Here is a 57,055-nt window from a genome sequence, read left to right as displayed (position 1 = left end):
CGCGCAAACGCTGCAGGAGCTCCCCGGCATCGGCCCTGCCTTGGCCGAGCGGATCATCGACTTCCGGACCGAAAACGGCCCATTCGCCTCGGTCGCGGAACTTGACGCGGTGTCCGGGATCGGCCCGGCCATGCTGGAAAAGCTCACCGAATTGGTGGTCCCATGAACACCGACTTTCGCGGCCTGTGGCTGCTCGCAGGGGCCTGGATCGCCGCCTACTTCACCATGCCTGGGCTGCTGCTCTGGGTGTTCATTGGCCTGTTGGCACTGCTGCTGGCCCTCTTGCTTCGAGAACGCCATGACGGCGCACAGGCCGCACCGTGGTTCACCGGCCCCATCGTTTTCCTGCTTGGGTTGCTGGCGGTGGCCTCGCTGGGCTTGACCCGGACCGAATGCGTTCTCCCCGAGGACCAGGAGCATCAGCGCCGCGCAGTGCTCAGTTTTGAGCAGCCCGGGGCGCCTGACCCGGAAGGAGTGCGGAAGGGCAAGGCAACAATCGAGCGCTACTGGCAGGATGATGCGTGGGTGCAATGCGAGATACCGGTGTATTTGAGCGTGCCGTACCCGCTGCCGGATCATGCCGCTTCCTTCGAGAGCGTTGTCAGCCTTGACCCGGCGGATGCCGGATCCTTCAACTGGTGGGCGCGGGCGGCCAGCGAACCGAAGGTGCTTTCCGAGGCCGAACCGAACGCTGCCGATCATTTGAAGCAGCGGTTTTCGCTGGCCCTCAACCATTTGCCGGGCAATGCCCGGGCCCTGCTGCCGGGCATGCTCTATGGCGATCGAGAAGGCCAGGACGAGGCATTGTCTGATGCGATGAAGACCAGCGGCCTGAGCCACCTCACTGCGGTCAGCGGATCAAATATTGCATTGCTGGCCGCAATCGCCCTGGCCCTGCTTCGGCTGTTCCAGATTCCCAGGGCGCCAAGCACGTTGTTGATGATTGGCGCAGTGTGGCTTTTCACCTGGTTCGTCGGGCCGGATCCCAGCGTCCTGAGAGCAAGCTTGATGGGCAGCATTGCAGTCCTCTCGCTGCTCGCCGGCCGGGGCCAGGCCTCGTTGGGGATCCTGTCTTTGAGCGCGACCATCTTGCTGCTGATTGATCCGGGACTGGGAGCCGAACCGGCTTTTGCCCTGTCGGTCCTGGCCACCCTTGGCATCATCATGCTGACACCGGCGCTCACCGAAATTTTTGGGCAATTCCTGCCTTCGTGGCTGGCTGAACTGACTGCTATTTGCTGCGCAGCACAATTTACCTGCCTGCCGGTGGTTATTGCGTTGAACAGCAATTTCAGCCTCTATTCATTGCCCGCAAATCTGCTGGTTGCACCATTGCTCCCGTTGGTTACCGCGGTCGGGATGGCGTGTTTGCTGCTTTGCACCCCATTGCCGTCCGTGGCCCATGCCCTGCTGTGGATCCCGGGGCTCCCAGCCGAGCTCATTGGCCGCATCGCGCAGTTTTCCGCTGGCCTGCCGGGTGCGGCCAGGCCATGGCCTGCTGGCGCCTTTGGAATTGTCCTGGCCATCATGCTGGCTGCCGTGCTTTGCATCCTCTTGATCGCGGGGCGCGAGACAGAACATGTTCGCGTGCGACAGGTTTCATTAGGCATACTCGGCGCTGTCCTCGTCTTTGCCGCGGCATTGATCGTGCCGGCGACGATGTTTTATCGCGCACCGGTTGGCACCAACTGGAATATCGCCATGTGCGATGTCGGCCAAGGTGACGCCGTCGTTATCAATGTGGGGGAGAACCAGGGATGGCTGATAGATGCAGGTCCTCCGGACGGAAACGTCGTCCAGTGCCTGCGCAGGCTGAATATCACCGCGCTGCCCATCATCTTTGTTACCCATTCCCACGCCGACCATTTAGGAGGAATCGAAGCCGTGGAGGAGTCAGGCATCAAAATTGGCCAGCGGCTGGTCTCTGCCGGTTTCGAAATCGACCGGTGGCCCGGGGCCCAAGTGGTCGAGCAGGGAGGTGGCCAGGACTTCGGAACCGTGGACTATCACGTGATCGGTCCGGAGACCGTGGCGGCAAGGAGCGCGGAACCCAATGACACGTCGCTCGTGATCCGTTTTACGTTCCATACGCACAATGGGGACATCGACTATTTTTCCGCCGGAGACATGGAGACCGAGGCCATGGCCGCGCTGCTGCGCAAGAACCCGCAGTCGCCTGCCGCGATTCTCAAGGCCTCGCATCACGGAGCCCGAAATGGCGGAACTCAGATCATCAAATCCATATCGCCCCAAGTGCTCTTGGTTTCTGCGGGCAAGGACAATTCCTATGGCCATCCGCATCCGGAAACCCTACGGGCCGCTCAAGAGGTTGGAGCCCGAGTCTTCAGGACTGACCAGTCAGGTACGGTGCTTCTCACATTTACCGAGCAAGGGGTTCTGAGTACTGCCATGGGTTCGCCAGTTCGGTAGGATCGATATATCGACCGAAGCACTAAGGAGCTCGATGGCACGCGCCCAAGCCAATCCAGGGATCTCATGGCGAGAACTCACGCCGCAACCGCTGATTTTGCTCACCGGTTCAGAAGATTACCTGGCGTCCCGAGCTTTCGAGCTGCTCCGTTCGCAAGCCTCTCAGCGTGAGGATATCGAGGTCACACGGCTCGACGCATCCAAATATGAGCCGGGGGAGCTTTTGCTGGCTACCAGTTCCTCGTTGTTCTCCAGCGCCAACCTGGTGGAAGTTCACGAGCTCGCCCAGATGAACGAGTACTTCCTGAAAGATGCCACCAGTTATCTCAAGGACCAAGCGCCCGAAAATGTCTTGATCATGCATTACTCGGGTGGTACCCGTGGCAAGAAGCTCATTGATGCGATTAAAGCGGCTGGCGCATTGATCGTGAATTGCCAACCGGTGAAAAAAGACGCGGAGAAGATCGACTTCGTCCAGGCAGAAATGAAGGCAGCGAAGCGCCGGATCACGAACGACGCGATGAAAGCCCTCGTCGCTGCCGTAGGCAACTCTTTGGCCGAGCTTGGCTCGAGCTGCTCGCAGCTCATTCAGGACACTACAGGCACGATTGACCAGGACATGGTTGATCGCTACTACGGCGGCCGCGTCGAGGCGACGGCTTTTAAAGTCGCTGATGCCGCAATTTCCGGCAATGCACAGGCCGCTCTGCGAACGTTGAGGCATTCACTGGGTACCGGAACGGATCCGATTCCCATTGTGGCGACCCTGGCAATGAAAGTGCGCCAGCTCGCCAAGGTTCTCGGGGTGAATGAGCCAGCTGCGACGATGGCCTCCGAGCTGGGGATGGCCCCGTGGCAAGTTCAGCAAGCGCAGCAACAAGCTCGCGGCTGGAAACGCAGCGACCTGGCCCTGTGCATTGAAGAAATCGCGAACACGGACCGGATGGTCAAGGGCGGAAGCCGATCGCCAGGCTACGCCCTGGAGCATGCCATCCTGTTCATTTCCGAAAAAGCACCAAAAAGATAGAACAATGCCCCGTGCGATGCCCTGGAGATGCGCTGGCGTAGTGCGCCAGCAAACTTGGACCCACCACGCAATCTTCTAGTCGTTGCATAAAAAGTCGATGCTGAAGTCCGCAGTTTCCTGCAGCGCCGTTTATACTAACAGCATGATTAATCGACGATCACTCGCAAAAATCGCTGCTGGAGCATTGTCAGCTCTTGCACTGGCCGCAACCCTGTCCGCCCCCGCCTCGGCCTACGAGCCTGCACCCGAAGGCCCGGCGGGACTGACCTGCAACGCAGACATGAAGCGCGGGGATCCAGAGTTCCCCGGCCTTCTCAGGGGAGTGCAATACGCCTACTGGCCCGGCTCGAATGAAGGTGGTCAAGGCGTGGACGCCTTCGTCAATTTGAATCCAGTCCAGCACACGAACTTGGGATTCAATCCGAAAGCGCTCGTCAAGAAAAATGGCTATGATTCCCTGTTGTATGCGACCAATCCCGACGGCACTCTCTATGTGGTAGACGGCTATGAATCAACCGTAGTCAATAACACGTGGGCTGGAATTCGAACCATGACGGACGTTGTGGTGACCGACAAGTACGACTCTGTCACCGGTGTCACCTACACCTACGCCATCACCGATCAGGGTGCACTTTATCGATACACGCAGTCGCAAGCGACCGCCAACATGTTCGGCAGGGTCCAAGTTTCCCCTCGCGGCTGGTGGCCGTTGAAGGGATTCAGCTACTGGATGACCAAGACCCTGTCCAACGGCGACCAAGCGGATATTTTCCTGTCCAACGCCTCGGACGGCCGGTTGCTGGAATACACCATTCCTCGGGCAACGCCGACGAAATGGTCCTCAAAAGTTGTTCGCTCCTCCACGTGGCAGAACTTCGTTTCCTTCTCCGTTGGAAACTGCACTGATGCCAATGGAAATCGGACACGAACCGCTCCGCTGCTCGCCACCACAAAGGCCGGCGATGTGTGGCTTTACTACGTCAGCAAATCAACTCCCGACGCGCCGCCAGCCGTCACCAATGGCACTCGCATCGCAACTGGTTTCGCCAACTCGTACAACAGCTGACGCTATATAAGCAGAAGTTCCGGGATCTGGCCGGAGCCTGCCAACGTGTTCTGCACCGCAGGGCCCGGCATGGCTGGCTCCGGCTGTTGCGCTCAACTTGGCAGTTCGGTGGGCAGCGGCCTGGTTCATCGATCAGCGCTCAAAGCAACAGGAGATTCCGGTCCGCAGTAACACCCGGCATTGAGCATCGGATTACCTCGCCGAAAAGCCAGGGCCGATTCAACGGCCATCTCCTGTACCACTGCCGCTGGCAACACAAAACCCCCGCACCCAATGGATGCGGGGGAGATGATGAAGTCTAAGCTTGGCTTAGAGGGCGCTAACCTTCTTGGCAATTGCCGACTTGCGGTTTGCAGCGTTGTTCTTGTGCAGAACACCCTTGCTTACAGCCTTGTCGAGCTTCTTGCCAGCCAGGCGCAATGCCTCGGTTGCCTTATCCTTGTCACCGGAGGCTACTGCCTCGTTGACGTTGCGGATTACGGTCTTAACCTCGGAACGGACAGCTACGTTACGCAGACGTGCCTTTTCGTTGGTCAGGATACGCTTCTTCTGGGACTTGATGTTAGCCACTTTAATAAACTCTCTCGTTTATCGTTTTATACGGTCGGTAGAGGGTTCATCCTTCAGGCCATCGACTGAGCGGTGTGGGGCACCTATGGCGACCCGAAGGGGGCGTGTTGCCCAACCTGCGCAACACACAAGGATTAACTTTATCAGACACGGGGCCAAACAACGAGTACTTAGGCTCGTTCGTTTAGGGCGTTCACCACATTTGAGAAGCGTTCCCGGTCCAAGATGGCCCCCTCGCGGCGAATGGACTGGTCATTCAGGCGAATGATGCGATCCAGCTTCACTTCGCTGGGACGCCGTTCCCGATCCCAACTCCCGGTTCCAATATCCATGTAGTCAGGATTCTGGTGGTTTGAGGTGTTCTTGTCCTTGCTCGTAAGCATGAGGCCAAGAAGCCACCCGCTGTCTCGACCGACAATCAGCACCGGACGGTCCTTGCCCTGGGAGTGGTCCTCTTCGTACGGCACCCAGCCCCAGACGATTTCGCCCGGATCGGCGTTGCCGTCCAATGATGGCTGGTACTCGTAGTTGATCGTCCCGCGGAAATCGCCCGGGTAACCGCCCGCAGCCGATGCGCCGGCGTTGCTCGCGCGCCCAGACGAGGCACCAGGGTTGCTCCGCGAGCCAGAATTCCCGGCGCTGCTCTTTCCTGCGGTGCGAGAGCGTGTCGCATTGATCTGCTTGAACACGCGCATCACGAGTCTAAGTATCTTCTCTGGATTCACTGCCATGAACGACAAACTACCAGCTGCCGATGGCTGAAATACGTGATGACTCGGAAACCATGACAGAATGGAGGCTAATCCAACTACGTCTTTTAGTCAGCTAGTGAGGTCTGTTTAGGTGTCTCCATTGGCCCGCACCGCTCAGGTGCCTGCCGCGACCGATCCGTCGCTTATCCGTAACTTCTGCATCATCGCCCATATCGACCATGGCAAGTCGACCCTGGCCGACCGCATGCTGCAGTTGACCGGCGTTGTCTCGGCCCGCGACATGAAGGCCCAATATCTGGATCGCATGGATATTGAGCGCGAACGCGGCATCACCATTAAGTCCCAGGCGGTTCGCATGCCATGGGAGTCCGAAGATGGGACCGCCTACGCGCTGAACATGATCGACACCCCGGGTCACGTCGACTTCACCTACGAAGTGTCGCGTTCCCTGGCCGCTTGCGAAGGCGCCATCCTGCTGGTCGACGCTGCCCAGGGGATCGAGGCCCAGACCCTCGCAAACCTGTACCTCGCTATTGAGGGCGACTTGACCATCATCCCGGTGCTGAACAAGATTGACCTTCCCAACGCGCAGCCTGAAAAATACGCCGCCGAACTGGCCAACCTGATTGGCTGCGAGCCAGATGAGGTGCTCAAGGTTTCGGGCAAGACCGGCGAAGGCGTCGAGGCGCTGCTCGATGAGGTCATCAAGCAGCTTCCACCGCCTGTCGGCGATGCCAAAGCGCCAGCGCGCGCCATGATCTTCGACTCGGTGTACGACACCTACCGCGGTGTGGTGACCTATGTACGTGTCGTGGATGGCAAGCTGTCTCCTCGCGAGAAGATCCAAATGATGTCCACCGGCACCACCCACGAACTGCTGGAAATCGGCGTATCCTCGCCAAACCCGGAGCCCACCAAGGGCCTGGGCGTTGGCGAAGTGGGCTATCTGATCACCGGCGTCAAGGACGTCCGCCAGTCCAAGGTGGGCGATACCGTCACCAACTACCTGAAGCCTGCCAGCAAGTCATTGGGCGGCTACGAAGAAGCCAAGCCAATGGTGTTCTCGGGCCTGTACCCGATGGACGGCACCGATTACCCGGTACTGCGTGACGCGCTGGACAAGCTGCAGCTCAACGACGCCGCCCTGACCTACGAGCCGGAAACGTCTGTCGCCCTGGGCTTCGGCTTCCGCGTGGGCTTCTTGGGCCTATTGCACCTGGAAATCACCCGGCAGCGCCTGGAGTCCGAGTTCAACCTGGATTTGATTTCCACCGCGCCGAACGTGGTGTACGAAGTCATGGGCGAAGACAAGCAGATGATCACCGTGACCAACCCTTCGGAGTTCCCGGACGGAAAGATCCTGGAAGTGCACGAGCCGATGGTGGCCGCCACCATTCTTGCTCCGAGTGAATTCATCGGCGCGGTCATGGAATTGTGCCAGACCCGGCGCGGCACCATGCGAGGCATGGACTACCTTTCCGAGGACCGCGTGGAGATGCGCTACCACTTGCCGTTGGCTGAAATCGTGTTCGACTTCTTCGACCAGCTCAAGTCCAAGACCCGCGGCTACGCCTCGCTGGACTGGAAGGCCGATGGCGAGCAGGTTGCCGACCTGGTCAAGGTCGACATCTTGTTGCAGGGCGACCAGGTGGATGCGTTTTCCGCGATCACCCACCGGGACAAGGCCTACGCCTATGGCACCATGATGACCGGCAAGCTACGCGAATTGATTCCCCGCCAGCAGTTCGAGGTGCCGATCCAGGCTGCAATCGGTTCGCGCATCATTGCCCGCGAGAACATCCGCGCAATCCGCAAGGACGTTCTTGCCAAATGCTACGGCGGCGATATCAGCCGCAAGCGCAAGCTGCTGGAGAAGCAGAAGGAAGGCAAGAAGCGCATGAAGATGGTTGGCCGCGTGGAAGTTCCGCAGGAAGCCTTCATCGCAGCCCTGTCCACCGACGAGCCGAAAAAGAAGTAAATGCCATCAGTACTGCCTGACGGCGATCCGGCTCCGGCCGATGGTCTGCTCCCGGCCTCATGCGCGCATGAGGCCCAGGGGCGGACCATGTCCTTTTATGTCCATATTCCGTTCTGCACGGTGCGCTGCGGCTACTGCGATTTCAACACGTACACCGCCACCGAGCTGGGTTCGGGTTCGAGCCAGGCGACCTATGCTGCCACGGTGAACAAGGAAATCAGCTTTGCCCGCGAGGTGATGGACCGCTCGGGCCAGCCGCACCGGGAAATTGAAACCGTCTTCTTTGGCGGCGGCACTCCGACGCTATTGCCCGCCGGTGACTTGGTATCGGTGCTCGGTCAGATTCGCCGGGACTTCGGCCTGAAGCCGGGTGCGGAAATCACCACCGAGGCCAACCCCGATTCGGTGACCCGCGAGAGCTTGCAAGAACTGGCCGACGGCGGATTCACCCGTGTTTCCTTCGGGATGCAGTCTGCTGTGCCCCATGTGCTCAAGGTCCTAGAACGAACCCATGATCCCAAGCGGGTACCCCAGGCTGTGGCATGGGCTCGCGAAGCCGGCCTTGATGTCAGTGTCGATCTGATCTACGGCACTCCGGGGGAGAGCCTGGAAGATTGGCGCATGAGCATCGAAGCGGCGCTGAGCTACGAGCCGGACCATATTTCCGCCTATGCGCTGATCATCGAAGAGGGAACCAAGCTTGCTGCGCAAATCCGCCGTGGCGAGGTTCCCAATATCGACGATGACGACCATGCCGAGAAATACCAGATGGCTGATGAGATGTTCGCTGCCGCCGGTTTCTCTTGGTACGAAGTGAGCAATTGGGCCAAGACTCCAGCCAACGCTTGCCAGCACAATATTGCGTACTGGAAGGGCGGCGACTGGTGGGGTGCAGGACCTGGCGCGCATTCGCACGTCGGCGGCCTGCGCTGGTGGAATGTGAAGCATCCAGCTGCGTATCAGCAGCGCATTGACGCAGGGATCTCACCCGGACACGGCCGAGAGTACCCCGATGCCCAGGCTGTCCAGCTGGAGCGAACGATGCTGTTGACCCGCCTGAGTTCCGGCATGCAAATCAGTGAGCTCGATGCCACCGGGCGCACCAAGGTCGCGGGGCTGATTGCTGATGAACTGATTGATGCCAAGGCGGCTTTTGCTGGCACCTTGGTGTTAACGCAACGAGGCCGGCTGCTAGCCGACCTCGTGGTGCGAGAATTGCTCGATTTCTAGACCTGGGTAGAACTGCTACTTCATCAGGCGAAGATTGAACTTGTAGCGGTAGGGGCGTCCCTTGTTGGCCTGAATGGCGGCAAGGGCGCCCGATACTGTCATCGTGACCCACAGGGCCACGGCAAGCACGGAGAAGAGCCAGCCGATGCCGGGCAGGATCGTGCATACGTTCAGCGCGATCGCCAGGATCGTGAGCGGGAAAGTGAAGTTGAAGGCTTCCTTGGATTCCTGGGCGGTGAATGCGCCTCGGTCACGAAAAACCGCAAAAATAATGGCAGACGGAATGCAGCCGAGAATGGCGCCGAAGTGGGCCATGGTCGACCATTGCCGGTCCTCGGTTGGAGTCAGCGGCAACGCAGCGGTTCGCGATCCTTCGAAGCGCGAATTCTCCGATGACTGCGTCTGGCGTGAAGTCACTATTTTCCCTTGTCTTGCTGTGGCTGGTTTTCTTCTCCATCATAGCTGGCTCGGTTCACGCAGAGGCTGGTTTACCGGGCTAAAGTCCAGCTATTGGTCAATTGTTAGGAAACCGTAATCTTCGGTGGTCAGAAAATCGATCAATTCTTCTATTCTTCCCAAAAGCTGTGGTTCCAGCTGCCCATAATGCGAAACCGTGGACAGGATCCGCTGCCATCCGATACCGATATCCTCGGCAGTTTCGTGCGGCCAGCCAAAGGCGCGGAGCACACCGGTTTTCCAGTCGGTGCCCTTGGGGATGACAGGCCAGGCCTTGATTCCGAGCGTCGCGGGCTTGATCGCTTGCCAAACGTCGATATACGGGTGCCCGAGAATCAGGACGTTCTGTGCTGCGCCGGGGACCTTCATGGCCTCGGCGGCAATATGGGCCTCTTTGGTGCCGGCCACGAGGTGGTCAACGAGGATGCCAAGGCGGCGTTCCGGGGACGGGGCAAAATCGCGGATGGCTCCGGCCAAGTCGTCAACACCGTGCAGTGGTTCAACAACGATCCCCTCAACACGCAGGTCGTGGCCCCAAACCTTTTCCACGAGTTCCGCATCGTGCTTGCCTTCCACCCATATGCGGCTGGCACGTGCCTGACGGGCCTTCAATCCGGTGACCGCCCGGGAGCCGGATGCCGAGACCATGGTCTTGGGCTGCGCGGCCTTGGCTACCGGATCAACCATCTCGACGGGTTCGCCTTCGAGATAGAATCCGAAACCGGCCTGGAACGAGCGCGTCTTGCCATGGCGGTCCTCCAGCACGATGATGCGCATGCCGCCGGACTTCTCGGTACGCATGACTTCGCCAACCCAGCCTGAGGTGGCGTCTTCCAGAACCATGCCGCGTTCGATGGGTACCTGGCGGAGTTTTTTCTGTGCCGGGGCACTGAGATCTTGCGGTCCCCAGGAGTAATTAGCCACGTACTGCCTTTCGCTGTGATCGAATACGCTCGAAATCCAATGCTAGCAACCGCTGAACGTATTAGACTTGGCACTTGACAGGTTAGAGTGCCAAACCCTTCTGATAGGGATGCCAAGGAGGTGGCGTTGTGAGTGAGCTTCGGCGTTTGGATGTTTTGCGCGCCATCGTGGAAGACTACGTCCAGTCGCGTGAACCGGTTGGTTCCAAGGCGCTGCTCGATCGGCACAATCTTGGCGTCAGTGCGGCCACGATCCGAAATGACATGGCCTTGCTGGAAGAAGAGGGCCTGATCGCTGCCCCTCACACCTCATCGGGGCGTATTCCGACCGAAAAGGGCTACCGCCGTTTTGTCGATGAGATTGGCGAGCTCAAGCCGCTGTCCAGGGCCGAACGCGATGCCATCAACAAGATCCTGGATGACTCCACCGACCTGGATGAGATGCTTAAGAGCACTGTCCGGCTCTTGGCCAGACTGACCAATCAGGTGGCGATGATCCAAGTGCCGCACTACGACACCGCGTCGCTGAAGAACCTCGAACTGCTCAGCTTGGGCAGCTCCCAGGTGCTGATGGTCATGATTGCCTCCAACGGCACCGTTGACCAGCGCATGATGGCCGTTGCGCGCTTGTACTCAGATGCCGAATTGGCCGACCTGAAGCTGTGGCTGCTCAATAGTTTCGAGGGAGTCCAGCTCGCCGATCTGAGCGGCAAGCTGACCCGCGCCGGGCTGAACCCGCAGCAGCAATCCGAGCCATTGGTGGACAGCGTATTGCATGCCTTGGAAGAAATGGCCCAGGCAGCCAATACCCAGCGCATCATCATGTCTGGAACAGCCAACTTGGCCCGCGTGGAAGGCGACTTCCCGCTGACCATCACCCCGGTGCTCGAAGCCCTCGAAGAACAGGTCGTGCTGCTCAAGCTCTTCTCCGAGCTGGAGGCCGACTCGCGCGGCGTGGCGGTGGCCATCGGCACCGAGCATCACTACGGGCAGCTCTCGGAGGCCGCGGTGATTGCCACGACCTACGGTGCCGACGTGCGCAACAAGCTTGGCGTGCTCGGCCCGACCCGCATGAACTATCCAACATCGATGGCCTCGGTGCGGGCAGTAGCCCGCTACCTGTCAAAGATTTTGGCGCACTAGCTACGCTGGCGATACGCTTAGCATTTTTTGAATTTTGCATTTTTAGGAAAGGACACGGCGAATAACGTGAGCTCGCATTACGAGACCCTGGGCGTTGCCAAGGACGCGACCCCTCAGGAAATCAAGAGTGCCTACCGAAAGCTGGCACGCAAACTGCACCCGGATGTGAATCCAAGCGAGGACGCCGCAGAGCAGTTTAAGCTTGTGACCCGCGCTTACGAGGTTCTTTCCGACCAGACCAAGCGCTCGAACTACGATGCAACTGGCGATGAGAACGGCAACGGCCACCCAGGCTTTGGCGGCGGCGGCGGCCAGGGCTTCGGCGGGTTCGGCGACATCTTCGAGCAGTTCTTCGGCGGCGGCCAGGCCCAGGGCCCGTCATCCCGTACCCAGCCGGGCCGCGACGCGCTGATCACCATCACGATCGACTTGGAAGACGCAGTCAAGGGCACCGTCTACCCGCTGGAAATGGAAACCGCAGTCACCTGCAAGACCTGCAACGGCACGTGCACCCGTGAGGGCACCAGCCCGGTCACCTGCGATATCTGCCACGGCGCCGGACAAGTGCAGCGGCCGGTCCGCTCCTTCCTCGGCCAGATGATGACGGTGGAGACGTGTGCGGCCTGCCGAGGATTCGGCACGACCATTCCGGACCCCTGCTTGGAGTGCAACGGCGAAGGACGCGTGCGCGAGCATGTCTCGAAGTCGCTGAATGTTCCAGCAGGTGTCGATTCGGGCACCCGCATCCAGCTGCGCGGCCAGGGCGAAGCAGGCCCCGGCGGTGGACCGAATGGCAACCTGTTTGTCGAGGTCGACGTGCGCCGCCACAAGGTCTTCGAACGCGCGCAGACCGACCTGCACGCCAAGATGAGCCTCCCGATGACCGCAGCCGCACTGGGTTGCGAGCTCAAGCTGGAAACCTTCGACGGCGAACAGCCGATCAATGTGGAAGCCGGTGCGCAAGACGGCGACACCGTCACCTTGCCAGGTCTGGGCGTGCCACGCCTTCGTGGTGGCAAGCGCGGCGACATCATCGTGCATCTTCAGGTGGAGACCCCGACCAAGCTGGACGCTGCACAGCGCGATCTGCTCGAGCAGCTGGCCAAGCTGCGTGGCGAGGAAATGACCGCTGGACGCGTTGAGCATTCAGGCGGCATGTTCTCCCGGCTGCGCGACAAGCTGAACCAGCGCTGAGCATGAGCAACCACAGCTTCGTCATCGACACCGAACTGGCACGAAACTCAGTGCCGGGGGAAACCTTGGAGCTCTCCGGTCCTGAGGCCCATCACGCGGCGACAGTCAAACGAGTCGCAGCAGGTGAGTACCTGGACTTGCTCGACGGCCAGGGCCTTCGCCTTACTGTCGAAGTGCTGGGCACCGGCAAGGATCTGCTGCGCGCCAGGGTGCTCGAATGCATCCAGGAAACGGGCAGCGACCATCCGGTCACCTTGGTGCAGGCGCTGTCCAAGGGCGAACGTGATTTGCAAGCCGTCGAGTCAGCGGTGGAGCTTGGAGTGCTTGCCGTGCGCCCGTGGCAAGCTGACCGGTCGATCGTGCGCTGGAATGCTGCCAAGGCGGATAAGGCCCTGGCCAAATGGCGGGCCCAGGTCCGCTCAGCCCAGAAGCAATCGCGTCGCGCTTTCGAACCCGAGGTTTTGGCACCGGCTCATTCCAAGGAACTAGCGAAGGCTGTTGCTGAGGATGTCCAGGCTGGGGCACTGGTTCTGGTGCTGCACGAGCAGGCCACGCAACCGGTGGCAGCGCATGTCACTGGCTGGCTTGCCGGGGCGGAGCAGGGGCAGAAGGTTGTGATGATCGTCGGCCCCGAAGGGGGAATCTCCGATTCGGAGCTGAAGTCATTCACCGATGCTGGAGCGCATGCCGCCTTGTTGGGCCAGCACGTATTGCGGGCTTCCACTGCAGGACCGGCAGCGCTGGTATTGATCCGGCATTTGCTTGGAGAAATCTGACTAGTATGGCTATTCGCGGGCACCTTGTGAAAGGTTCCCGCGAATTTTTGGTTACTTGCGAAAAATAAAGCGGTTCGAGCGCCGGTTATTTAACCGTGAAGACCGAAGTCACTTCGCCGACTTTTGCATCCGATTCGGTTTCCATGCCCCAGAAAGTGAGCCTGTAGGAACCGGGGGAGAGCCGCTCGCTGATGCTGAACGCGCCATTTTTTTCAATTTTTCCGGGGATCACCTGCTTCTGCGCGGTGATCACCGTGAGTTTGCCGTCGGCGTCTTTTTTCTGCAGGGAGTAGAAAGTTCCAATATCAAATTTGGTCGTTCGTCCATTGATCCGCACTTTGCCTTCTGCCAGTACAGTTCCGTACTGCGGATCCACGATCCAGATCGGCGCCATGAACTTGGGGTTGCGCTCATAAACGTCTTTCAGCCGATACCCGTCAAAAACTTCAGCATTCGGCTGGCCATCAACAAGGATTTTTACCGTCGGAGCAGATTGGCCCACCAGAAGGCCGGAACTAGAGGCTGCAGCCGTTGCCGTGAAGACCAGCTGCTGGATCGAGCGTTCCGAGAGGCCTTCATCGAGATGTGCGCTGAAGACCTTGGCGGGCAAATCCAAGGTGATCACGTTGGTGCTGCTCATCGAGACGCCGATTTCGTCGGATGCGCCCAGATGCGTGTAGCGATGCGGTCCGGCAGGCTCTGCGGTCAGCAAGGTCCAGATGGCGTCGCCGACCGGTTCATTGTGGCGGTTATCCGGCAGATACTCGCGATACAAGAACACTCCGGTATCCGTATTTTCCAGCCAGTAGATCGGCAGCTTGGTTGCCATGCCGATCTGTTCACCAGCGTCGGTGGCACTAGGCAGGTTCAAGGACTCGGCGTTTGCGCTGTAAGGCATCTCAAAGGAGCTCTCGCGATTGCTTAGGCCGCAACCAGCGGCGATCACGAGGGCGGCAGCAATTCCGACAACGCCAATTCGGCGCGGAATTTTCTGCAAGAACCTTGACTGCACTACATACCAATCCGTGAAACTTTTTCGGTTTTGGGCTCGCAAAACATTTTGGAGCCGCTGTCATAGCTTGCCATACGAGTTGCCGCGATCTGCCCGAAATCGGCCCCACTTGCTAATCCGTAACCAAATCTATATCTTCGCGACCTGCTGGAAATAGATTCATTTAAGACTACTTTCAGGTTCTGCTCTTACGCTCAGGCCTGAATTTCCACCGGAAAACCCGATGACTGGATAGAATGGAACCAAGGATAAAGCAACACCACCATCAAGCTCACCAAAGGGGCACCAAGCACTGCATGCAGGTTGAACAGAATAAAACGCAAGCGGACTCGGAGTCCGCATCGCTCACCATTAGTTTTGATACAGCTGAACTCATGATTGCTACCTTGGGCCCGAATGATGAGCTCTTGCGAATCCTCTCCGGCGCCTACCCGCAGGTGAGTTTCCGGCCTAATGGCCAAGCCCTTGTGCTGGCAGGAAACCCGCAACAGGTCCGCAAGGCGCAGCGGGTGGCCGAAGAAGCACGATCGCTGGCGATGCGCGGTTCACGCATGAGCGCGGAGACCATCGAGCAGATCATCAAGATGCTCAGCGCCGGGAACCCCGACGCGCCCACCGATGTTCTGGGGCTGAAGATCCTCTCTGGCCGCGGCCGTTCCATTCGCCCCAAGACGGTTAACCAGAAAAGCTACGTCGATGCCATCGAAGAGTCGACCATTACCTTCGGCATCGGGCCTGCAGGCACTGGCAAGACCTTCTTGGCCATGGCCATGGCAGTCGCCGCCTTGCAGGACAAGCAGGTCAACCGGATTATCCTGACTCGGCCTGCAGTTGAAGCGGGGGAGAAGCTGGGCTTCCTGCCCGGCTCGCTAACGGAAAAAATCGACCCGTACCTGCGTCCGCTCTACGATGCGCTGCACGACATGGTTAATCCTGAGACCATTCCGCAGCTGCTTGAAGCGGGAACCATCGAGGTAGCGCCCCTGGCATATATGCGCGGGCGCACCCTGAACGATGCCTTCGTCATTCTCGACGAAGCGCAGAACACCACCAGCGAGCAGATGAAGATGTTCCTGACCCGTTTGGGCTTCGGCTCGAAGATGGTCGTGACCGGCGATATCACCCAGGTCGATCTTCCCAACAACGCAACCTCCGGGCTGCGCATGGCCAGCGACGTGCTTGAAGGGATCGATGACATCGCCGTCTGCCGGCTCGACGCATCAGATGTGGTCCGCCATCGCCTGATCGCTGACATCGTGTCCGCCTATGACCGCTGGGACGATACACGACGCAAAGGACACAACCGGGGACGGCGCAGCAAATGAGCATTGAAGTAAATAACGAAACCGAATACGACGTCGACCTCCAGGACGTCAGCGCCCTGGCCGACTCGGTGCTCAAGGCCATGTACCTGCACCCTGAAACCGAGGTGTCGGTGGTATTCATCGACGAAGAGGCCATGAGTGCACTGCACGTTGAGTGGATGGACCTTGAAGGTCCCACCGATGTCATGAGCTTCCCCATGGATGAGCTGCGCCCGGGATCCGCCAGCGCACCGGGAGAGAACGGCATTCTCGGCGATATCGTGATCTGCCCGACGGTAGCCGAAGCCCAAGCCAAGGCCGGCGGGCACAGCACCCATGATGAAATCCTGTTGCTGACAACGCATGGCCTGTTGCATCTCATGGGCTTCGACCATATGGAACCCGACGAAAAAACGGAGATGTTCACTTTGCAACGCCGCCTGCTGGAGGCCTACACCGGTCGCCCGGCACCGAAGGAAACGGTGGAATAGCCCCGTGGAAATACTCTTGCTGATTCTCGCACTGGTCTTCATGGCATTTTCCGCCGTGCTGACAGCCGCAGACTCAGCGTTCTACGCACTATCCCGCCACGCAGCAGAACGCTTGCGCGCCGAATCCAATTCGAAGTCGCTCTCCGCGATTCTCGACGAAACCGAAACCCACGCCCAGGCTATCAAGTTCTGGCGCATCTGGTTCGAAACCGCTTCCGCAGTGGCCGTCGCCCTGCTGGTCGCCCAATGGATTGAAAATGTCTGGCTGATCGGACTCATTTCGACTATTGCCATGGCTGGCCTGGGCTTTGTGCTGGTGAGCGTATCGCCTCGGCGTTTCGGCCGCTCCAACGCGGAAAACGTGGTGCAGAATACCGCACCGATGGTCCGGCTGCTGCGCATTGTGCTCGGCCCGGTCACCAACTGGCTGGCGTCCATTGCCAAGGCATTGAGCCCCGGCGGAGTGGACGAAGTCGGATATCTGGGCAAGGAGCGCCTGAGGGACCTGGTAGACCGCGCCTCGGAAGGCGAAGATCTTGATGAGGAATCAGCCGAACTGATTTCCTCGGTCATCGATCTGGAGGAAACCAGTGTCCGGTCCGTGATGGTGCCGCGCACCGATATGGTGGTGCTCACCGCTGAACAGAGCATGCATAGCGCCATCGACCTGTTCATCGCCTCTGGCTATTCGCGCATCCCCCTGATCGGCGAGGACACGGACGATATCCAGGGCATCATCTACCTCAAGGACCTCATTCGCGAGATCCATGGGCTGCAGCAGGCCGAGACCTTGGCAGATCTGGCACGCAAGGTCCGCTTCGTCCCGGAATCCAAATCTGCTGCTGAGCTCCTGCAGGAACTGCAGAAAGAATCGATCCACCTGGCCGTTGTCATTGACGAGTACGGTGGAACTGCCGGTCTGGTCACCCTCGAGGACCTGCTGGAGGAAATCGTCGGAGAGATCGATGACGAGTATGATCGGTCAAGGACCGAGCTGATCGAGAACCCTGATGGCTCCCTGTTTGCGGTAGCCACTGCTGCCATCGATGACATCGCTGACCATTTTGACATGCATATTGAAGAGGAAGACGTCGACACCGTTGGCGGTTTGCTCTCCAAGACCCTGGAATCGGTGCCGGTGCTCGGGTCCACCGCCGATGTCAACGGCCTGAGGCTGACCGTGGTCTCCCTGGCCGGCCGACGCAACCGGATCGGCAAAATCCATGTAGAGCGCCTGGAAACGGACGCATCCGACCATATTGAGAACGACGAGGATTCCTCACATGAGCGAAAACCATAACCTGCTAGCCGCCAGCGGATGGCCGGAGAATTTCCGATCGGGATTCACCTCCTTCGTAGGACGGCCGAACGCCGGCAAGTCAACGCTGACCAATGCGCTGGTGGGCCAGAAGGTGGCCATCACCTCGGCCAAGCCGCAAACCACCCGCCACACCATTCGCGGTATTGTGCACCGCGAAGATGCGCAGCTGATCCTGGTCGACACCCCGGGACTGCACCGCCCGCGCACCCTGCTGGGACAGCGGCTCAATGACCTGGTGGCAGACACCCTCTCGGAAGTCGACGCCATTGGCTTCTGCATTCCGGCCAACGAAAAGATCGGCCCCGGCGACCGGTTCATCGCCACCCAGCTGGCCCAATTGCAGCGCAAGCCGATTGTCGCCTTGGTCACCAAGGCGGATCTGGTGGACCGCGAACAGCTCGCCCAGCAATTGATCGCGGTCGCCGAAATGGGCACCCAGAACTTCGGCGAAAATGGCTTTGCCGCCATCATCCCGGTTTCTGCGGTGAAGGAATTCCAGGTCCAGGAGGTCGCCAACGTCCTGGTTGAGCAGCTGCCCAAGGGGCCGCCGCTATACCCAGACGGAGAGCTGACCGACGAGCCCGAGGCCAAAATGGTGGCCGAACTGATCCGCGAGGCCGCATTGGAAGGTGTGCGTGACGAGCTGCCGCACTCGCTGGCCGTGGTGGTCGAAGAGATGATTCCTCGCGAGGGCCGGCCAGAGAACAACCCAATGATCGATATCCACGTCTCGCTGTTCGTGGAGCGTTCAAGCCAGAAGGCCATCGTGATCGGCCGTGGCGGTTCGCGCCTGCGTGAAGTCGGTTCCAATGCGCGCCAGGGCATTGAGAAGCTGCTGGGCACCAAGGTGTACCTTGACCTGCACGTGAAAGTCGCCAAAGACTGGCAGCGCGATCCCAAGCAGCTTGGGCGCCTCGGCTTCTAAGCGGCAAGGCACCTGGTGCCTAGAGGCATCATCAACCGGCCGGAACCATTTGGGTTCCGGCCGGTTTTTGCCTAGCCGGCCGCTATTTGGCCAGCCGCTTCACGATCTGCCGGGCAATAATCCGATCCATTCCTGGCAGCCTGGTGGAGCGCAGGATCAGCCGGCGCCACAGCAGACCCAGCCTGCGCCGCGGCAGGAAGCTGTTGGCCGCCCGGCGCCCCGAAGCCTGGGCGGTGGCAATTTTCGGCCGCATCACCCGCTCATACTCATCCAGGGCTGCCGGCAGCTGCTCCTGGTTGGATACCGGGCCCAGCGCATCTCCCAGCGCCGCGGCCGCGCACACTGCCATCGCGCCGCCCTGCCCGGCCAGCAAGGACACAGCGGCGGCTGCGTCCCCGATGAGCACCACGGCGCCCTGATGCCAGCAGGGCATGAGCACCTGGGCGACGGCATCGTCATAGGGATCCGGCGGGCACAGCTCCAGCAGCCGGTCCACTTGCCCGCCGGCGCCGGCGAAAATCCGGCGCAAGCGTTCGCGGGTCCCGTCCAGCTTGGCCTGCGGATCTTGCCGGTAGACCAGGAACGAGGCGACCTCCGAGTCGCGCAATCCGTAGATCCCCGCAGTGCGATCCACCGTGTCGCTGAGCACGAAGCGGTTCTTGAACTGCCGGTTCAGCGCTGGCTCGTGCACGATGAAGGCCGCCGCGCGCATCCCCAGCGGGCTGAGAAAGTCCTCCTCGGGCCCGAAGAAGGCGGACCGCACCGCCGAGTGGATGCCATCGGCGCCGATCAGCAGGTCAGCGGTTTCCACCGGCTGCCCGCCGCCGGGCCAGACCTGCACCTGCGCCCCGTGGTGCTCCATCCGCTCGATGTGCACGCCGTAGCGCAGCTGCACCCGGCCTGCCTTCACCTCGCCCAAGGCCTTGAGCGCCGCGCGCTCCATATCGGGGCGCAGCAAGGAGAGCACATTGCCGCCGGCCAGATCCGCGAATTTGAGGTAGTCCAGGCTGGCGGTGACCCGCCCGCCCGGATCCATGTATTCGGCCGCTTCCACCTGGTAGGCCACCTCGGCCAAGTAGGGGTGCAGGCCGATGCGTTCGGAAGCTTCCACCCCCGGCCCGAAGAAGTCCATCATGTACCCATCGCGGCGTGGCGCCGCAGAACGCTCGAGCACCAGCACTTGCCAGCCGGCCAGGCCCAGCTGCCGTGCAGCCACCAGTCCGGCGATTCCCGCGCCGACGATGATCGCTTTCATCTGCAGGCCTCCTTGGGCCGGTACCGTTTAATTCCCATTCTTCGCCGGGAGGCCCGGGCTGTCTAGGGCCGCCGGAACGCCGGCTGTCCACAATGTGACACAGCGCCGACATAAGTTTGAGCACAGCCGAATCCTCGGTGTTATGCTCAATTCGTGCATTTCGAGCTTCTACTACTACTCAGCCGCTGCGAGGATCCAAAGGACCGTTAGTGGTCTACAGGCCGACCCCTCGTCGCGGAGTAGCTCTTGTCTGGCCCCACAAACTAAGCACTATTTTTGTCTAGGGGACACACCGAAATGCAAAACATGCAAAAATCTTCGAACATGCCAATCCACAAGTATGTTCCATTCCAGGACCAGATCGAAGTCAACCTGCCCGATCGCACCTGGCCCGACAAATACATCACCAAGGCCCCGCGCTGGTGCGCCGTCGACCTGCGCGACGGGAACCAGGCGCTGATCGACCCGATGAGCCCTGAGCGCAAGCACAAGATGTTCGACCTGCTGGTGCAGATGGGCTACAAGGAAATCGAAGTTGGCTTCCCATCGGCTTCGCAGACCGATTTCGACTTCGTGCGCCAGCTCATCGAACAGGATCGCATCCCCGAAGATGTGACCATCCAGGTGCTCACCCAGTCCCGCGAACACCTGATCGAGCGCACCTACGAGGCCCTGGAAGGCGCCAAGCAGGCCATCGTCCACCTGTACAACTCCACTTCGATCCTGCAGCGCGAAGTCGTCTTCCGCCAGGACGAGGACGGCATCGTGGACATCGCCGTCCAGGGCGCCAGGATGTGCAAGAAGTACGAAGAGCAGCTGTCCGGCACCAAGATCACCTACGAGTACTCGCCGGAGTCCTACACCGGCACCGAGCTGGCCTTCGCCAAGCGCATTTCCGAGGCCGTGGCCGAAATCCTGGAAGCCACCCCGGAAAACAAGATGATCCTGAACCTGCCAGCCACCGTGGAAATGGCTACCCCGAACGTCTACGCGGACTCCATCGAGTGGATGCACCGCAACCTGGCCAACCGCGATTCGATCATCCTCTCGCTGCACCCGCATAACGACCGCGGCACCGGCGTGGCCGCAGCTGAACTGGGCTACCTGGCCGGCGCGGACCGCATCGAAGGCTGCCTGTTCGGCAATGGCGAGCGTACCGGCAACGTCGACCTGATCACCTTGGGCATGAACCTGTTTGGCCAGGGGATCGATCCTGAAATCGACTTCTCCGACATGGACCACATCCGCCGCACCGTCGAGTACTGCAACCAGCTGCCCGTGCCAGAACGCAGCCCCTACGGTGGCGACCTTGTCTTCACCGCCTTCTCCGGATCGCACCAGGATGCCATCAAGAAGGGCCTGGAGTCGATGGAAGCCAAGGCCGGCGCCGAGGGCAAGGACATCAATGAGCTCGTTTGGGCCGTTCCCTACCTGCCGATCGACCCGAAGGATATCGGCCGCTCCTACGAGGCCGTGATCCGCGTGAACTCGCAGTCCGGCAAGGGCGGTGTCGCGTACCTGCTGAAGAACGACTACAACTTGGATCTGCCACGCCGTGCCCAGATCGAGTTCTCCGGCGTCATCCAGCGCAAGACCGACACCGAAGGCGGCGAAATCTCCTCGGAGCGCATTTGGAATGTCTTCCAGGATGAATACCTGCCAGTTGCCAAGGATTCAGGCATGGAATCATGGGGCTACTACGAGATCGCTTCGGCTACGGCAACCTCTGCCGAAGATGGCAGCTTCCAGCTGGATACCAAGTTGATCATCGACGGCGTGGCCCATGAACGCACTGCCCAGGGCAACGGTCCGCTGTCTGCACTGGTGAAAATGCTCAACGACGACGGCGTGGACCTGCGCGTCCTGGACTACACCGAGCACGCCATGAGCGAAGGCGGCAACGCCAGTGCCGCGGCCTTCGTTGAATGCGCCGTTGGCGATCGCATCCTCTGGGGCATCGGCATGGACACCAACACGAACATTGCAGCGCTCAAGGCCGTTGTCTCGGCAGTGAACCGCGCGATCCGCGACGCCGCCTAAAGAGGCCAAGCCCTGTAGAACAAGTGCACGCTATGGCGAAGGCAATGGCCTTTGGCATGGCGTGCACTTTTTTCCCGCAGCATCCTCGCAACACCAGCAATCCTCCAGATTGCGCACTTTGATTGCGGTAGTGGGAGAATATTCTCCGTGTCCCGATCAGGTTTTGCTTCCAGGAGTTACCACACGCGTGGTTTAGTCTTGCGCACCCACAAGCTGGGAGAAGCGGACCGGATCATCACCTTGCTCACGCCCAAGGGCATTGTCCGCGCGGTGGCCAAGGGAGTTCGCCGCACGTCATCGCGGCTGGGTGCAACCCTCGAGCCGTTCATGGAGGTCGAAGCCCTGCTGGTGATGGGGCGGAACCTGGACATCGTCTCCCAGGCGCAGCTACGCAATTCCTACGGGCAATTGCTGGTGGCAGATTATCCGAGCTACACCGTTGCCAACGCCATGGCCGAGATTGCCGAAAAGCTGGTCGAGGCCGAAGGCGATTCCACCTTGCAGCAATATCGGCTGTTCCATGGAGCCATCGCCCTGCTCTCCAAGCAGCGCGTGGATTCCGGCGCTGTGCTGGATTCCTACATATTGCGCGCGCTATCAATGGCAGGATGGGCCCCATCCTTTACCGATTGCGTCAAGTGCGGCAAGCCCGGCCCGCATCAAGCTGTGCATATCCAGCTGGGCGGAGTGGTCTGCGCGGAATGCCGTCCGCCAGGTTCATTGTCGCCCCATCCGATCACCATTGACTACCTGCAGGCGCTGCTCGAGGGCAACTGGGCCAGCGTTGCCGAGGCCGGCCCTCGAGCACGCAAGCAGGCAGCAGACATCGTGGCAAACTATTTGCAGTGGCACCTTGAGCGTGCAGTGAATTCCCTACGTCTCGTGGAGAGAAATTGAAAAAACTTCCGAAGATCACCGGCCGCCGAGGTCCCGAAGCGCCATACGCGCATCCAGCGAATCCTCGCATGCCTGCCATTCCCCGGGAGCTGGTCCCTGAGCACGTGGCCATCGTGATGGACGGCAATGGACGCTGGGCCAATCAGCGCGGCCTGCCGCGCACCGAAGGCCACCGCGCGGGTGAAGCAGCCCTCCTCGATGTGATGGCTGGTGCAGTCGAAATGGGCATCAAGTACGTTTCGGTATATGCCTTCTCCACCGAAAACTGGAAGCGGAGCCCGGACGAGGTGCGCTTCCTGATGGGCTTTTCCCGCGACGTTCTGCGCCGACAGCGAGATACGCTGAATTCTTGGGGCGTACGCATTCGCTGGTCCGGACGCGAACCCAAGCTGTGGAAGTCCGTAATCAACGAATTGCGTGCCGCCGAAGAGCTCACCGAGGCCAACCAGGGCTGCCAGCTGACCATGTGCGTCAATTACGGTGGGCGTGCGGAGATTGGCGATGCGGTGAGCGCTATTGCCAAAGATGTTGCCGCAGGGAAACTGCGCGCCAGCGCAGTGGGGGAGAAAACCATCGCCAAGTACCTGCATGCACCTGAACTGCCGGACGTCGACCTGTTCTTGCGCACCAGTGGCGAACAGCGAACCAGCAACTTCTTGCTCTGGCAGTCTGCGTACGCAGAAATGGTGTTCCTCGACCAGCTCTGGCCAGACGTCGACCGCCGCACCTTGTTCACCGCCGTCGAGGAGTACGCCAAGCGCGACCGGCGGTATGGCGGCGCCATCGACAAGCCACAGGCCTAGGGCCTATTTCCGAATCTTGCCGACCAATCGCAGCCACAAGGCCAGATCCCGATAGGCAGTTGCCCTGGCTGGCTCGGCTGACGTGAAAACATCGTGCATGGCGCCAGGTACTTCGCACAGCGTGACGAAGCTTCCCAGCTTCCCTGCGCGAAGTCGGGTTTGCTGAACGTCGAGCACCGAATCGCAATGCTGCATATCCGGCGAGTAGCTGGTTCCGATGTGGGTGTTGTCAGAAGTCATGACGAGGATCGGCAAGCGAAGATTCAGGCCCTTGGCCACGTGGGCATGCCCATCAAAGATGGCCTTGAGCCATCCAGCTGTATTGGGGAATGCCAGGCGCGGCCGCCACAGCCGGTGAACGTCCCATTCACCGTGCGCTTGAGTGCTCAGGGATTGCCAATAGTGGTCAAATTCCGGACCTATCAGCTTGCGTCGGGGATTTGTTCTTGTGATCGCTTCCATGAGCCCGTGCATGGGTATGCGCAAGAACGCTGTTCCCTGGAACTCCAGCCACGGTGAATTCAGTACCAGCGCCACGATTCCGGGGCTCTTGCGGGCAATCCACAGGCTCAGGATCAGGCCGCCGGTCGAATGGCCTTGGACCACAATGGGCAGGGCCGGATGCTCGGATTTGATCACGGAAAGCGCCGCGTCGAGATCCTCGTCAAAAACCGCCAGATCGTCGACGTAGCCTGGCAGCTGGTGTTCTGATCTCAGGCTCCTGCCGTGCCGGCGCAGATCAACAGCGTAGAAGTGATAGCCCTGGGCATGCCAGAAGAACGCTAATTCCTGGTTGTAAAAATAGTCGCTCCACCCGTGTACGCTGAGCACGATGCCCCGTGCGTTGCGCCCAAGCTTGTTTCGGATTCCTCGGGGACGGTAGCGAACCAGGGTTGCTACCGCGGGCCCTTCATCATCAACGCCGAAGTCCAAACTTTGGTATTCGAACGACTCGCCCAAAAAATCTTGGGACCACTCGCCGGCCTGCGTTGAGGCCAGGTAATCAGGCCACGCGTCGCTTTCGCGGATGATGTGCTCCTTCATATCTTGAATACTACTCATCTCAAGTTGTCTGTTTCGGGTTCTTCACGGGAAAATGGTTTCATGCGCATATACCCATTGGTCTTCAAGCACGTGTTCACCAAGATGGATCCTGAACAGGCTCACCATTTTGCTTTTAATGCCATCAAGATCGCGCAACGTGCTGGGCTCACCAAAGCGGCCCGCAAGTTTTTCGCTCCTGCGCCGAAACTGAAGAGAACGGTCATGGGAATCGACTTCCCCTCGCCCTTCGGACTGGCCGCCGGATTCGACAAGGGAGCTACCGGAATCGTTGCGCTCAGCGATATCGGATTCGGCCACGTTGAAATTGGTACAGTAACCGGACAGGCGCAGCCAGGCAACCCGCAGCCTCGGCTCTTCCGCCTCGTTGAAGACCGTGCAGTAATCAATCGCATGGGATTCAACAACGAAGGCGCTGAGCTCGTTGCAGCTCGAGTTGCCAGCGCGCGCCAGCACTTGAAGGGCGATTACCAGCAGACCCGACCGGTCATTGGCGTCAACATCGGCAAGACCAAAGCAGTTGAGCTTGACGACGCCGTAGGGGACTACCTCGCCTCGACGCGCCAGCTGGCCATTCATGCCGACTACTTGGTGGTCAACGTTTCCAGCCCTAATACTCCTGGCCTTCGACTGCTTCAAAGCGTCGAATCGTTGCGTCCGTTGCTTTCGGAGGTAGGAGAACTCGCCGACAAAGTCTCCGGACGGCACATTCCCTTGCTGGTGAAGATTGCTCCGGATCTGAGCGATGAGGATGTCTCGGACGTAGCACAGCTGGCAATAGAGCTGAAGCTCGATGGCATCATCGCGACAAATACGACCATTACCCGTGACGGCTTGAAGAGCGACGCGGCAAAGGTTGAGGAAATTGGTGCTGGCGGCTTGTCTGGAGCACCGCTAAAGGAGCGTTCCCTGGAAGTGCTTCGCCAGCTTCGTTCGCTCGTACCTGCTGACATGGCGCTCATTGCCGTGGGCGGCGTAGAAAGCGCACAAGATGTCAAGGATCGCTTGGACGCGGGCGCTGACCTCGTGCAGGGATACACCGCATTCTTGTATGAAGGCCCGTTCTGGGCTCGCTCCATCAACAAGGACCTTGAGCGCATGCTCTAGAGCGATCAAGATTCCACTCGCACCGGCTTGGAAAGCTTCGGGGCTGGAGAACGACAGCGTTCTCCAGCCCCGACCTGCGTTAAGGCAGGAGCGGGCCGTAAAGAAGGATCGGAATCAGGCCTTGTATCTGCCGCTACAAGAAGATCCGCTCAGGTAATGCAGGGGGAGCGCACGAGGTAAAAAGCGTGCAAGGAATTGCATGACATGCGAGTTAAAACATTGTAATCCAACTTACAAAGTTTCTAGCTTGTTTCAAGTCGAGAGGACATGGCAAAAAAGGCAAGCTCGAATGCGCTTGCCTCTATTGCCAAATAAGGTGAATCAGTCGACCTTGGCCCCGCGTGCAACCTGCGGCTTAGGCAAGCGAAGCTTGCGGAACTGCATTCCACGCATCGCTGCGTACATGCGTACTCCGCGTTCCATGTGACCGAACTTGGCCACGAGACGGCGCTTGAGCAGGATCGAGGTGACGATTGCTTCAAGGATGATCAAGGCGATAACAACCCAAAGCGCCAGCTGAACGAACACCTGGATTTGAAGGTTGCTCTGGAATACAAGCGAAATTACCAAGAATGCCAGGATGATGAACATCATGAACTCGCCAAACATCCAGCGAGAATCGATGAAATTACGGGTATAACGCTTTTGCTCACCCTTGTCGCGTGGCATGAGGTAGCGCTCGTCGCCGGTTTCATTGGCAATGCGCAAGCGATTTTGAGCTTCAACGCGTTGCTGCCGCTCTGCTTCCTTGGCCGCCTTGCGGTCAGTCGGAACCAAAGGTCGCTGACGATTCGCCTGCTGCGCACTGCGCTTGGGCGTTGGCCCCGATTTGCGTCCATCGGCTGATTCCGATGACTGCTCTACGGGCTGTACATTTACGGGGGATTGAGGTTCATCCTTCTTACGTCCAAACACCCCTCTATCCTAGCCGGAATTAGCTTGTCGCGTGACATTCGATACGCAATGAATTGCTAGGCTGAAGACATGAGCACAAATTCTGTCTTCGACGCCGCTACGAACGGTGTTGATATTTCTTCATTAAGAGGCCACATTGATACGAACTTCGAGCAGATCCTCGAAGAACTCAAGGCTTTAGTTTCCATTCCCAGCATTGCGTGGGAATCCTTTGATCCGCAGAATCTGGAAAAGTCGGCAGAAGCCGTTGCCGAACTGGCCAGGGATGCAGGCATGGAGAGCGTGGAGATTCTGCGTGAACCTGCCGAAAACGGCGCCATGGGCGCCCCGGCAGTCGTAGCCCGGCGCAAGGCCGCACCAGGCAAGCCAACTGTCCTTTTGTACGCCCACCACGACGTGCAGCCTCCGGGCAGCGAAAAAGATTGGAATACCCCCGTCTTCGAGGCCACTAAGATCGGCGACCGCCTCTTTGGCCGTGGAGCGGCAGACGACAAGGCCGGAATCATGGTCCATATCGCGGCTCTGCGCGCGGTGCTGGACCTTGTAAAAGATTTCGGGCTCGGCGTCACCTACTTCTTCGAGGGGGAGGAGGAGGCAGGTTCGCCGTCCTTCCGCAACTTCCTCGAAGCGCATCAGGACAAGCTCGCAGCCGACGTGATCATTGTCGCCGATTCAAGCAACTGGGCTGTTGGCACTCCGGCGCTCACGAGCTCGCTGCGCGGGATGTGTGCCGCTGAAATCACCGTGCGATCGCTCAAGCATGCGGTTCATTCCGGAATGTTCGGCGGGCCGGTATTGGATTCCCCGCTCCTCGCGGCAAAGCTCATCTCCACTTTCCACGATGAAGACGGCGCTGTTGCCGTTGCCGGCCTTGTTGCCAACGAATCAGCCGAAGTCGACTTTGACGAAGCGCAGTTCCGCAATGATTCTGGCGTCCTGGATTCATTCGAATTGGCTGGCACTGGAAAAATCACCGATCGCTTGTGGAATAAACCAGCACTGAGCGTTATTGGAATGGATGTCCCCACCGTTGACCAGTCGTCGAATACCCTGATTCCGCAAACTCGATTCAAGGTTTCAATGCGCTTGGCACCGGGCCAGGATCCAGCCAAGGCGCTTCAGGCGCTGGAGGCGCATGTGCGGGGAGTCGATTTGCGCGGTGCGCAAGTGGATTTCAAGGCCACAGAAGCGGGCAATGCCTACAAGGCCGATCTGGAAGCTTCGGCGAACGACACTGCTCGCTGGGCTCTTGAACAAGCCTGGGGCGTTGTGCCAGTGAACATGGGATTGGGAGGATCAATTCCATTCATCGCTGATCTGCTTGAGGTATTCCCGAAGGCGCAGATCCTCGTGACCGGAGTCGAGGATCCAGATTCCCGAGCCCACTCGGCGAATGAATCCCTGCACCTTGGCGACTTCCAGCATGCAATTGAGGCTGAAGCGCTGTTGCTGGCCAGGATCAATGCTGAAGGACTATGAGGCGTGTCATACGCCGTGACACAAGGGGAGAAATCCTCGCCGTAGCGACGTAGGATAGTAGCAAGAACAGAGGCGATGCTTCAGGGCAAACCTGAAGCAGATGCCACAACGAGCAGTATGGGAGGAAATCATGACTGCAGCTGTTGACCAAACCAAGGGCGACCCAACCGAGTTGCCAACCCACGAGGTAAATATTTCCGACGTGGCCGCCGAAAAGGTGCGTTCGCTGTTGGAGCAGGAAGGCCGCGACGATCTGCGTCTGCGCATTGCCGTGCAGCCAGGTGGCTGCTCAGGCCTGATTTACCAGCTCTACTTCGATGAGCGCATGCTCGAAGGCGACGCTGTTCGCAATTTCGACGGCGTAGAGGTCATCGTCGACAAGATGAGCGTTCCCTACCTTGCCGGCGCTTCGATCGACTTCGAAGACACCATCTCCAAGCAGGGCTTCACCATCGATAACCCTTCCGCTTCCGGCTCGTGCGCCTGTGGAGACTCCTTCCACTAGGCCCAAGGGAACTAACGCCGCTGTTCAAACGTTGAAGAAATTTCTCGTTAGAACAGCGGCGTTTTTCGGCATTCTGACCCCGAAGAGGGTAAGCTCTACGTTAAGTAGTAAAACTATGTTTCCCTTCGTAAGCCACCTCACCGTGCAACACGTTAAACCACGAGGTGACTTATGAAGACCACATTCTGCACCAACAAAGAGGAAGGGCCGTCTGTGAGTTCGCAAGACCGAACCGGCAGTCGCGGGTCTGCTAAAGCCAAAGTTCTGGCTTTAGTCGGCGCCGGCGCGCTGCTGTTGACGGGATGTTCAGCGGAGGCTAAACGCGGTTGGCTCCCAAACGTGGAGCGTGACACCACTAACCACACAGCTGCAATCCAGGATTTCTGGGTTCACTCGTGGATCGCCGTGGTCGTCATCGGTATTTTGACTTGGGGCTTGATGCTTTGGTGCATCATCGCCTACCGCCGCCGCAAGACCGACACCGGTTACCCCCGCCAGCTGAGCTACAACATGCCATTGGAGATCTTCTACACGGCCATTCCTTTGGTCCTTGTTCTAGTCTTCTTCAGCTTCAACAACACCCTGGAAAAGAGCATCAACAAGCCTGTTGATTCCGAGGTCGTAGTAGACGTTCGAGCCAAGCAGTGGTCTTGGGACTTCAACTACACCTACCAGGGCACTGAGAAGCATTTCGCTGGCACGCAGGCCCACCTGCACACCGATGGCTCGGAAGGCGCTCGTGAAGAACTGCCGACCTTGTACCTGCCAGCAGGCAAGTCGGTACAGCTGGATCTGAATAGCCGCGATGTCATTCACTCGTTCTGGGTTCCAGCCTTCTTGCAGAAGCTGGACATGATCCCGGGCAAGACCAATCACATCTACCTGACTCCTCAGGTTGAAGGCAACTACGACGGAAAGTGCGCCGAGCTTTGCGGCGAGTACCACTCCGAGATGCTCTTCAACGTGAAGGTTGTCAGCGACGCAGAGTTCAAGGCTCAGCTCGCAAAGATGGACGATGGACACATCGGCGAAGAATACGACCGCCAGCCGGACACGGTTAACGGCGTCGTAGTCGAACACGGGGAAGGAGAATAATCACGATGACAACGTTTGAATATGCAACTGACGACGTCCGGTCGATTGCCCCAGCCGTGGTGCCGAAGTCGAAGGGCCGCCTCTTCGTCGACTACATCACGACGACCGACCACAAGAAGATCGGGTACATGTACCTGATCAGCTCGTTCGTCCTGTTCTGCGTCGGTGGCGTTATGGCGCTGCTGATCCGTGCAGAGCTGTTCGAACCAGGTATGCAAATCCTGCAGACCAAGGAACAGTACAACCAGCTGTTCACCATGCACGGCACCGTCATGCTGCTGATGTTCGCAACCCCGCTCTTCGCAGGCTTCGCCAACGTCATGATGCCTTTGCAGATTGGTTCCCCGGATGTGGCTTTCCCACGTCTGAACGCACTGGCCTTCTGGTTCTTTGCAATGGGTTCGGCCATCGCCCTGGCCGGCTACCTCACCCCGCAGGGTGCAGCTAGCTTCGGTTGGTTCGCTTACGCGCCGCTCTCGAACACCACCTTCTCGCCAGGTGTCGGTGGAGACCTCTGGGTCTTCGGCCTGGCGCTGTCGGGCTTCGGTACCATCCTGGGTGCCGTCAACTTCATCACCACGATCATCTGCCTGCGTGCCCCTGGCATGACCATGTGGCGCATGTCGATCTTCTCGTGGAACACGCTGATCACCTCGCTGCTCGTGCTGATGGCCTTCCCGCCACTGGCAGCCGCGCTGTTCGCACTGGGTGCTGATCGCCGCTTTGGCGCTCACATCTTTGATCCCGAGAACGGCGGTGCCGTCCTCTGGCAGCACCTGTTCTGGTTCTTCGGACACCCAGAGGTCTACATCATTGCGTTGCCATTCTTCGGCATTGTCTCGGAGATCTTCCCGGTCTTCAGCCGCAAGCCGATCTTCGGCTACAAGGGCCTGGTCTTCGCGACCATCTCGATCGCTGCCCTCTCGGTTTCCGTGTGGGCCCACCACATGTACGTAACCGGCTCGGTCATGCTGCCGTTCTTCGGTTTCATGACCATGCTGATCGCGGTGCCAACCGGTGTGAAGTTCTTCAACTGGATCGGTACCCTGTGGCGCGGTTCGATTACCTTCGAAACCCCCATGCTGTGGAGCATCGGCTTCATGATCACCTTCCTGTTCGGTGGCCTGACCGGTATCATCCTTTCCGCTCCTGCACTGGACTTCCACGTTTCGGACTCCTACTTCGTGGTGGCGCACTTCCACTACGTGGTCTTCGGTACCGTGGTCTTCGCAATGTTCGCTGGCTTCTACTTCTGGTGGCCAAAGTGGACCGGCAAGATGCTCAACGAGCGTCTTGGCAAGATCCACTTCTGGATGCTGTTCATCGGCTTCCACGGAACCTTCCTGATCCAGCACTGGCTGGGCGTCATGGGCATGCCACGTCGATACGCCGACTACATGCCTGAAGATGGCTTCACCTTCATGAACCAGGTTTCGACCGTGTTCGCGTTCATCTTGGGCGCATCGATGATTCCATTCTTCTGGAACGTATGGACCACCTTCCGCTACGCCAAGAAGGTTGAAGTTGATGATCCGTGGGGCTTCGGCGCCTCGCTGGAGTGGGCGACTTCCTGCCCGCCACCACGCCACAACTTCCACTCGATTCCACGCATCCGTTCGGAGCGCCCAGCTCTGGACCTGCACCACCCGGAACTGAGCGGTCGCGTTACCCCGGAAACCCCGGTTGCGAAGATCTTCGGCCCTGCTGACCAGAAGGACCTGTAAAGATGAAAATTGAATCCTGGATCTTCCTGGGTGGCGTCTTCTTCTTCGCCCCTGTCGCCGTAGTTTACGGTTACATGACCAACTGGAGCGAATGGGTTGGCTTCCTGGCATTGCTGATGCTGGTAGGCCTGTCCGCAATGGTTGGCTGGTACTTGTTGTTCACCGCCAAGCGCATCGGCCCTCGTCCCGAGGACCGCGTTGACGGTGAGATCCACGAGAACGCCGGTGATATCGGCTTGTTCTCGCCATGGAGCTGGTGGCCACTGGTGCTGGCCGCGTCTGCGGCAATCTCCTTCCTGGGCCTCGCCGTAGGCTGGTGGGTCTTCTACATCGGAGCCGGCCTGGCCGTCGTCGGTGTGACCGGCTGGGTTTACGAATACAGCCGTGGAGACCACGCACACTAAGCAGTGACCTTAATGGGGTGACAAGCAATTGGCTTGTCACCCCATTAGTCTTTTAATTACAGCAGGGCCGGCGTTGACTCGACGGCCAAGCCAGAGCCTAGGAGATCGATTATGCGCCACGCACCCCAGCCGAAGGTCGAGGGCCATCTTGATCCCGCAAGCAAGCAAAGCAAGTACCGCCAAATCCGGGAGATCCTCAAGACCCATGCACGCGAGGCCTGCAAACCTGGCTACAAGCTTCCACCAGAACGCGAGCTTGCCGAGCACTTTTCCGTGGCCCGAAAGACCATCCGGCAGGCTATCGACGCGCTGGTCGACGAGCAGGTGCTCAAGCGCGTGGTTGGCATCGGCACTTTCGTGGTACCCGAGAAGCTCGACCTTCGCGTCAGGTTGCATTCCTATTCCGAGGATATGATGCGCCGAGGAATGGTCCCGGACGCGCACGTTCTCGAATTTGCCGAAATCAAGGCCAACACCAACCTCGCCCTGCAGCTCATGGTGGAGGAAGGCACGCCGGTAGTTCAGTTCAAGCGTCTGCTGCTGGCCGATGGCACCCCAATGAGCCTTGACGAGAACTACATGCCAGCGGACCTGGTTCCGGGCTTCGTTGATGCCGAACCGCCGTCCAAGCTCTATCAGGCGCTCCACGAGCGCTACGGGATCCTTTTGGAGTGGGGCGAGGATCAGGTCGAAAGTACTGCCGCCAGCAAGAGCCAAGCCCATTTGCTGGCCGTTGAACCAGGGTTCCCGCTTTTGCAGATCACCCGCTACGCCTATATCGGTGAAAGGCTCGCCGACTATTCCGTGTCGCTATATCGCTCGGACCGCTACAAGCTCTTCGTTCCACTGCAACGCGTAGGCACGCGCACCCCGCGCTACACCGACTCGTTCTAGCCTTGGCACGCGGGGGAGCAACACTGCAAGCGCCGCAAGAAGCACGGCACCCCGAACCCTTGCCAGTGGCTTACTGGCTGCTGTCGGCCGTGTGTACGGCCCTCGTCTCCGGGCACGGCCCGTTCTGCATCGATCACCAATGTTCGCAAATGTGCACACAGGCTGATGGGACACATGGATTCCCCGGCACCGACGTCTAGCGCAATGCGAATCTGGCCGCCAGAATTCCAATGGTGCCGCGCGAGAAGGCCAACGCCATAACGGCCATTGGGGGACACCCTATCACCTGGCGACTGCCACAGGCCTTTGCCTGCCGCGTACGAGGCCCATCGCTCCCGTCGGTGACCGCTTGCGCCTCCCGCGCTTCTAAAGCGCCCAGAATCGTTCCTGCGGGCTTCTGGCGTGTTGGGTTAAATAAAGGAGGGACACACCTTTCGGTGTGTCCCTCCTTCTGTGACTAACGCGAGTCGGAATTACTTCCCGATCGAGTCCTGCATGTCACCCTCAACCTCATGGTGACCGTGAGCAGCATGCGCTGCCTCCAGTTCCGATGGGGTTACCGGGGCGACGCGATCTTCGAAGAAGAACTTCGAGATCATTGCGCGGCGCTTCTCCGAACCGGAGATGTGGCCGGCAGCGTCAGGCTCAGCTGGAATGTACTGGCGATCCACGAAGTTGGTCAAGAGGTAGCGCTTGTACACGTCGACCTCTTCGTGCTTCTCGCTGAAGCCGCCTTCTGGCGACATCTGGATGATGCCCGCTTCGCGGCCGTGCAAGACGATCTCGCGATCCTTGCGCTGCAGCGACAGGCAAATGCGGCGGGTCAGCCAGAAGCCCAGGATCGGGCCGAGGAAGAACAGCGCGCGCAACCAGTAGGTCACGTCATTCAGCGCCACGTGGAAGTGCGTTGCGATCAAGTCAGAGGATGCAGCTGCCCACATCACGCTGTAGAAGATCACACCGGCAACACCCATAGCGGTACGGAACGGCGCGTTGCGCGGACGATCCAGCAAGTGGTGCTCGCGGTTGTCCTTGGTTACCCAACGCTCGATCCATGGCCATGCAAACATCACCACGAAGAGCGCGCCAGCAGGAACCAGGGCCGGAAGCAGAACCGACAGCACCAGGGTGTTGTCACCCCAAGGGAACGGGATGATCCACTCGAAGCTGAAGTTGCCCAGGGTACCTGGCATCAAGCGCAGTGCACCATCAACGAAGCCGATGTACCAGTCAGGCTGGGTACCAGCCGAAACAGGGGATGGGTCGTATGGTCCGTAGTTCCAGATCGGGTTGATCTGGAAGAGGCCAGCGATGAATGCCACGATGCCGAAGACGATGAAGAAGAATCCACCGGCCTTAGCAGCGTAAACCGGGCCAACAGGGAAACCAACAACATTGTCGTTGGTGCGGCCTGGGCCTGGGTACTGGGTGTGCTTGTGGGTCACAACCATGAAGAGGTGAACAACGATGAGCAAGATGATAACCGCAGGCACAATCATGATGTGCAGCGAGTACAGGCGCTGGATTACGTGCTCGCCTGGGAACTCGCCACCGAAGAAGAACATCGACAGGTAGGTACCAACGATGGGGATCGCCTTCATGACGCCGTCGATGATGCGCAGGCCGTTGCCGGAAAGCAGATCATCAGGCAAGGAGTAGCCGGTGAAGCCAGCAGCCAGGCCCATGATCAGCAGCACGCCACCGACAACCCAGTTCAATTCACGGGGGCGGCGGAATGCGCCGGTAAAGAACACGCGGAGCATGTGGACGGACAGCGATGCTACGAAGAGCAGTGCCGACCAGTGGTGCACCTGGCGCATGAACAGGCCACCGCGCACGTCGAAGGAGATATCCATGGTGGAAGCCATGGCGGTCGACATGCCCAGACCCTTCATAGGCACATACGAACCGTTGTAGACCACGTGGGCCATCGACGGATCGAAGAAGAAGGTCAGGAAGGTGCCGGAAAGCAGCAGCAACACGAAGGTGTACATTGCCACTTCACCGAACATGAACGACCAGTGGTCAGGGAAGATCTTGCGACCGAATTCCTTGACCATGGCCGAGGCGCCAACACGTGAATCCACGAAGTTGGCGATACGACCGGTGGCGGTCGATGCCTGGTATTCGTTAGTCGTCGTCATGATTAACCACGCTCCCAGTAGGACGGGCCAACAGGCTCATGGAAGTCGCTCTGCGCAACCAGGTAGCCTTCGGAGTCCACGGTGATTGGCAGCTGTGGAAGTGCGTGACCAGCTGGGCCGAAGATAACCTTGCATTCCTGGGTCAGGTCGAAGGTCGACTGGTGGCAAGGGCACAGCAGGTGGTGCGTGTGCTGCTCGTACAGTGCGATTGGGCAACCGACGTGGGTGCAAATCTTGGAGTATGCGACGATGCCGTCCACGTTCCAGTCTTCGCGTCCCTCGGAGATCTGCATTTCCGCTGGATCCATGCGCATCAGCAGAACTACGGCCTTGGCCTTTTCGTTCAGCGGATTCTCGGTTTCGTTGATGCCCTCTGGGACAACGTGGAAGGCCGAGCCGATCTGGACATCAGATGCCTTGATCGGGGTACCGGATGGGTCGCGGGTCAAGCGGATGCCCGTGTCCCACATGGTGTGGCGCAGGGAATCGATCATCTGGTTCGCGGTGTTGCCGGTGCGGTCCAGGTCGCGGAACATGAAGATCGCCGGAATCGGAGCCAAGGCAATGGCACCGATCAGGGTGTTGCGGATCAGCGGACGACGCTTGATGCCGGATTCTTCAAGAACGGTATCTACGATCTCGACTGCATCCTGGCGGTCTTCTTCAGATCTGATCTCGTGGCGCATTTCCATGAGCTCGTGATCCGGCATGAGGGTCTTTGCCCAGTGAACAATACCTACACCGATACCGAGCATCGCGAATGCGGTGCCCAGGCCCAGTGCAGCGTTCTGCACACGCAGCTCAGCGAAAGACATTTCGCCCAGGCGGCCCAAGACGAAGTAGGCCACGAAGAAGAAGAGCGTTCCGATGATGGAGATGGTAAATAGGAGCGCTACTTGACGCTCGTGTCGCTTGGCTGCGCGCGGATCGCGATCTGCGAGACGCGGACGATGGGGTGGCAAGCCCGGATCGGGGAAACGATCCTGAGCTACATCGTCAGCCTTAGCAACGGTGCCCGAGTTTTCGGGACTGCCGTGACTATGGTCGCCCATGTTTCTCTCTCATCCTTCTGTTAGGAAATTATGTACGTAGTGATGGTTACGGCCAGTGCCGTGGTTTGCCTTAGGAAGGACGCGAGGTCAACCAAATGGTGAAGGCGATGATGATGCCCAGACCTGCGGTCCAGGTGAACAAGCCTTCAGCAACTGGACCCAAGGAGCCCAGGGCTGCACCGCCAGCAGAACCATTGGCTTCAATGGTCTTCAGGAAGGTGATGACATCACGCTTCTCGTCTGGGGTGATATTCGAGTCGTTGAACACGGGCATGTTCTGTGGGCCGGTAGCCATCGCTTCGTAGATGTGCTTCTCAGTTACGCCGGTCAGCGTCGGAGCAAACTTTCCTCGGGTCAAAGCACCACCGGCTGCTGCCGCGTTGTGGCACATTGCGCAGTTCACGCGGAAGACAGTTCCACCATGGGCAGCATCGCCCTGGGTGGTATCGAGGTATTCCTCATCCGGAATCGCTGGGCCCGCACCCAGGCTGGCCACGTAGGCCGACAGCTGGGAGATCTGCTTGTCATCGAACTGGACTGGCTTCACCTGGGCCTGGGGGCCCTGCATCTGCATTGGCATGCGGCCGGTGCCCACCTGGAAGTCAACAGACGCGGCGCCAACACCGATCAGCGAAGGACCGGAGTCCGAGCCTTCAGCATTCATACCGTGGCAGGTAGCACAGTTGGCGACGAAAAGCTTCTGACCTTCGTCAACATCGGTCTGCGATGCGGCGGTGGTCTCAGCGGCCTTCGCTTCGCTGATGTTTCCTGCTGCGGTGTAGAGACTGCCGGTAATCAGCAATCCAAACAGAAGCAGGGCCACAGCGGCGAGCGGGTGGCGGCGCTTTTTCGAAAGAGCCTTCACTTGCTGGTTCCTCACTTAGTTTCTTTGGTGTGGTGTTGCCGTACTTCTTGGTGTGGCAACTAATGACTAAAAGTTGCTACTTCAAGAAGTAGATGATCGCAAACAGCGCGATCCAAACAACGTCAACGAAGTGCCAGTAGTAGGACACAACGATGGAACCCGTTGCTTCAAAGTGGCCAAACTTCTTAGCCAGCATTGCACGACCAATGATCAGCAGGAATGCAATCAGGCCACCGGTGACGTGAAGGCCGTGGAAGCCGGTGGTCATGTAGAAGGCCGAAGCGTAGGAGTTCGAGTTCAGTGCTACGCCCTCGTGAACGAGGGTGACGTATTCATAAGCCTGGACCGAGACGAAGATTGCACCAAGGATGAAGGTGAGAATGAACCATTCGATCATTCCCCATTCCTTGAAGTTGAACACTCCGCCGGAACGGCGAGGCTTGAATTCTTCGGCACGGAACACGCCAAGCTGGCACGAGAACGAGCTGGACACCAGAATCAAGGTGTTAACCAGCGCAAACGGCACGTTGAGTTTGGCAGTTTCAGTCGCCCATAGTTCGGGCGCGGCAGCCCGGAGGCTGAAATACATGGCGAAGAGGGCGGCGAAGAACATGAGCTCGCTGGAGAGCCACACCATCGTTCCCACCGACACCATGTTTGGGCGGTTCGGCGCATGTGGCGCCGTCGTATTTGGGGCATGAGTCGCAGTTGTCACACTGACATTATGTCTCTAAATGCCCCTCAGATACCAATGCAGAAAGGCGTTGTCGGAGGTTTTTTGCGCCACACATCGACAACAACCGCGGAAACACGGGGAAGTATGCAGAAAACTCTTTCTACAATTCGTAGAGCTTGATTCGGCGAGTCTTGCTAAACAATCATTTATGCAACACTCTTGTACCCTATTTATCCCCAGAAACACTAGGATTCTAGCGATTTGAGACACATCATATGGCGACATGAATTGGGTCTGGGACTGCCGGCTCGATAGGCTTTCATTTGTGTCAACGAGCCTTGAAAACGAAAAGTTCCCAACGTGGCCAGATCTCCTAGCCACCCTGATTAGCGGTGGCGATCTCAGTCGCGTTCAGGCAGCGTGGGCCATGAATGAGATCATGAGCGGCGAGGCCAGCGATGTTCAAATTGCCGGCTTCCTGGTTGCCTTGCGCTCCAAGGGTGAAACCGTCGCGGAGCTGACCGGCCTCGTGGATTCCATGGTTGCCAATGCGAAGCCGTTGAACATCGAAGCACAAACATTAGACATTGTGGGGACCGGCGGAGATCGCCAGAACACCGTCAACATCTCGACGATGGCCACATTGGTCTGCGCTGGCGCCGGCATCAACATCGTTAAACACGGCAACCGCGCCTCATCTTCCTCTTCTGGATCCGCTGACGTCCTTGAAGCGCTCGGCGTTCGCCTTGATGTACCAATCGAGAGGCTTGTCGAGGTGTACGACAAGGTTGGAATCGCGTTCTGCTTTGCCAACGTTTTCCACCCGTCAATGCGCCACGTTGCCGTGGCCAGGCGCCAGCTGCGCGTGCCAACAGCTTTCAATTTCATGGGGCCCCTGACAAACCCCGCCCTTCCCAGCTCGTCGGCCATCGGCTGTTCAGATTTGGAAATGGCTCCAATCATGGCCGGCGTCTTGGCCAGCCGCGGTTCTCGCGGCCTGGTTTTCCGGGGCAACGACGGCCTCGATGAGCTGACCACCACCTCACCCAACCGGGTATGGGAGGTTCGCGATGGACGGGTCAAGGAGTTCATTTTTGATGCGCAGGATCTTGGCATAGCGCGCGCAAGCATCGAACAGCTCCGCGGAGGCGACGCCCTACACAATGCAGAGGTTGTCAAAGAGATCGTCTCTGGAGCGCAGGGGCCAATTCGCGATGCCGTTGTGTTGAACGCTGCAGCGGGAATGGTTGCCTACGAGCCAACGAACGAGGGCAGCTTCGAAGAACGCATGAAGATCGCTGTTGCAAAGGCATCCGCCTCGATTGATTCCGGAGCTGCAAAGACCGTTCTGGCCAATTGGTCGCAGACTACTCAGAGGATTTTAGGCGAGTAGCGCACAGGTTCAAACAAGGACGGGTTCTGGTTGCCGCTAATACAAGCGGTAACCAGAACCCGTCCGTCGTTCTATGGCTTCAGTCGTCCAAGCCCAGGGAAAAAGCTGCTTCCAAGTCATGATCCGAATAGGCACGGAATGCAATATGGGTTTGGGTGCCCCGAATCCCGGGAATCTTTGAGAGCTTGTTGGCGATTACCTCCGCCAGATCCTCATGCTTATGGACCCTGGCTACCGCAATCAGATCCCAGTCGCCAGCGACGGAATAGACTTCGCTGATCCCTGAGATTGCGGAAATCTGTTGAGCACACTCCGGGATGCTGTCCGTGGCCGTCTGAATCATGACGAATGCAGTAACCATAATTGCGCCTTTCACTACTTGAGCCTTCACGCTGAAGGCCTATGACTTAGTTTCAACTCTAGTCGAAAATACAATTTCAGGGAGTCGGTCGAAAGCGATAGGGACGCGTTTCACAAGCCTTAAAGTTAGTATCTATATTTACAATGGTTTATACTTGTCCCATGATAGTTTTGACCATCGACCAGCGGCGCTCACGATCTTCGGAAGACAAGGTGCAAGCCCTCATTGAACAGGCCAACGCCACAGTTCCGGTAGTGCGTCCATTCCAGCGTACCGCCGGAGACGAGGTTCAAGCTGTACTCGATGATGCGTCGGAAGCGATTCGATTGGCAGTCATGATGGCAGCTTCGGGGGATTGGAGCGTCGGCCTGGGATTCGGCCAGGTCGAGACCCCCTTGCCAAAAGAGACTCGGGCCGGTCGCGGACCAGCTTTTGAATACGCCCGAGTCGCCGTTGAGCGCTCAAAGAATACGAATGCGCACGTTGCAGTCCATGGGCCGTCCCATGAAGCAACGCGGCTAGAAGCCGAGCTCCAGCTAACCGCCTGCATTGTCGCCAAACGCAGGGCCACCGCCTGGGAAGCGGGAACCTTGGCGGACGAGGGCCTTACCCAGCAACAAATTGCCAAGGAATTGGGAATCACCCAGCAGGCAGTCTCGTCTCGCCTATCCGCAGCACTATGGTTTGAGGCAAATCGAATGATGGATGAGGCAGCGAAGTCACTGACTCGACAAATGAAAATGCTAGGGGAGTCGTAGATGTTTTGGATCGCGTGGGGGAGTCTGAGCCTAGCCACCATACTTTCTTGCCTAGCTGCATATCTGGGTTACGCCATGGGAAAGCGGGCGCGTTGGCGCGAAGTTCTCATTGTGATCTCCGGACTTCTGGCTGCTGCTGCGGCAGTTTTATCAGCAGCATCCGGTGCAACTGATCAGTCCAGTCATGTACCGACACTGTATGTCGTTATGCTCTCGTCCATATTCGCGGTGAGTTTTGGTGGACCATTTACGGAACTCGTTTTCAGGCTGGCCGCCAAAAATGATTCAGAGATCGAAAAGGAAGAGTCCGACCCATCTCCGCTTCGTGGCGGATTATGGATCGGACTCCTGGAGCGAGCTGCCATCGTCAGTACGTTGTGGGCCGGTTGGCCAGAAGGCATCGCCATCGTATTGGCGGTCAAAGGACTCGGCCGGTTCTCTGAATTGAAAGACCACCGCGCGGCTGAACAATTCATCTTGGGCACGTTCTCCAGCAGCCTGGTTGCTGCCGGCTCCTACGGGCTAGGCCTGTTGTTGCTGTGATCGTTTAGCGACAAATCCGCAGACTGCTCGTCGGCCAAGCAAGAATAGCCCAAGAACAATCAACGTGACGATCACGAACGAAATGGCGGCCGTCTTTCCCATCAATAAGCGTGTCGCAACACCCAAGACGACGGTTCCAAGCCAGACCAGAATACCTGTTGGCCACAGTTTATTAATCGTCTGCCATGGCCGCGACAGGACAGTCATGACGACATAGGCTATGAGGAAGGGCAGAGCTGTCATGAAGATCCCGGTGATTCCCAGCCCATGCTCATGTTCCCGGCGTCCCAGCAACGCGAAGAGAACGATGAGGAGAACGTCTATGAAAACCATCCAGGGCCACTTGCTCATACTTTGCTTCATGTACTCATGATAGGGATGCCTCCGTCGAATTCACGGCAGCTTTCAGGACTAGGACGCTGTTGATTCAGACACAGCGGAGCACTGTCAGCAAGAATAGGCCCACGGGCAGTTATTCAATGGTCGATAATCAGTTTTGGGAGCGTAGGGTTCTTGTCTTCAGCAACGACGTGGATGAACAAGCATCAGATCCGGCTCTATTTACTGGCTATCGCGGCAGGCTGCCTTATTGGCGGGCGCTTCCCGAACCTCAGCAGCGTCCTAGGTGCTTCGATCAACCCATTCTTGGGCATACTGCTTTACATCACGTTCCTGAGCATCCCTCTGACCAAGCTGGTCGATGGTTTCAGGGATTTCAGATTCATCTCGGTTCTGATGGTAACCAACTTTATGGTGATCCCGATCCTGGTTTTCGTTTTGACGAGATTCATCCAAGCCGATAAAGCTGTTTTGGTCGGTGTCGCCCTTGTCTTGTTGGCACCATGTGTGGACTATGTCATCGTTTTTTCAGGACTGGCCGGGGGAGAGAACCACAAGCTGCTCGCCGCAACACCGCTCTTGCTGCTACTGCAGATGCTGCTGATTCCCATCTACATGTATGTCATAGTCGGGAAATCCTCATTGGAGATGCTTGCGCCAGAACCATTTGCAGCAACCTTGACATTGCTCATATTCATACCGCTGGCGCTTGCGATTACTACTCAGATCCTGGGCAATAAATTTGCTTGCTTCAGCAATATCGCTTGCCGCGCAGAGAACTTCATGGTTCCAGCCATGATGGGAACGCTTTTCAGCGTGGTGGGTTCACAAATCCACGTGTTGGCTGATCAGGGAGAAAGCCTGATTCAGGCGGCGCTAGTATTTATTATCTTTATCCCTGTGGCAGGTTTCGCCGCGTTTCATATTGGCAAAGCATTCGGTCTTCCAGCAACGGCCCTGCGTGCGGTCAGCTTCAGCGGGGTCACAAGGAACTCCCTGGTAGTACTGCCCATTGCACTGGCTTTGCCGATTGAATACTCACTGGCCTCGTCAGTCGTAATGACGCAGACGCTTATTGAGCTCGTGGCGATGCTCGTCATGGTTAGGGTCGTGCCGCTACTTATTAGGGCGACGCCCAACGATCCCTTGGGAAGTCCCAGAGGCTAAAGTACGCTTTGCCTCTAACTTGGAAAACCAGTCCGTGCAGTCAGGGCCGGAGAAGACTGGCCCAAAGCCAGGTGCTCCAACAGGAGCTGATCAGCTTCGGCCACCTGGAGGGCCCATGACCAGCATGGTGGAAAAGACCGCGACAATCAGGACAAAAAGCGCGATGGATGAAAGAACCGGTCGCGCAACAAGCCAACGCATTGTCGGATCCGTCCAACGCTGATCTGCCGGATGTTCACTGGCTTGAGTGCGCCAGGAGCCAATAAGTTTGCCTCGACGCTCGAGCCAACTGTCAAAAGGAACAGTCAAGTACGGAATCACGGATGTTGCTGCGGTGCCGAGAATTAGCCTCTTGCTCCAGCGCTGATTCATGCCGACCAAAATGGAAGTGGCAATGTATGTAAGGAAGACGAAGCCGTGGACGAAGCCTGCAATCGATACCGGCCAGTCACCGACTTTCACTGCGTACTTGAGAACCATTGCGATAATCAATAACGTCCAGGTGATCGCTTCTGCACGAGCAACCGTACGGTATAGGGCGCTTGGTGACATAGTCTTGCGTCAGTCCTTGAAAGATAGGGGAGTGCTACGTCTTTAGTAGCTCCTTCTAGACTAACCTGACAGGCACCCTGCAAAGCTCCCAATTCGGAATTGGTCGGCGCATCGCTGACGCTCTAGCAGTCGCCATCCCGGGTTTCGATGCTGGCCGAAAAGTTCGATGCAAAGATTTTTGGATGCAGCCGCGTTTCCAGGAACACTCCAATTTATTGCTGCTGGCTGAGTAGCCCTAAAGCCCGCGACTCTAAAAATAATCGGCAAGATTGCCGGTTCGGCTGATGTTCAAAAGCACTGACGTTGAGTTCCGGAGGTTCCAGCGCACACGTCTGCACATTGGAATCGTTACAAGCAACCTCCGAGGCATCTCCATTGCCAACGGACCCGTTGGCCGCAAACGAACCGGTGGGTGGCAATTTCAAGTGTTTTGTTCTGATGAGGCGAATATCAGAATCGTCCGAGGGAAACTGGACTATTGGGGAGTGCCAGATTTCCACTACTTTACATAATGTAGATTATCGGCTTACCGATAACCTGCGCGAAAGTAGTGCAGATACCAGCTAATCCGCCTATTAATGCTGCCTCAATCGTCTGTGGAATCCGAAGCACCCTGCAGCTCAAGTCGGTGCGCTGCAAAGTCCAAAGTTTGGCGAATAAACTGGCGGGAAAGCTCATCGTGCATTGAGTAGATCACGTGACGGCCAGACTTTTTAGTTTGCAGGACCCCGGCGGTCCTCATGCGCGAAAGCAATTGGCCGGCCACTGTCGGGCTGACACCTATCAGCTGTGCGAGCTCAGACAATGTCAGATCGTTGTCGCACAGCGCCCAGAGCATTTGAAGCCGCAATGGATCGGATAATGTCTTGAGAACGGTCACCGTCATATCCAGCAGATCACTCGATATGATTTCTGCTCGCGCCCTCGGGACGCTATATTCACCAGTCATCACGAACACTCCCTGAACCCATGGCATCAACTCCTCGACCAATCAGCCTTTCACAAACTGCTTGCCGAGTGTGTCCATTATGGACTTACCCGCTGGAAAAGCGATAGGCGTAGCGAAAATTCACACCGGCCAGCCTTCGGCGAGCCCTTGCCTGGCGCAACTCCCCTGAATAAATCATCCGAAATGAATTGAAGGTTTCAACACCTGACTAGGTATTTTGAATATTTCTCAGGCTTGTGAACGGCAGTGCAATGATGGTGTCAAGAATTGATAGATCGCCTGTGAATTGGATGCCGCATCCGCGAATGGCAAAATTTAGTTATGCCCGAACCGTCGTTACGAAATTCCGCAAAGAATGCACTGGCCAAGCAAATCCTGGATTCCCTGGCTGCAGAAGGAATTATCGCTGATCCTACCCAGCAACAGCTCATCGACGTTCTAGGCAAGACGGTCGGACCAGCCTCGAAGAACGCCCCGCAAGGCGCCTATATCTACGGCCCGCCCGGTCGAGGGAAAACGGTTATCGCCAATTCGTTGGTTGCGCATCTCCCGGCGCACAGCACTAGGAGATTTCATTTCCACGAGTTCTTTCACCAACTGAACTCCCCCAAAAATCGCGTCCCTGGCCAGCCACTTGGCGCCATTTTTTCTCAAGGGCTCGAACGGGAACTGGCTGGCATCCAGGTGCTCATCTTCGACGAATTCCACTGCACGGAGCCAGGCGATGCCATGTTTATGGGAAAACTGGTCAAGTACTGCAAGCAACACGATATTCAATTGGTGACCACGTCCAACTACGAGCCTGAGAAGCTGCTTGACGACGATGCCTTCCACCATTTGGTCAAGCCAATCATCGAGTCCATCCGTGCTGATTACGAGGTATTTGAACTGGATCATGCGCTGGACTACCGTCTACGGAAGGCAGACATGGAGGGCGCCACTTCCGGGTATCGCAGTGGTTCACTGACCCTGCTCCCCCAGCAGGCGCCTAGCGACTCGCTCGAAATATGGATAGAAATCGGATACGACCGAATCGGTCCGGCCCGCCAAGCAGGCGAAGCTATTTGGATTAGCTTCGATCAAATTTGCAGGACCCGGCGCAATACCGCGGATTATCTGGAACTTGCCACCCGTTTTCCGCGGTGGCACATCACCCAAATCCCATCCAGCGAACTGATGCCAATGGATGAAGAGCGCCGTCTCGCGAACCTGATCGATGTCTTCTACGACAAGGACATTGAAGTTCATTTGTACGCCGAGGACGACTTGTCCCAATTGGGCCATATGCTTCATGCCACCGAAAAGGCGCGATTGACCTCGCGGCTAGCGCAGCTACACCGCCACGACATAGAACGGACCACTGTTTCTCCATGAATCCTGAATACACCAACCAAGAGATCCAAGCGCTCGTGCTCGCAGTGCTAGAAACAGCTGACGACAATCTCGTCCTGCCTATCGTCCAGCTTGGCCACCCAGTACTTCGGCAGCAAGCCGTTGCCTACACCGGACAGCTGGATCAGCCCCTGCTCGAACGGCTTTTAAGCGCCATGCGCCAAACCATGTATCACGCGCCGGGTGTAGGGCTAGCTGCACCGCAGGTAGGTATTCCGCTTCAGATCGCAGTGCTTGAAGATTTGTACCCGGTACCAGAAGCGATTGCCGCCGAACGCGAACGCGAACCGCTGGAGTACTTCGAAATTTTCAACCCGTCGTACGCCGCCACCTCCGATCGCGAAGCCGTGTTTTATGAGGGATGCTTGTCGTTTGAAGGCTTCCAGGGCGTTGTTACTCGTCCTGCCGATATCACGGCAACTTACGAGGACCGCGGCGGAGCGCAACATTCACGCGCGTTCAGTGGCTGGCAAGCACGAATCGTGCAGCACGAGACGGATCATCTCAGCGGGGTCGTCTACGTTGATAAGTCGGAAACGCGCTCGCTGATCAATGAGCAAGAACTATGGCGCCACGAAAGTCTGGACGTCAACACCGCCAAGAAGGTACTGAACTTCTGATGCCCAACATCGACACCACCGTCACCTGTCCCGTCTGCGACATGCCGTTGCAGTTCAGCGACGAAACGAGGAAGTCGCTGCGCTGTGTCTCCAGCCATCGCTTCGACGCCGCAAAACAGGGCTACTTCAACTTCCTCACGGGCAAGGGAACCAATTTCCTTGAAGACACCTCGGCCATGGTGCAGGCACGAGAGGCATTCCAGTCGAGCGGACACTACGCCCCGCTAGCAGGCAAGCTCTCGGAACTTGTAGGGAAATATCGCCAAGGATCTACCCTGGATCTGCTCGACGCGGGCGCCGGCACAGGCTACTACCTGAACCAGATCCTCAACGCTACAGCCAACTGCCAGCATGATGCACTGGCGTTGGATATCTCCCGGTTTGCCATGCGCCGTGCCGCGAAGCTGCCCAGCACCATGGCTGTGGTGTGGGACGTTTGGCGGCGATTGCCGTCGGCCGATGCCTCGCGCGATGTGGTGCTCAACTGCTTTGCTCCGCACAATCCAGCCGAGTTTCGCAGAGTCCTGCGTGAGGACGGCGTATGCATCGTCGTCACCGGCGAACCCGATCACCTGAACGAAGTGGTCGAGCCATTGGGCATGCTCTCTGTTGCTGAAGGGAAATTGGCTGCCCTGACGGAAAAGTTTGCGGCCGAGCATCTGGCGCACAGTGAAACTCAGCACCTGAGCTATCAGATGGCGTTGAACGACGAGGACCTGTACAACCTGGCCTTCATGGGCCCCGCGGGACACCACCTCTCCCCCGAAACTTTGAGAGACAAAGTCCGTTCCCTCGGCAACCAGCAGGTAACAGCATCCTTCGGAGTACACGTTTTCGTCCCTGAGGCATAGAAAATACCCCAAAATGACTACTACTTTCAGGCCCGGGATACGGCAGAATGTAGGAAAGGCCAAAGCTTGTGGCCCTTGTCCTATGAGAAATTAGGTGGATTCCATGACTACTGCGGAATGGATCATAAGTAATGCGTGGGTAATCTGGCTTGCGCTGTTCTTGCTCTTGGCCATTATCGAGATGCTGTCACTCGACCTTTACTTCATCATGCTGGGCATAGGTGCTCTTGGAGGGGTCACGGTAGCCCTGCTCAATGGCCCGCTGTGGTTGCAGGTAGTTGTCTTCTGTGTAGTTTCGCTTTTGATGATCCTGCTCGTTCGGCCCATCGCCGTTAGGCATTTGAAAAAATCACCGGCCGGATTCCGGTCCAATATCGAGCGATTGATCGGTGCGGATGCGCTGATCCTCGAGCCCACCTCTCGGATCTCTGGCTCAGCCAAGATCCAGGGCGAAATTTGGTCCGTTCGCGCAGAGTCGAATGTTCCGACGATGACCCCTGGAACCTACGCCGTGGTTTCCCGCATTGATGGCGCAACCGCATATCTTTCCCCGAAGCCCGAAGACCCAGCTGACAGCTGATTCCTTCTCGACTTTTTCATCACCCCGCACAATGAAAGTGAGTACGAACCATGAATTCTAATGGTTTTGGCGTAACCGTTGTGCTTGTCGTTCTGGCGATCTTCGTGATCGTCGTTCTATTGCGCAGCGTGCGAATCGTGCCCCAGGCACGTGCCGGCATTGTTGAACGCCTCGGCAAGTACAACCGCACCTTGAATCCTGGCCTGACATTGTTGATCCCGTTTGTGGATCGTCTCTTGCCTCTACTTGACCTGCGCGAACAGGTGGTCTCCTTCCCGCCACAGCCAGTGATCACCGAAGATAACCTTGTGGTCTCAATTGACACCGTGGTTTACTTCCAGATCACCGAGCCACGTGCGGCAACCTACGAGATTGCCAACTACATCCAGGCTGTGGAACAGCTGACCACCACCACCTTGCGTAACGTCGTTGGTGGATTGAACTTGGAAGAGGCCTTGACCAGCCGCGACCAGATCAACGGCCAGCTGCGCGGAGTTTTGGACGAGGCCACCGGCAAGTGGGGTATTCGAGTTTCGCGTGTCGAGCTGAAGGCCATTGATCCACCACTGTCCATCCAGGACTCGATGGAAAAGCAGATGCGTGCAGAGCGTGACCGCCGCGCCGCCATCTTGACCGCCGAGGGTACCAAGCAGTCCTCCATCCTCACCGCTGAAGGCCAGCGCCAGGCAGAGATCCTGAAGGCAGAAGGTGATGCGCAGGCATCGATCCTGCGTGCTGATGGTGAAGCCCAGGCTATCCAGAAGGTCTTCGACGCAATTCACGCTGGCCGGCCAGATCAGGAGCTGCTGGCTTACCAGTACCTGCAGACCTTGCCGAAGCTTGCTGAAGGCACTTCCAACACGCTGTGGGTCATCCCAAGTGAGCTGACCGAGGCATTGAAGGGTATCGGCGGAGCGTTTGGTGGCAACACGTCTCCAGCAACGCCTCCTGCTCCTGGCAGCGACGTGTAGCAGCAGCTGGTTTCATAACTAGATAGCAGTTAGCGGCGAGGTGCAGACCATGCACCTCGCCGCTAACGCGTATAATGGATGTTTTGGTACCTGAAGATTTCAACGCTGCTTGTTGGCTGGAATTATTTTTCGGTGCCAAACGTTGGTACGTGTAGCGAATTCTTTTAACATCGCGGAGGGAAATCATGAGCGATCGCAGCCTACGAGGCATGCGCCTGGGTGCACAGAGCATGGAATCTGAGGCAGGTGTGGAGCCGGCTGCCCGTCAGCGCGTGGAATACCGTACCGAAGACGGCGAGACCGTCTTTGTTGTCTTTGCAGCGGAAGCTGAAATTCCAGCCGTCTGGCACACCAAGACCGGCAAGGAAGCCAAGCTTGTCCATGGCGAAGCCCAGATGGAAGAAGCTAACAATGAGAAGCCAGTCCGCACCCACTGGGATATGCTCCTGGAGCGTCGCAGCGAAGAGGAGCTGGAAAAGACTCTGGCAGACCGCCTGAAGCAGCTGCGTGCAGCTCGCGGGGAAACTGTCTAGCACTTCCCCGATAAGCCGCTGGCAAGCCCAGTGCCGGCTTGAGGGAATATTCGAGGGCTGGTTCCACAACCATTGGTTGTGGAACCAGCCCTCGAATGTTTTCAGCGGGCAGCGGCACCGAGCTGAAAACAGAATTGGCGCGCACCGGGTTATCTCCCGGCACGCGCCAAATCATCAAATCTACTTCTTTGAAGTCAGCTTCTTCCAACGAGCGCCCAAACCCCAACGGGTTACATTCCACATCGCTTCGAAGACGATGTTACCGCTCATCTTGGATGCCCCAAGTTCTCGCTCCACAAAGGTCACTGGAACCTCGACAATCGTCTTGCGCAGCATGGCCACGCGGAAAGTCATATCTACCTGGAAGCCATAGCCGCGCGATTCAACAGCATCGAAGTCGATGGCCTCCAGGGTCTCGCGCTTGAAGGCACGGTACCCGGCAGTGATGTCGCGAAGCGGAAGTCCAAGCATCGTGCGGGAGTAGAAGCTGCCGCCACGGGAGATGATCTTGCGCAGCAGCGGCCAGTTGACTACCTCGCCACCCTTGACCCAACGTGATCCGATGACCAGGTCGGCGCCAGCGGCGCTTGCCTCGAGCAAACGTGGAAGCTGTTCCGGCATGTGCGAACCGTCGGCATCCATTTCAACCAGGACATCGTAGTCGCGGGCCAGTGCCCATTCGAAGCCCGCGATGTAGGCGGCGCCGAGACCGTCCTTGCCGGTGCGGTGAAGCACATGGATGTTTGAATCATCGGCTGACATCTTGTCAGCAAGTTCGCCTGTGCCATCCGGTGAGTTATCGTCAACGATCAATACATCCGAATCCGGAACTGCGGACCGCAACCGCCCTACGGTTAGCGGGAGCGACTCCAGCTCGTTATAGGTCGGGATGATTGTAATGACGCGCACTCGGCGACACCTTTCTGGGTATGCAACATAAAAGCTCTCTCCCAAAACCCGAAAGCTGGAGATCCAGCGAAATTTGGTAGCGGGAAGAGATAGTCCAAATTCAAAGTATAGTCATCAATTGTTCGCCAGATCATTGAAGACACTGCCTAAAACAACGATCCTCAGTGACTTCGGCCCTATTTTGCCCGCAAGTAGCGCGCAAAATGTTATCTAAGGTCACTGAGGATCGTTGTTTAAACTGCGTCGTTTCGAACGCAACGCTTGAGCATCGCGAAGAGGCGCTTACCTCAGCCTAGTGGGTAACCCACCTAGGCTGTCAACCATCTAATGACTTCAGCCTTTATCTAGACACCACTAGTCAGGGCGTTCTTGATGAAAATTTTTAGGCTAAGGTCAATGGTTTCTCTTTAAGCTAATTGACCTGCTCTAGATTGTCGAAGATCGTAATTCCGGCACGAACGGTGCGCAAGCACTGCGGAATTTCCTCGTCAACTACCGGCAGCATTGGCGTACCTGCGCGAGCGTCCGTGCTCCACGAGCTAATGCGAACGTCCGGGGTCTGCACAGCAAGTTCCGAGGCAGTCCACACGGCGAAAGTTGCCTGTGCGCCAATAGCCAGCTGGCCAGCTAGCGGATTCATCTCGCCCATGGCACGGTACGTTGACCTGGTTTGGGCCAAGAAAGCGGCGCGTGCCGAAATGCGTGCTTGGGCATTGGACATGTTCATCGCCGCGCGCACTACTTCCCACCCGTCGACCTCGGTCACCGGAGCATCGGATCCAAGAACCATTGGAACACCAGCTGAAAGCATGGCCGAAAGGTTGTTCATCGTTTCGGCGCGCTCGCCCAAACGCTGTACGTACATTCCGTTCGAACCGCCCCATGCCTTATCGAATACCGGCTGCATGGAAACGGTGATGGCATATTGCAAAAGCCGTGACCGAGTTGGCTCATCGACCATCTCCACATGCTCCAGGCGGTGTCGGCCCATCTGCACCTTGGACACGCCGATTTGTTCGGCGGCCAGATCAAAACCGTCAAGAACCACATCCAGTGCGCCATCTCCGATGACATGGAAGGAGGCTTGGATGCCGCGGGTGCTGCACGCTACCAGATGTGCTGCAATTTCTTCCCTGTCCAGGTACAGCGTGCCACGCTCCCCGGAGCGGTCGCTGTAGTCTTCGCGCAGGTAAGCCGTGTGGCTGCCCAGGGAACCGTCGACTTTGAGATCTCCGCCCAGGCCCAAGAGCCTGCCTGATGGAAATGATGCATAGAGCTCATCGGCGGCATCGGCATCGCTGACCAGTTCGCCCCAGTAGGCATAGACCTTCGGCAGGTTCGGCTGATCGTCGGCCAAAAGCTGGTCCAAGGCTGCACGACCCTCAAGTTGCGGCGCGGCCATTTCCACTACGGTGGCAAAGCCCCGTGACGCGTAGTGCGCCAAGGCCAGTCGCTGGAATTCGTGATCGGCCTTTTGCGCCTTGGCCAGGGCCAAGCGCACCTCGTCATGATCGTTGCCGGCGACGAGTCCGGGCTTCAAATCGCCCAGCCCCAAGAAGTCCAGGAGCTCCTGGTTGACCAGGGCGCTGTGAACATCGCGGCGGGAGAGGTAGTATGCCCGGCCGTCAGCGGCGCTGGTGAGGTCGTTTTCGGCAGGCAGTTCCTGCTGCGCCCAGCCGGAGTTGTCCCAGCCCTGGGCCAGGACAACCTTGCTGGATTTCTGGCCCTGCACCGCGACCAGAGCCAACAGCGCGCTGGCTGATGTGGAGGAGCTCAGGTCTCCCCCAGCCAATGTTCGGCCCAGGGCCGCAAGGTGAGTGTGCGATTCGACGAAGGCCGGAGTCACCAACCCGCCGCCCAGATCAACAATCTGGTCAGCCGATTCGGCGTGGCGATCCGCGGCGTCCTCACCGCCTAGCCAGGAAATCGTATCGCCATCCACAACCATTGCGGTCGCAAATGGGTCCGCGGCGGAATAGACTGCCCCGTTTCGGTACAGTGTTTTTGCCATCAGCGTGCTCCCTTTTCTCGTGCACCGATTAGATAAGTATTTATTGTGCTGGGCACGGCGGGCTAGGCCAGCACGTTCGAGTAGGCCACTACCCCGCGCTTGACCTGGTCGGCTGCCTTATACGCGTTGCGCACCAGCATCGGAGGCAGGTCGGAATTCTTGGCGAATTGGTCCAAGGTATCAATGACCTGCTTGGCCCAACGCACAAAGTCTCCTGGTGCCATGTCGGTTCCGCGCAGTGCGCTATTGAGGCTCGAGCCCCGAGCCCACTTGTACATAGGCCAGATCAGTCCGGATTCAGGTGGTGCGGTCGGGTCCAAGGCCAGCGCCTCTTCGGCATCCGACAAGTCGCCCCAGATTTTGATCGTGGTATTCCAGATGTCGGCAACCTTGTCCGTGGGCATCTTCGGATCCGGGCGATCGCCATCCCGGCGCGCCTGGTACACCAGGCTCGCGACGACCGCGCACAGCTCCTCGGAATTGAGCTTGCTGAGCTTTCCGGTCTCGAGGATCTGGCTCGTTAGCAGATCGCGTTCTCCGTAGATCCTGCGCAATCGCCGGCCCGAGTCGGTGAGCGTGAAATCATCACCTTCACCGGAGGGCGTGAGGTATTCGAATTGTTCAAGCACCTTGCAGACCTTGTCGAACTGCGTGGCAATCGTATTGGTCCGCCCGCGAATGGCGCGGCGCGCCTTGTCCGTGTCCTTCTTCAGCTTCCAATACCGATCGGCCCAGCGCATATGCTGGTCCTTCTCGGAACAGGCATGGCATGGATGATCCTTGAGTTCCAGGCGCAAGGCGTCGATTTCCCGTTCGAAGGAATCCGCGCCATCGTAATTGAAGCTTTGCGCATCCACGCGTGGCGGGCGCTGGTCATGAACGGCGTTGCGCAGCGAGGAGGCCAAGTCGCGGCGTTCCTTCGGTGCCCGGCCAGTGAACCCCTTGGGAATCCTGATCCGCGAAATGATTTCGACCGGTCCGCTGAGGTCCTCGGACGACAACCGTCGCAGCTGCCCGTCTTCTGTCAGCACCGTATGCCGCGGGTTGTACATTGCGGTATCGAGCTCCACCACCACAGCACGCCCAAAGCGGCGTCCTCCCGGAAGATCGACGACATCACCGCGGATCACCGAGTGGAGGGAGCGTTCTGCGGCGGAACGGCGTTCGGCGCGGCGGTTCTTGGCCGCGTTCTTTTCCAGTGTCGACAAATTTCGCTGGAGCTTCAGATACTCGGTGAAATCGCCGAGATGGCACTGCATTGATTCCGCGTAGCCGGCCAGTGATTCTTCCTTGGACCGGACCTGGCGGGCCATACCGACAACCGAGCGGTCTGCCTGGTACTGGGCGAAGGATGATTCCAATATCTGGCGGGTTTGCTCCCGGCCGAACTGGGCCAGCAAGTTGGTCGACATGTTGTAGGTCGGCCGGAAAGAAGAATTCAGCGGATAGGTTCGCTTTGAGGCTAGTCCGGCCAGGGCTTCGGGTTCGAGGTCCGGATTCCAAATAACGATGGAGTGGCCCTCGACGTCAATGCCTCGACGCCCTGCGCGGCCGGTCAGCTGGGTGTACTCGCCAGAGGAAATCTGCACATGGGACTCGCCGTTGAATTTGACCAGCTTTTCCAGAACCACGGAACGTGCCGGCATGTTGACGCCCAGGGCCAGGGTTTCGGTGGCAAAAACCACCTTGATGAGGTTCCGGGCAAACAGGTCTTCGACTATCTCTTTGAAGATTGGCAGCAAGCCGGCATGATGCGAGGCGAAACCGCGGATCAGCCCATCGCGCCAAGCCCAGAATTCCAGGACATCGAGGTCTTCGCCGGGAATCCGATAGGCGACCTCGTCCAGTGCCTGTGCGATTTCTGCGGCTTCCTCATTGGTGGTCAGCCGCAGGTCCGCCATGGCGCATTGCTGCACTGCCATGTCGCAGCCCTTGCGGGAGAAAATGAAGAATATGGCCGGCAGCAGCCCGGCCCCGTCCAGTTTGCCGATCACCGATGGACGGTTGACCCGCTGGCCCAAGCCCGAGGCCCGTTGCGGGCCGCGGCTTCCCTTGCCTCGTCCGCGCTGGACACGACCGCCTGCATTGAGGGTGCGAACCAGCTTTCGAAGTTCAGGGTTGACGCTCGCCTTGGACTCGCCCCCTGCCACCTGGTCGAATGCGACGTCCTCAGCGAAGAGGTCGACAACATTTGGTCCCACCATGACGTGCTGGAAGAGCGGCACAGGACGGTGCTCGGAGACGATGATGTCCGTTTGCCCGCGCACGGTGTCCAGCCAGCCGCCGAATTCCTCGGCATTGGACACCGTAGCGGACAGCGAGATGATCTGAACGTTCGAGGGCAGGTGAATGATGACTTCTTCCCACACTGCACCACGGAACTTGTCGGCCAAGTAGTGGACCTCGTCCATGATGACGTAGCCGAGTCCATCAAGGGTCTGCGAGTCCGCATAGAGCATATTGCGAAGGACTTCGGTGGTCATCACAACGATCTGCGCTTCGGAATTGATCGATGTGTCACCCGTGAGCAGGCCGACGCTCTGGGCGCCATAGCGATTGACCAGTTCAGAATACTTCTGGTTGCTCAGGGCCTTGATCGGAGTGGTGTAGAAGGCCTTGCGGTTTTCACGCAGTGCCTGGAAAATCGCGAATTCACCGACAACGGTCTTTCCAGCACCAGTTGGCGCGGCAACGAGCACGCTGTGGCCCTCGGTGACTTTCTTGCAGGCTTCGACTTGGAACGGATCAAGATCGAAGGAGATGCTTGCGCGGAAGTCAGGTAGCGCGGTGCCGAGTTCGACCTGCCGTGCCTTGGAATTCGCGTATCGTTCCGCGGGTGAAGTCACTTGTGGCCGTTCGCTTTCTTGACGGTTAATTACAACTGTGAATTAGGTTCGTCGATGTGGCTCGGAGCATCGATTGTCGACGAATCCCCCTTGGCCAGTCGCTCATTTTCAGCATCCTGGGCGGCTTGCTTCTTCGCACGCTTCTTGTCGTTGAAGTAGCAGAATACTGTTGCCGCAGCGAAGGTCAGGAACAGCGGCCCCGCCAGCGCGAACATCGTGATGGCATCGCCACCCGGAGCAGCCATCGCAGCCACCACTGCAATGAGGAAAACGGTGATACGCCAATTCTTCAAAATCATCTTGGCAGATAGTACGCCCACCATATTCAAGCCCACCATCAGCACCGGAACCAGCATGGCCAGCCCGAAGGCAAGCAGCAAGCGCATGATGAATGGCAAGTACTCGTTGATGTTGAACAGTTTATCGGAATTCTCCGGAGCCAAGCTGATGAAGAAATGAAGGGCGAAGGGCAACACGAAGTAGGCCATGGCAACGCCGCCGATAAACAGCGGCACCGAGACGGCAACGAAGCTATAGCTGAGTCGGCGTTCGTTCTTTTTCAGTCCTGGGACGATAAATGCCCACAACTGATAGAGCCATACCGGGGACGAAATGAGAATTCCGACAAAGAGCGCGACCTTGATCATGATGTCGAAAGGCGACATCACGGCCGTGAAATTGACTGATCCCCCAGCTGCCTGCACTGGAGCGATGATGAGCTCCAGCAGCCAGTCATAGATGAAGAATCCAGCCACGGTGCCCAAGGTCAGCGCTATGAGCGATTTGAAGAGCCGGTTTCGAGCTTCAATCAGATGCTCTTTAAGAGACATCCGGCCTTCGTCGTCTTTGACCCGCTTCTTCTTATTGCGCGGTGTCTTATCGTTATTTGTTGCCACAGATAAGGTTACGAGTTGTTCTTTTCGTTAGGATTCTGTTCGTTGACTGTCCCGTCGACAGTCTCCGATTTTGGATCGTCATCCTTCATCTGGCGAACTTCAGATTTGAAGATGCGCAGCGACTGGCCCATCGAGCGAGCAAGGCCCGGAAGCTTTGGCGCGCCGAAAAGCAGCAGTGCCAATACGATAATGATGACCAGATGCCATCCCTGTAAACCACCCATGTGATTTCCCTTCTCTCAAGTTAAAGTCTACGTCAGAACAGGCGAAGATCGCGCATGTTCTGGGCTTGTCCTCGTTCGGTTCGACGGGCGACTCTGCGCAATCTGCGCGCCTCAATGCGTTCTGCTTGACCTTTGTCACGCAGCTTGCGGATCTTCTCGGGATCGCTGTGCGTTGCATCTGTTCCGTGGGGATAGCGGCGTGGATTCGGCGCGTATTCCACGACGGTGCCGGGACGACTCAGCCCTTCGCCAATCTGATCGGCAGCAGCTCCTAGACCTTCAACGACAGCCATTCCCCGCTTGAATAAGCGGAATCCAGCAAGAACCGCTACTAGAAGCGTCGCCAATACGAGCACCGTCCACAACAGGACCCAAAACCACCAAGGAAGCATCTACTAATCCTCATACATTCCGATAGCCTCGTCCAACCACAGCACGACTTGTTCGCGCGTAGCGTCAGGACTGACCACAGCCAGTTTACCGCTGTGCCGAGCCACCAGTGGAGCGGCCACTTGATGATCGGAGAAGCGTACCGTCGCCAAGTATCCATTATCGACTTTGCCCGTGGACCAAGAAATAGGGTGGAAAGCTTCTACAACGGGCAAGATTTCCGCATCAACAAAGAGCACGACCTCAAGGTCATCCGAACTCGCCTCATATCGAATCAGGACGTCCTGCTGGTCTTCGTGCCTTGTTGACGGAACGTAATGTTCATCTAGCGTTTGGGCACTTAAAATCCGATCGACACGGAACGTCAGCATATTTTCCCGTTTTCGGCACCATGCGCGCAGGTACTGGATGGACCCGTCTTCAATCATCCTCACCGGTTCAACGTCGCGCAGCTGATGGGTGCGCGAGCTGGCAGAGTAGTAATCGATGCGTAGCACTTCATGCTGCCGAACAGCCTGGACTAGCTGGCGCGGGATGTCGCTTTCGCGTGCCTTGGACAGCGCAAAACCCAATGCGCCGTTCCAGCCTTCAAAGCGGGCTACGGCTGAGTTGACCTTGGCCAGAGCAGAGTTCAGGATATCTTGATGCTCAAACTCCGGGATGCTCGCCAAGGCATTAAGGCCGCCAAGAACAGCGACGGCTTCCAGCGGTGCAAGCTTCTGCGGTTCAGCCAATAGTGCCGCGTTGGAGATCGTGACGGTATCCGAATCAAGGTCTCCGTCATTAACATTGATCAATTCGTCGTGTTGTCCATTGGGGACACCGCACATCATGATCATGGATAATTCTTCGCGGACCTTGGCCACGCTCATTGAATAGCGTTCGGCGAGTTCCTGGATTTCCACGGCGCCATGGGCAACGACATATTGGATCATGTCGATATTGCGCATCACCTGGGTGGTCGTCGTTCCGCGTCCGGCAGCCCGGCTGGGCCGGAACTTCACCTGGGAATAGGCATCCAAGCCCTGCTGTGCCAGTTGCGAGGCTTTGGCCGCGGAGAGCAACCCGCGAACTTGCTCGGCCAATTCTGCTGGCTCGAGTACTTGGACTGCCGGCCCGTACGCGGCAAGTTCGGCTGCAAAAGAGTGCGGATCCGAGTAACCGATTTGAAGCTCTGAGCTGGTGCCGCGTCCGTTCAGGGACTGCGCGCGCAACGGAATTGCCTCATCACCGCGCAGCTTGATGGTTGCGATATATCCCGGGTGCCTCAGGTCAAAGTCCAGGAGCACCTGGT

Annotated in this window: 56 protein-coding genes (2 of these 56 running past the window's edge); 33 read left to right on the top strand and 23 right to left on the bottom strand. The window is 58.1% G+C overall.

Annotated features, from left to right (window positions below; all coding sequences use genetic code 11):
- The 4 genes from AC6CHO_RS04995 to AC6CHO_RS04980 form a co-directional block, all read left to right on the top strand.
- Positions 1 to 166, top strand: partial view of a helix-hairpin-helix domain-containing protein gene (locus AC6CHO_RS04995; RefSeq protein ID WP_498213985.1) — the end only. The gene continues 491 nt to the left of window position 1, outside the view; only the last 166 of its 657 coding nucleotides appear in the window; its start codon lies off the left edge, out of view; the stop codon is at positions 164 to 166.
- Positions 163 to 2,430, top strand: coding sequence for a ComEC/Rec2 family competence protein (locus tag AC6CHO_RS04990; protein WP_498213984.1), 2,268 nt, complete (start codon positions 163 to 165; stop codon positions 2,428 to 2,430). The genes AC6CHO_RS04995 and AC6CHO_RS04990 overlap by 4 nt, the downstream gene beginning before the upstream one ends.
- A 34-nt stretch (positions 2,431 to 2,464) precedes the next feature.
- Positions 2,465 to 3,457 carry a DNA polymerase III subunit delta gene (gene holA, locus AC6CHO_RS04985; RefSeq protein WP_498213982.1) on the top strand — a complete coding sequence of 331 codons (993 nt, stop codon included), beginning with the start codon at positions 2,465 to 2,467 and terminating at the stop codon, positions 3,455 to 3,457.
- A 142-nt stretch (positions 3,458 to 3,599) separates the two neighbouring features.
- Positions 3,600 to 4,523, top strand: a complete 924-nt coding sequence (locus tag AC6CHO_RS04980; protein WP_498213981.1) for a hypothetical protein — start codon at positions 3,600 to 3,602, stop codon at positions 4,521 to 4,523.
- Positions 4,524 to 4,832: 309 nt separating this feature from the next.
- Here AC6CHO_RS04980 and rpsT read toward each other — a convergent pair whose 3' ends face one another.
- Positions 4,833 to 5,093: a 30S ribosomal protein S20 gene (gene rpsT, locus AC6CHO_RS04975; protein WP_334123499.1), complete on the bottom strand. Its 261-nt coding sequence runs from the start codon at positions 5,091 to 5,093 to the stop codon at positions 4,833 to 4,835.
- Between the two features lie 170 nt (positions 5,094 to 5,263).
- The gene (locus AC6CHO_RS04970; RefSeq protein WP_444663833.1) at positions 5,264 to 5,824 is read right to left on the bottom strand and encodes a type II toxin-antitoxin system PemK/MazF family toxin; all 561 of its coding nucleotides are present in this window, start codon (positions 5,822 to 5,824) and stop codon (positions 5,264 to 5,266) included.
- Between the two features lie 112 nt (positions 5,825 to 5,936).
- Here AC6CHO_RS04970 and lepA point away from each other — a divergent pair, with 112 nt between their 5' ends.
- Both lepA and hemW read left to right on the top strand, forming a co-directional pair.
- Entirely contained in the window at positions 5,937 to 7,784 is a 1,848-nt protein-coding gene (lepA, locus tag AC6CHO_RS04965) for a translation elongation factor 4 (RefSeq protein ID WP_498213980.1), read from the top strand.
- The gene (hemW, locus tag AC6CHO_RS04960; protein WP_444663837.1) at positions 7,785 to 9,014 is read left to right on the top strand and encodes a radical SAM family heme chaperone HemW; all 1,230 of its coding nucleotides are present in this window, start codon (positions 7,785 to 7,787) and stop codon (positions 9,012 to 9,014) included.
- Positions 9,015 to 9,029: 15 nt separating this feature from the next.
- On the opposite strand, the gene AC6CHO_RS04955 is transcribed toward hemW, so the two are convergent.
- Positions 9,030 to 9,431: a DUF4870 domain-containing protein gene (locus AC6CHO_RS04955; RefSeq protein ID WP_444663839.1), complete on the bottom strand. Its 402-nt coding sequence runs from the start codon at positions 9,429 to 9,431 to the stop codon at positions 9,030 to 9,032.
- A gap of 90 nt (positions 9,432 to 9,521) precedes the next feature.
- Positions 9,522 to 10,394 carry a DUF3097 domain-containing protein gene (locus AC6CHO_RS04950; RefSeq protein WP_498213979.1) on the bottom strand — a complete coding sequence of 291 codons (873 nt, stop codon included), beginning with the start codon at positions 10,392 to 10,394 and terminating at the stop codon, positions 9,522 to 9,524.
- A 128-nt stretch (positions 10,395 to 10,522) separates the two neighbouring features.
- Between AC6CHO_RS04950 and hrcA the strand changes: the two genes are divergently transcribed.
- The 3 genes from hrcA (at position 10,523) to AC6CHO_RS04935 (ending at position 13,506) form a co-directional block, all read left to right on the top strand.
- The gene (gene hrcA / locus AC6CHO_RS04945; RefSeq protein ID WP_060701634.1) at positions 10,523 to 11,536 is read left to right on the top strand and encodes a heat-inducible transcriptional repressor HrcA; all 1,014 of its coding nucleotides are present in this window, start codon (positions 10,523 to 10,525) and stop codon (positions 11,534 to 11,536) included.
- Positions 11,537 to 11,602: 66 nt separating this feature from the next.
- Positions 11,603 to 12,730 (top strand): molecular chaperone DnaJ, encoded by a 1,128-nt coding sequence (gene dnaJ, locus AC6CHO_RS04940; protein ID WP_498213977.1) that lies wholly within the window; start codon positions 11,603 to 11,605, stop codon positions 12,728 to 12,730.
- A 2-nt stretch (positions 12,731 to 12,732) separates the two neighbouring features.
- Positions 12,733 to 13,506: a 16S rRNA (uracil(1498)-N(3))-methyltransferase gene (locus AC6CHO_RS04935; protein WP_498213976.1), complete on the top strand. Its 774-nt coding sequence runs from the start codon at positions 12,733 to 12,735 to the stop codon at positions 13,504 to 13,506.
- A gap of 85 nt (positions 13,507 to 13,591) precedes the next feature.
- Here AC6CHO_RS04935 and AC6CHO_RS04930 read toward each other — a convergent pair whose 3' ends face one another.
- Complete coding sequence (locus AC6CHO_RS04930; RefSeq protein ID WP_498213975.1) at positions 13,592 to 14,503, bottom strand: GerMN domain-containing protein; 912 nt, start codon at positions 14,501 to 14,503, stop codon at positions 13,592 to 13,594.
- Between the two features lie 311 nt (positions 14,504 to 14,814).
- Here AC6CHO_RS04930 and AC6CHO_RS04925 point away from each other — a divergent pair, with 311 nt between their 5' ends.
- The 4 genes from AC6CHO_RS04925 to era are packed head-to-tail and all read left to right on the top strand — an operon-like array spanning position 14,815 to position 18,559.
- On the top strand, positions 14,815 to 15,843 hold the full coding sequence (locus tag AC6CHO_RS04925) for a PhoH family protein (RefSeq protein WP_498213974.1): 1,029 nt from the start codon (positions 14,815 to 14,817) through the stop codon (positions 15,841 to 15,843).
- Positions 15,840 to 16,313 (top strand): rRNA maturation RNase YbeY, encoded by a 474-nt coding sequence (gene ybeY / locus AC6CHO_RS04920; protein ID WP_060701629.1) that lies wholly within the window; start codon positions 15,840 to 15,842, stop codon positions 16,311 to 16,313. The genes AC6CHO_RS04925 and ybeY overlap by 4 nt, the downstream gene beginning before the upstream one ends.
- A gap of 4 nt (positions 16,314 to 16,317) precedes the next feature.
- Positions 16,318 to 17,613 (top strand): hemolysin family protein, encoded by a 1,296-nt coding sequence (locus tag AC6CHO_RS04915; protein ID WP_498213973.1) that lies wholly within the window; start codon positions 16,318 to 16,320, stop codon positions 17,611 to 17,613.
- Positions 17,597 to 18,559: a GTPase Era gene (era, locus tag AC6CHO_RS04910; protein ID WP_060701628.1), complete on the top strand. Its 963-nt coding sequence runs from the start codon at positions 17,597 to 17,599 to the stop codon at positions 18,557 to 18,559. The genes AC6CHO_RS04915 and era overlap by 17 nt, the downstream gene beginning before the upstream one ends.
- 82 nt (positions 18,560 to 18,641) lie before the next feature.
- Here era and AC6CHO_RS04905 read toward each other — a convergent pair whose 3' ends face one another.
- Positions 18,642 to 19,814 carry an FAD-dependent monooxygenase gene (locus tag AC6CHO_RS04905; protein WP_498213972.1) on the bottom strand — a complete coding sequence of 391 codons (1,173 nt, stop codon included), beginning with the start codon at positions 19,812 to 19,814 and terminating at the stop codon, positions 18,642 to 18,644.
- Positions 19,815 to 20,111: 297 nt separating this feature from the next.
- Here AC6CHO_RS04905 and leuA point away from each other — a divergent pair, with 297 nt between their 5' ends.
- The 3 genes from leuA (at position 20,112) to AC6CHO_RS04890 (ending at position 23,554) form a co-directional block, all read left to right on the top strand.
- Positions 20,112 to 21,854 carry a 2-isopropylmalate synthase gene (leuA, locus tag AC6CHO_RS04900; protein ID WP_498213971.1) on the top strand — a complete coding sequence of 581 codons (1,743 nt, stop codon included), beginning with the start codon at positions 20,112 to 20,114 and terminating at the stop codon, positions 21,852 to 21,854.
- A 147-nt stretch (positions 21,855 to 22,001) separates the two neighbouring features.
- Positions 22,002 to 22,751 carry a DNA repair protein RecO gene (gene recO / locus AC6CHO_RS04895; protein WP_498213970.1) on the top strand — a complete coding sequence of 250 codons (750 nt, stop codon included), beginning with the start codon at positions 22,002 to 22,004 and terminating at the stop codon, positions 22,749 to 22,751.
- Between the two features lie 68 nt (positions 22,752 to 22,819).
- Positions 22,820 to 23,554, top strand: a complete 735-nt coding sequence (locus tag AC6CHO_RS04890) for an isoprenyl transferase (protein WP_244652410.1) — start codon at positions 22,820 to 22,822, stop codon at positions 23,552 to 23,554.
- A gap of 3 nt (positions 23,555 to 23,557) precedes the next feature.
- Here AC6CHO_RS04890 and AC6CHO_RS04885 read toward each other — a convergent pair whose 3' ends face one another.
- Positions 23,558 to 24,616, bottom strand: coding sequence for an alpha/beta hydrolase (locus AC6CHO_RS04885; RefSeq protein ID WP_498213969.1), 1,059 nt, complete (start codon positions 24,614 to 24,616; stop codon positions 23,558 to 23,560).
- Positions 24,617 to 24,658: 42 nt separating this feature from the next.
- Here AC6CHO_RS04885 and AC6CHO_RS04880 point away from each other — a divergent pair, with 42 nt between their 5' ends.
- Positions 24,659 to 25,723, top strand: coding sequence for a quinone-dependent dihydroorotate dehydrogenase (locus AC6CHO_RS04880; RefSeq protein WP_498213967.1), 1,065 nt, complete (start codon positions 24,659 to 24,661; stop codon positions 25,721 to 25,723).
- Between the two features lie 321 nt (positions 25,724 to 26,044).
- Here the strand turns inward: AC6CHO_RS04880 and AC6CHO_RS04875 are convergent, their stop codons facing one another.
- Entirely contained in the window at positions 26,045 to 26,638 is a 594-nt protein-coding gene (locus tag AC6CHO_RS04875) for a DUF3043 domain-containing protein (RefSeq protein ID WP_498213966.1), read from the bottom strand.
- 69 nt (positions 26,639 to 26,707) lie between these two features.
- Between AC6CHO_RS04875 and AC6CHO_RS04870 the strand changes: the two genes are divergently transcribed.
- The 6 genes from AC6CHO_RS04870 to AC6CHO_RS04845 all read left to right on the top strand — a co-directional run bounded on the left by AC6CHO_RS04870 (position 26,708) and on the right by AC6CHO_RS04845 (position 32,739).
- Positions 26,708 to 28,117, top strand: coding sequence for a dipeptidase (locus AC6CHO_RS04870; protein WP_498213965.1), 1,410 nt, complete (start codon positions 26,708 to 26,710; stop codon positions 28,115 to 28,117).
- Positions 28,118 to 28,247: 130 nt separating this feature from the next.
- Positions 28,248 to 28,622: a HesB/IscA family protein gene (locus tag AC6CHO_RS04865; RefSeq protein WP_060701620.1), complete on the top strand. Its 375-nt coding sequence runs from the start codon at positions 28,248 to 28,250 to the stop codon at positions 28,620 to 28,622.
- A 213-nt stretch (positions 28,623 to 28,835) separates the two neighbouring features.
- Positions 28,836 to 29,717, top strand: coding sequence for an aa3-type cytochrome oxidase subunit II (gene ctaC / locus AC6CHO_RS04860; protein ID WP_060701619.1), 882 nt, complete (start codon positions 28,836 to 28,838; stop codon positions 29,715 to 29,717).
- Between the two features lie 5 nt (positions 29,718 to 29,722).
- Positions 29,723 to 31,441: an aa3-type cytochrome oxidase subunit I gene (gene ctaD / locus AC6CHO_RS04855; protein WP_146275143.1), complete on the top strand. Its 1,719-nt coding sequence runs from the start codon at positions 29,723 to 29,725 to the stop codon at positions 31,439 to 31,441.
- 2 nt (positions 31,442 to 31,443) lie between these two features.
- Complete coding sequence (locus AC6CHO_RS04850) at positions 31,444 to 31,845, top strand: cytochrome c oxidase subunit 4 (RefSeq protein ID WP_444663872.1); 402 nt, start codon at positions 31,444 to 31,446, stop codon at positions 31,843 to 31,845.
- Between the two features lie 111 nt (positions 31,846 to 31,956).
- Complete coding sequence (locus AC6CHO_RS04845) at positions 31,957 to 32,739, top strand: GntR family transcriptional regulator (RefSeq protein ID WP_444663873.1); 783 nt, start codon at positions 31,957 to 31,959, stop codon at positions 32,737 to 32,739.
- Positions 32,740 to 33,212: 473 nt separating this feature from the next.
- Here AC6CHO_RS04845 and qcrB read toward each other — a convergent pair whose 3' ends face one another.
- From qcrB to ctaE, 4 genes are all read right to left on the bottom strand, one after another.
- The gene (gene qcrB, locus AC6CHO_RS04840; protein ID WP_498213963.1) at positions 33,213 to 34,883 is read right to left on the bottom strand and encodes a cytochrome bc1 complex cytochrome b subunit; all 1,671 of its coding nucleotides are present in this window, start codon (positions 34,881 to 34,883) and stop codon (positions 33,213 to 33,215) included.
- Positions 34,884 to 34,885: 2 nt separating this feature from the next.
- Positions 34,886 to 35,935, bottom strand: coding sequence for a cytochrome bc1 complex Rieske iron-sulfur subunit (qcrA, locus tag AC6CHO_RS04835; protein WP_060701614.1), 1,050 nt, complete (start codon positions 35,933 to 35,935; stop codon positions 34,886 to 34,888).
- Positions 35,936 to 36,005: 70 nt separating this feature from the next.
- Complete coding sequence (qcrC, locus tag AC6CHO_RS04830; RefSeq protein ID WP_498213962.1) at positions 36,006 to 36,800, bottom strand: cytochrome bc1 complex diheme cytochrome c subunit; 795 nt, start codon at positions 36,798 to 36,800, stop codon at positions 36,006 to 36,008.
- 76 nt (positions 36,801 to 36,876) lie between these two features.
- On the bottom strand, positions 36,877 to 37,515 hold the full coding sequence (gene ctaE / locus AC6CHO_RS04825; protein ID WP_498213961.1) for an aa3-type cytochrome oxidase subunit III: 639 nt from the start codon (positions 37,513 to 37,515) through the stop codon (positions 36,877 to 36,879).
- Between the two features lie 286 nt (positions 37,516 to 37,801).
- Here ctaE and trpD point away from each other — a divergent pair, with 286 nt between their 5' ends.
- Entirely contained in the window at positions 37,802 to 38,869 is a 1,068-nt protein-coding gene (trpD, locus tag AC6CHO_RS04820; protein WP_498213959.1) for an anthranilate phosphoribosyltransferase, read from the top strand.
- 79 nt (positions 38,870 to 38,948) lie between these two features.
- Here trpD and AC6CHO_RS04815 read toward each other — a convergent pair whose 3' ends face one another.
- Entirely contained in the window at positions 38,949 to 39,230 is a 282-nt protein-coding gene (locus AC6CHO_RS04815) for an Lrp/AsnC family transcriptional regulator (RefSeq protein ID WP_022875133.1), read from the bottom strand.
- Between the two features lie 161 nt (positions 39,231 to 39,391).
- On the opposite strand from AC6CHO_RS04815, the gene AC6CHO_RS04810 reads away from it, so the two are divergent.
- Positions 39,392 to 39,988 carry a sigma factor-like helix-turn-helix DNA-binding protein gene (locus AC6CHO_RS04810; RefSeq protein ID WP_498213958.1) on the top strand — a complete coding sequence of 199 codons (597 nt, stop codon included), beginning with the start codon at positions 39,392 to 39,394 and terminating at the stop codon, positions 39,986 to 39,988.
- Positions 39,989 to 40,531 (top strand): hypothetical protein, encoded by a 543-nt coding sequence (locus AC6CHO_RS04805; protein WP_498213957.1) that lies wholly within the window; start codon positions 39,989 to 39,991, stop codon positions 40,529 to 40,531. It begins immediately after the preceding gene.
- On the opposite strand, the gene AC6CHO_RS04800 is transcribed toward AC6CHO_RS04805, so the two are convergent.
- Positions 40,511 to 40,894: a DUF3054 domain-containing protein gene (locus AC6CHO_RS04800; RefSeq protein WP_498213956.1), complete on the bottom strand. Its 384-nt coding sequence runs from the start codon at positions 40,892 to 40,894 to the stop codon at positions 40,511 to 40,513. The two genes, AC6CHO_RS04805 and AC6CHO_RS04800, sit on opposite strands and share 21 nt — an antisense overlap.
- A gap of 171 nt (positions 40,895 to 41,065) precedes the next feature.
- On the opposite strand from AC6CHO_RS04800, the gene AC6CHO_RS04795 reads away from it, so the two are divergent.
- A complete protein-coding gene (locus tag AC6CHO_RS04795; protein WP_498213955.1) occupies positions 41,066 to 42,037 on the top strand; it encodes an arsenic resistance protein in 972 nt (323 codons plus the stop codon).
- A 90-nt stretch (positions 42,038 to 42,127) separates the two neighbouring features.
- On the opposite strand, the gene AC6CHO_RS04790 is transcribed toward AC6CHO_RS04795, so the two are convergent.
- Both AC6CHO_RS04790 and AC6CHO_RS04785 read right to left on the bottom strand, forming a co-directional pair.
- Positions 42,128 to 42,589: a DUF3817 domain-containing protein gene (locus AC6CHO_RS04790; protein WP_498213954.1), complete on the bottom strand. Its 462-nt coding sequence runs from the start codon at positions 42,587 to 42,589 to the stop codon at positions 42,128 to 42,130.
- Positions 42,590 to 43,175: 586 nt separating this feature from the next.
- Positions 43,176 to 43,538, bottom strand: a complete 363-nt coding sequence (locus AC6CHO_RS04785; protein ID WP_498214136.1) for an ArsR/SmtB family transcription factor — start codon at positions 43,536 to 43,538, stop codon at positions 43,176 to 43,178.
- Positions 43,539 to 43,859: 321 nt separating this feature from the next.
- Between AC6CHO_RS04785 and zapE the strand changes: the two genes are divergently transcribed.
- The 6 genes from zapE to AC6CHO_RS04755 all read left to right on the top strand — a co-directional run bounded on the left by zapE (position 43,860) and on the right by AC6CHO_RS04755 (position 48,485).
- Positions 43,860 to 44,912: a cell division protein ZapE gene (gene zapE / locus AC6CHO_RS04780; RefSeq protein ID WP_498213953.1), complete on the top strand. Its 1,053-nt coding sequence runs from the start codon at positions 43,860 to 43,862 to the stop codon at positions 44,910 to 44,912.
- The gene (gene def / locus AC6CHO_RS04775; protein ID WP_498213952.1) at positions 44,909 to 45,550 is read left to right on the top strand and encodes a peptide deformylase; all 642 of its coding nucleotides are present in this window, start codon (positions 44,909 to 44,911) and stop codon (positions 45,548 to 45,550) included. The genes zapE and def overlap by 4 nt, the downstream gene beginning before the upstream one ends.
- On the top strand, positions 45,550 to 46,401 hold the full coding sequence (locus AC6CHO_RS04770; RefSeq protein WP_498213951.1) for a putative RNA methyltransferase: 852 nt from the start codon (positions 45,550 to 45,552) through the stop codon (positions 46,399 to 46,401). Before def ends, AC6CHO_RS04770 begins: the two co-directional genes overlap by 1 nt.
- A 103-nt stretch (positions 46,402 to 46,504) precedes the next feature.
- A complete protein-coding gene (locus AC6CHO_RS04765) occupies positions 46,505 to 46,981 on the top strand; it encodes an NfeD family protein (RefSeq protein ID WP_444663897.1) in 477 nt (158 codons plus the stop codon).
- Positions 46,982 to 47,031: 50 nt separating this feature from the next.
- Positions 47,032 to 47,952: an SPFH domain-containing protein gene (locus tag AC6CHO_RS04760; protein WP_498213950.1), complete on the top strand. Its 921-nt coding sequence runs from the start codon at positions 47,032 to 47,034 to the stop codon at positions 47,950 to 47,952.
- 185 nt (positions 47,953 to 48,137) lie between these two features.
- Positions 48,138 to 48,485, top strand: a complete 348-nt coding sequence (locus AC6CHO_RS04755; RefSeq protein ID WP_060701601.1) for an RNA polymerase-binding protein RbpA — start codon at positions 48,138 to 48,140, stop codon at positions 48,483 to 48,485.
- Between the two features lie 180 nt (positions 48,486 to 48,665).
- Here the strand turns inward: AC6CHO_RS04755 and AC6CHO_RS04750 are convergent, their stop codons facing one another.
- The 7 genes from AC6CHO_RS04750 to AC6CHO_RS04720 all read right to left on the bottom strand — a co-directional run.
- Entirely contained in the window at positions 48,666 to 49,394 is a 729-nt protein-coding gene (locus AC6CHO_RS04750) for a polyprenol monophosphomannose synthase (RefSeq protein ID WP_060701600.1), read from the bottom strand.
- A gap of 412 nt (positions 49,395 to 49,806) precedes the next feature.
- Positions 49,807 to 51,405 (bottom strand): amidohydrolase, encoded by a 1,599-nt coding sequence (locus AC6CHO_RS04745; RefSeq protein ID WP_498213948.1) that lies wholly within the window; start codon positions 51,403 to 51,405, stop codon positions 49,807 to 49,809.
- A gap of 62 nt (positions 51,406 to 51,467) precedes the next feature.
- Complete coding sequence (locus tag AC6CHO_RS04740; RefSeq protein WP_498213947.1) at positions 51,468 to 54,251, bottom strand: DEAD/DEAH box helicase; 2,784 nt, start codon at positions 54,249 to 54,251, stop codon at positions 51,468 to 51,470.
- Positions 54,252 to 54,280: 29 nt separating this feature from the next.
- Entirely contained in the window at positions 54,281 to 55,147 is an 867-nt protein-coding gene (gene tatC, locus AC6CHO_RS04735) for a twin-arginine translocase subunit TatC (RefSeq protein WP_498213946.1), read from the bottom strand.
- Positions 55,148 to 55,155: 8 nt separating this feature from the next.
- Positions 55,156 to 55,371, bottom strand: a complete 216-nt coding sequence (gene tatA, locus AC6CHO_RS04730; RefSeq protein WP_060701596.1) for a Sec-independent protein translocase subunit TatA — start codon at positions 55,369 to 55,371, stop codon at positions 55,156 to 55,158.
- 32 nt (positions 55,372 to 55,403) lie between these two features.
- Complete coding sequence (locus AC6CHO_RS04725) at positions 55,404 to 55,763, bottom strand: hypothetical protein (RefSeq protein ID WP_498213945.1); 360 nt, start codon at positions 55,761 to 55,763, stop codon at positions 55,404 to 55,406.
- 3 nt (positions 55,764 to 55,766) lie between these two features.
- On the bottom strand, positions 55,767 to 57,055 hold the 3' portion of the coding sequence (locus tag AC6CHO_RS04720; RefSeq protein WP_498213944.1) for a helix-turn-helix transcriptional regulator. 709 nt of this gene lie beyond the right edge of the window; the window shows 1,289 of its 1,998 coding nt (coding positions 710-1,998); its start codon lies beyond the right edge, outside the window; it ends in the stop codon at positions 55,767 to 55,769.

Source organism: Glutamicibacter sp. GQ173, assembly GCF_059759215.1.
The sequence above is the reverse complement of the archived record's forward strand: the minus strand, read 5'-3'. Positions and strand labels throughout refer to the sequence as shown.

Bases quoted from the DNA above. Each gene is read 5' to 3' on its own strand.
- AC6CHO_RS04815 (WP_022875133.1), bottom strand. From the start codon at position 39,230: ATGGTTACTGCATTCGTCATGATTCAGACGGCCACGGACAGCATCCCG.
- AC6CHO_RS04845 (WP_444663873.1), top strand. From the start codon at position 31,957: ATGCGCCACGCACCCCAGCCGAAGGTCGAGGGCCATCTTGATCCCGCA.
- AC6CHO_RS04805 (WP_498213957.1), top strand. From the start codon at position 39,989: ATGTTTTGGATCGCGTGGGGGAGTCTGAGCCTAGCCACCATACTTTCT.
- era (WP_060701628.1), top strand. From the start codon at position 17,597: ATGAGCGAAAACCATAACCTGCTAGCCGCCAGCGGATGGCCGGAGAAT.
- AC6CHO_RS04760 (WP_498213950.1), top strand. From the start codon at position 47,032: ATGAATTCTAATGGTTTTGGCGTAACCGTTGTGCTTGTCGTTCTGGCG.
- holA (WP_498213982.1), top strand. From the start codon at position 2,465: ATGGCACGCGCCCAAGCCAATCCAGGGATCTCATGGCGAGAACTCACG.
- AC6CHO_RS04890 (WP_244652410.1), top strand. From the start codon at position 22,820: ATGCCTGCCATTCCCCGGGAGCTGGTCCCTGAGCACGTGGCCATCGTG.
- AC6CHO_RS04800 (WP_498213956.1), bottom strand. From the start codon at position 40,894: ATGAAGCAAAGTATGAGCAAGTGGCCCTGGATGGTTTTCATAGACGTT.
- AC6CHO_RS04790 (WP_498213954.1), bottom strand. From the start codon at position 42,589: ATGTCACCAAGCGCCCTATACCGTACGGTTGCTCGTGCAGAAGCGATC.
- AC6CHO_RS04745 (WP_498213948.1), bottom strand. From the start codon at position 51,405: ATGGCAAAAACACTGTACCGAAACGGGGCAGTCTATTCCGCCGCGGAC.
- AC6CHO_RS04795 (WP_498213955.1), top strand. From the start codon at position 41,066: ATGAACAAGCATCAGATCCGGCTCTATTTACTGGCTATCGCGGCAGGC.
- AC6CHO_RS04980 (WP_498213981.1), top strand. From the start codon at position 3,600: ATGATTAATCGACGATCACTCGCAAAAATCGCTGCTGGAGCATTGTCA.
- AC6CHO_RS04770 (WP_498213951.1), top strand. From the start codon at position 45,550: ATGCCCAACATCGACACCACCGTCACCTGTCCCGTCTGCGACATGCCG.
- zapE (WP_498213953.1), top strand. From the start codon at position 43,860: ATGCCCGAACCGTCGTTACGAAATTCCGCAAAGAATGCACTGGCCAAG.
- AC6CHO_RS04810 (WP_498213958.1), top strand. From the start codon at position 39,392: ATGATAGTTTTGACCATCGACCAGCGGCGCTCACGATCTTCGGAAGAC.
- AC6CHO_RS04885 (WP_498213969.1), bottom strand. From the start codon at position 24,616: ATGAGTAGTATTCAAGATATGAAGGAGCACATCATCCGCGAAAGCGAC.
- AC6CHO_RS04850 (WP_444663872.1), top strand. From the start codon at position 31,444: ATGAAAATTGAATCCTGGATCTTCCTGGGTGGCGTCTTCTTCTTCGCC.
- hemW (WP_444663837.1), top strand. From the start codon at position 7,785: ATGCCATCAGTACTGCCTGACGGCGATCCGGCTCCGGCCGATGGTCTG.
- AC6CHO_RS04785 (WP_498214136.1), bottom strand. From the start codon at position 43,538: ATGACTGGTGAATATAGCGTCCCGAGGGCGCGAGCAGAAATCATATCG.
- AC6CHO_RS04905 (WP_498213972.1), bottom strand. From the start codon at position 19,814: ATGAAAGCGATCATCGTCGGCGCGGGAATCGCCGGACTGGTGGCTGCA.
- AC6CHO_RS04865 (WP_060701620.1), top strand. From the start codon at position 28,248: ATGACTGCAGCTGTTGACCAAACCAAGGGCGACCCAACCGAGTTGCCA.
- AC6CHO_RS04755 (WP_060701601.1), top strand. From the start codon at position 48,138: ATGAGCGATCGCAGCCTACGAGGCATGCGCCTGGGTGCACAGAGCATG.
- AC6CHO_RS04925 (WP_498213974.1), top strand. From the start codon at position 14,815: ATGCAGGTTGAACAGAATAAAACGCAAGCGGACTCGGAGTCCGCATCG.
- ybeY (WP_060701629.1), top strand. From the start codon at position 15,840: ATGAGCATTGAAGTAAATAACGAAACCGAATACGACGTCGACCTCCAG.
- AC6CHO_RS04935 (WP_498213976.1), top strand. From the start codon at position 12,733: ATGAGCAACCACAGCTTCGTCATCGACACCGAACTGGCACGAAACTCA.
- tatA (WP_060701596.1), bottom strand. From the start codon at position 55,371: ATGGGTGGTTTACAGGGATGGCATCTGGTCATCATTATCGTATTGGCA.
- AC6CHO_RS04990 (WP_498213984.1), top strand. From the start codon at position 163: ATGAACACCGACTTTCGCGGCCTGTGGCTGCTCGCAGGGGCCTGGATC.
- leuA (WP_498213971.1), top strand. From the start codon at position 20,112: ATGCAAAACATGCAAAAATCTTCGAACATGCCAATCCACAAGTATGTT.
- AC6CHO_RS04880 (WP_498213967.1), top strand. From the start codon at position 24,659: ATGCGCATATACCCATTGGTCTTCAAGCACGTGTTCACCAAGATGGAT.
- AC6CHO_RS04765 (WP_444663897.1), top strand. From the start codon at position 46,505: ATGACTACTGCGGAATGGATCATAAGTAATGCGTGGGTAATCTGGCTT.
- qcrA (WP_060701614.1), bottom strand. From the start codon at position 35,935: ATGGGCGACCATAGTCACGGCAGTCCCGAAAACTCGGGCACCGTTGCT.
- def (WP_498213952.1), top strand. From the start codon at position 44,909: ATGAATCCTGAATACACCAACCAAGAGATCCAAGCGCTCGTGCTCGCA.
- ctaD (WP_146275143.1), top strand. From the start codon at position 29,723: ATGACAACGTTTGAATATGCAACTGACGACGTCCGGTCGATTGCCCCA.
- qcrB (WP_498213963.1), bottom strand. From the start codon at position 34,883: ATGACGACGACTAACGAATACCAGGCATCGACCGCCACCGGTCGTATC.
- AC6CHO_RS04970 (WP_444663833.1), bottom strand. From the start codon at position 5,824: ATGGCAGTGAATCCAGAGAAGATACTTAGACTCGTGATGCGCGTGTTC.
- AC6CHO_RS04725 (WP_498213945.1), bottom strand. From the start codon at position 55,763: ATGCTTCCTTGGTGGTTTTGGGTCCTGTTGTGGACGGTGCTCGTATTG.
- AC6CHO_RS04870 (WP_498213965.1), top strand. From the start codon at position 26,708: ATGAGCACAAATTCTGTCTTCGACGCCGCTACGAACGGTGTTGATATT.